The following is a 55,206-nucleotide window of genomic DNA, read 5'->3' on the forward strand; positions in this document are numbered from 1 at the left end:
TCACAACCCTGCCCACAGCAAGACTTTCAACCGAAAACCCGACCACAGCAGCAATCCCGACGAACTCACAGAACCCCATGCAAGATCGAGGCTAGAACCCTCTTTATCACTCACGACCCCCTGATGGAACTGTGCATACGTGCCTAAATCGGGCATTCGGTGGCCCGGAAGCGTCCCCTGTGGACACTCGGGCCACTCACGACTTCAGTGGACGTGCAACGCTTCCCACTCCGGGAATGGATCCGCTCCGGCCGAACCGGCGGCCAGGCAAGACCGGAGCGAGTCCAGCAGGGCGTCCTCCTCCAGCCCCACGCCGATGAACACGAGCTCCTGCCGAGGCACCTCCTCGACACCCTGCGGTTCGAACCGGGCGACCGAACCCGCCTGCGACCACAGCCCGGTCACCCCGGGCCGCGACGCCAGCGAGAAGAACCCCTTCGACCGCAAGACCGTCCCGAACTCCCCGGAATCGAGCCGCCCGACGAAGTCCCACAGCCGCTCCGGATCGAAAGCGACCTCGGCGCGGAAGACCACGCTGGAGATCCCGTACTCCTCCGTCTCCGGAACGTGATCGCCGTTGAGTTCCGCCACCCAGCCTGGTGCCTCCTGCGCCCGCTCGACGTCGTAACGCCCGGTACCGAGCACCCGGCCGAGCGGCACCCGGCCGTGGGTCGAGACGACGACGTCGGCGGCCGGGTTGAGCCGACGCAGCACCGACGTCAGCCGTTCGAGCGAGGCGGCCGGAACCAGGTCCGCCTTGTTCAGCAGGAGGACGTCCGCGAACTCGATCTGGTCCATCAGCAGGTCGCTGACCGTCCGCTCGTCCCCGTCGTACTGGTCCAGCCCGCGTTCGGTCAGCGCGTCCCCGGCCGCCAGTTCCCGCTCGAAGTTCACCGCGTCGACCACGGTCACCATCGTGTCGAGCCGCGCGGAGTCCAGCAGGGTGGCGCCGTCCTCACGGGCGAAGGAGAACGTCGCCGCCACGGGCATCGGCTCGGAGATGCCGCTCGATTCGATGAGCAGGTAGTCGAACCGGCCGTCCTCGCACAGCCGCGAGACCTCTTCCAGCAGGTCGTCGCGCAGGGTGCAGCAGATGCAGCCGTTGGTCATCTCGACGAGCCGTTCCTCGGTGCGGGACAGGCTGTTCCCGTCCCGCACCAGCGCGGCGTCGATGTTGACCTCGCTCATGTCGTTCACGATCACCGCCACCCGCAGCCCGTCGCGGTTGGCGAGCACGTGGTTGAGCACGGTCGTCTTGCCCGCCCCGAGGAATCCGGACAGCACCGTGACGGGCGTCGTCACGCCCCACCCTGATGGCCGTGTTCATTAAAGAAGTGCTTCATCAGCTTGCGCGGCACGAGTTTCGTCTCACCGTTCACCTTGATCGGCACCAGATCCGGCACAGCCGCCTTCCACTGCGAACGCCGGGACCGGGTGTTGCTGCGCGACATCTTGCGCTTCGGGACGGCCATTACTTCGATCCTCCGCGTCGTCCGTAGCGGCGGTGGAACTTCTCGACCTGGCCGGCGCTGTCCATGATCCGCTGGTTTCCGGTCCAGAACGGGTGCGACCACGAGCTGATCTCGACGTTCACCACCGGATAGGTGTTGCCGTCGCTCCACTCGATGGTCTGGTCCGAGGTGGCGGTGGAGCGCGTCAGGAAGGCGTCCCCGGTGGAGAGGTCCTTGAACACCACGGGGTGGTAGTCGGGGTGGATTCCCGGTTTCACTGCGTTTCGTCCTTTCGGTTCGACGTGTTCACGTCGTGCTTCTCGGGGTCGGTTTCCGTGTCCTCGCACGGTTCTTCGTGCCATTCGCCGAACGGATCCGGGTAACGGAGCCATTCCTGCTCACCTGCGGCGAGTTCCTCCTCGGTCAGCAACGCCCCGTTCAAGGCGGCTTCGATCTCGTCCGGGGTGGCCTGATCGGTGACGACGACCAGTTCCTGCGCGCGGTCGCCGAACAGCGGGTCCCAGCGCAGGGAGGCGAGGGTGCGGCGCTCGGGGGAGACAGCGGCCCAGTCCGGACCGTCCGGGGCGGCGAGCCACGGTCCGGCGTGCCCGACGCCGAGGCCGCCGCCCGCGGACTCGATCCACAGCGCCATGTCGGGATGGCTCGCCACCCAGAGCCGACCCCGGGTGCGGACGACGCCGTCGAGCAGAACGTCGATCGCGTCGTGGAGGCGTTCCGGGTGGAACGGGCGCTGCGACGTGAAGGTGAGGAGCCCGATGCCGCAGTCGGTGTGCAACGGCGGCTGGCCGCGCAGCAGCGGTCCGTGCATGTCGGTGACCTCGCCGCGTCGGGCGTCGGACGGGACGGCGTCGAGCAGGGTCTTCCCGTCCACAGAGGACAGGTCGACGCGCGGGATCGACGGCGCGACGCGGTCGAGCACGGCCGAAGCCTTCGCCGCGGACCACGCGTCGGCCGCCGCGCCGGCGAGGACGAGCAGGTCGGCGAACTCGACCTGGGACAGCGCGACCTGAGCGACGGTGCGTTCGTCCTCTGGGCTGGCCCGCAGGCTCCGTTCGGCCAGCGTGTCGTCGCCGGTGCTGTCGGCCAGCCAACCCGCGCAGTCGACGACCGTCAGCACGGCCCGCAGGTCGACGTCTTCGATCACCGGACGCTCACCGACGAGAACGTTGTGCAGTGCCCAGCTGACCGGCTCGGGCTCCATCGCCTCGTCGAGCCGCACCACGATCCGCCGCACCTGCGGCATCTGGGAGAGCTTGCGCAGCAACGGCAACAGGTCTTCGCGCAGCGTGCACGAAACGCAGCCGTGCGCCAGTTCGAGAACCGTCAGCTGGTCGCGGTCGCCGAGCCGGATCCGGCGCCGGACCACTCCGGAGTGAATCTGCCTCAGGTCGTGATGCACGACGGCGGTGCCGGGTTCGGCGAGGCGCAGCCGCTCGGCGAGATCGGCGTTCGGTCCCGGTGCGAGGCCACTGATCAGGACGAGGGGCACACGGGGGTTGTCGGTCACTGAAGCTCCGGGGCGTCGAGGGCGTTCTGGTTCGGCTGTGTAGAGTAAATGAAAACGACAACCGATATCAACTTGGGAGGGTATATGTCCGCCGTGTGCCAGGTCACCGGCCGCAAACCGGGCTATGGGAAGCAGGTGTCGCATTCGCATCGGCGCACGTCCCGGCGCTGGGAGCCGAACCTGCAGGCCAAGCGGTACTTCGTGCCGAGCGAAGGACGCTGGGTCCGCCTGCGGGTCTCGGTGAAGGGCATGAAGACCATCGACAAGCGGGGGATCGAGGCCGTCGTGGCCGAGCTCCGTGCGAAAGGGGTGAAGCTCTGATGGCCAAGAGCACCGACATCCGGCCGATCATCAAGCTCCGCTCGACCGCCGGCACCGGCTACACCTACGTCACGAAGAAGAACCGCCGCAACGACCCGGACCGCATGGTGCTGCGCAAGTACGACCCGGTCGCGCGCAAGCACGTCGAGTTCAAGGAGGAGCGCTGATGGCCAAGAAGTCCAAGATCGCCAAGAACGAACAGCGCAAGGTCGTCGCCGCCCGCTACGTGGAACGTCGTCGCGAGCTGAAGGCCACCATCGCCTCGCCCTCGGCGTCGCCGGAGGAGAAGGCGGCCGCCGTGTCGGCCCTGCAGGCGATGCCGCGGGACGCCAGCGCGACCCGGATCCGCAATCGCGACGCCGCGGACGGCCGCCCTCGCGGCTACCTGCGGAAGTTCGGGCTCTCGCGGGTCCGGATGCGGCAGATGGCGCACAACGGCGAACTGCCCGGCGTGACGAAGTCGAGCTGGTGAGCGCGATGGGCAAGCCGAACCGCGACCGTCCCTTCAAACGCAAGACGAACCTCTTGCACGCCAACAAGATCACCGAGGTCGACTGGAAGGACGTCGATCTGCTGCGGAAGTTCATCTCCGACCGCGGCAAGATCCGCGCCCGCCGGGTCACCGGGCTGACGCCCCAGCAGCAGAAACAGGTCGCCACGGCGATCAAGAACGCCCGCGAGATGGCGTTGCTGCCCTACCCCAACGCGGGGCGCTGACGCCGCCGGTCCGGGCGGTGCGGCCCGCCGCCCGGACCGCGTTCCTGTGGAAGAATCGGCCGCATGACGGAGAACCCCGGACAGGCCGAGGAATTCGATCCCGAACTGCTGGAGTTGTGGGCCAAGGTGTTCGGCTTCGCCCGCTCGGGCGCGACGGCCGAGATCGTCGCGTACGTCGACGCCGGCATCCCGGCGAACCTGACCAACGACCGGGGCGACACGCTGGTCATGCTCGCCGCCTACCACGGTCACGCCGAGACCGTCGCGGCGCTGATCGAACGCGGCGCCGATCCGAACCGCGAGAACGACCGTGGGCAGAGCCCGCTGGCCGGCGCGGTGTTCAAGAACGAGCCCGAGGTCGTGAAGGCGCTCCTGAAGGGCGGCGCGGTCGCCACGGCGGGGGAGCCGTCGGCGATCGACGCGGCCAGGATGTTCGGCAACACCGAGCTGCTGGCCCTGCTGGAGAGCTGAGGCGGTTCTCACTCGGATCGCGGTCAGGGGCTCTGAATCCTTACACTGCCCCGCATGGATGACCCGCATTACCTCTCCGGCCTCGACCTGGCCGGCCGTCGTGTCGTGATGATCGGTGGCGGGACGGTCGCCCAGCGCCGCCTGCCGCGGTTGATCAGTGCCGGCGCGCGGGTCGAACTGGTCTCGCCGCACACCACGCCGTCGGTGAGCGCCATGGCCGACGCAGGCGAGATCGTCTGGCACGAGCGCCGCTACGCCGAGGGCGACCTCGCCGACGCCTGGTACGCGCTGGCGTGCACGAACGATCCCGAGGTCAACGCCGCCGTGTGCGCCGAGGCAGAACGCGCGCGGGTGTTCTGCGTCCGCGCCGACGACGGGGACCTCGGCAGCGCGGTCACCCCGGCCTCGGGCAGGCACGGCGGGCTGCTGGTCGGCGTGCTCTCCGGCGGCGAGCCGCTGCGGTCGGCCACCGTCCGGGACAGCATCCTCGACGGCCTCCGCGCCGGCACCGTCGCCGACGGCCGCGTCCCGGACGTCCACGGTGACCTCCCGGGTGTCGCCCTCGTGGGCGGTGGCCCCGGCGACCCGGAACTGATCACCGTCCGCGGCCGCCGCCTGCTCGCCAGGGCCGACGTCGTCGTCGCCGACCGGCTGGCTCCGCGCGAACTGCTCGACGAACTCTCGCCCCACGTGGAGATCGTCGACGCCGCGAAGATCCCGTACGGCCGCGCCGCCAGCCAGGACGTGATCAACTCCACGCTGATCGAGCGGGCCAAGGCGGGCAAGTTCGTCGTGCGGCTCAAGGGCGGCGACCCGTACCTGTTCGGCCGCGGCTTCGAAGAAGTCCTCGCCTGTGCCGAAGCGGGTATCCCGGTGACGATGGTCCCCGGCATCACGAGCGCGTTCTCCGTCCCCGCCGCGGCGGACGTCCCGGTGACCCACCGCGGCGTCGCCCACGAGGTCGTCGTGGTGTCCGGTCACGTCGCGCCGGACGACGAGAAGTCGCTGGTGGACTGGGATCTGCTGGCGAAGATGCGCGGCACGATCGTGCTGATGATGGGCGTCGAGCGGCTCCCGCTGTTCGCGAAGGCGCTCCAGGCCGGGCGCCCGGGCGACACGCCGGTGGCGATCGTCGAGGACGGCACCATGCGCACGCAGCGGGTTCTTCGTTCCACTTTGGACAAGGTGGTCGAAGACGCCGCCACGGCCGGGGTGCGGCCCCCCGCGGTGATCGTCTTCGGCCCGGTGGCGGGGTTGGCTCAGCCCTCGTAGCCGGGGTCCGAGACGTAGAACCAGTCGGTCCCGTCCTCGCCGGGGGAGTCGAGGTGCTCCGCCCGGACGAGGCCGGCTCGCAGCGCCACCCGCTGCGACGCCACGTTCTCCGGCCGGACGCGGGCGATCACGAGGTCGTCCGGCCGGTGGACACGGGTCCAGTCCACCGCCGCTGCGGCGGCCTCACTGGCGTAGCCGGAACCCCAGGACGAGGGGAAGAAGCGGTAGAAGAGGTTCAGGACTGGGCGTCGCCGGAAGCCGACGATCTTCACCCCGCAGAAGCCCAGCGGTTCCGCCGAGTCGTGCCGCCGGATCGTCCAGTACCCGAAGCCGTACCGGTTCCACTGATGCGACCAGCGGAGCAGCAGAAGCTCCGCCTCCTTGCGCGTGTCCAGCAGGTCCGAGGGGTTGTGCGCGCAGGCCTCCGGATCGGTGTGGAGGGCGAAGATCGCGTCGAGATCTTCGGGGCCCGGCCGGCGCAGGATCAGCCGCCCGGTCCGCAGTTCTTCGGCGCCCGCGTCCCGGGGCGGGGCCGGCTCAGCGGTCATGGCAGCGCGCGGAGAAGTCCATGATGGCTTCGGTCAGGCGGGTCGGGTCGAAGCGCAACTCGACCGGGCTGCGGGCCTGGACGAACTCGGCCGCCGGCATGTCCGCGGCCAGTGTGTCGGCGTCGCCGAAGGGGTGGATCGGATCGCGCTCGTGCCCGATGACCAGCGCCGGGGTCTCGATCTTCCGCCGGATCGACTTGGGCGGCGCGATCCGGCCGAAGAGCACGCCGTGCAGAAGCGCGGCCATCGGCGCGGGCTCCTGGGACAGCGTGTCGGTGACGACGTCGACCCACTGGTTGCCGTGCGGCACGAGTTTCGCCGCCAGCGCCACGCCCTGCACGGTCACCGGCAGGAACCGGGCGGCCATGAGCAGCGGCGCGAAGGTGATCAGTCCCGCGACGATCGCGTTGTCCAGCACGGGCATCTCGACGACCAGGCCCAGCGCGCGCTCGGGGGCGGCGACGCCTACTTCGAGCGCGACGTTGGCGCCCAGGGACGTCCCGCCGATGACGGCGGCGTCGATTTCAAGGTGGTCGAGCAGCGCGACGGTCTGCTCCGCGAATGCGGGCATCGAGTACAGCCACGAGTCGGTGGGCCGGTCCGAATCGCCGTGACCGAGCAGGTCGAGGGTCACCGCGCGGAAACCGGCCCGCGCCAGCCTGCGGGCGAGCGGAGCGTGCATCCGCCTCGTCAGCATGATGCCGTGGGTTAGGACGACCACCCGGTCGCCGGAGCCGAACTCGGTGTAGGCGAGCCGGTGACCCTCATAGGTGAAGGATCCCGACAGCTCGATCGGCCGGGAGGATCGTTCGTGCCCGCGCGTGGTGCTCGGAGCGGGCAGGTCGGCGACCGCGGTGGCGCTGCTGGCCGGGCTCATATCCCACCGTCCTTCGTCGATCGTCGGTACTCACCGGTAGTACTCGCTGGTACCAGGAAAGCATCTCAGGGGCGGCCGGGCACAGTGGCCGTTGGCAGCCTGTCAATCACATGAGTCAAGATGACCCCATGACCGCTACAGCTGACAGTCTTCCCGATCTCGTTTCGCTCAAGGTGGACATCGACGGGCACGTCGCCGAAGTGACGCTGCTCGGTCCGTCCAAGGGCAACGCGATGGGCCCCGATTTCTGGCGAGAGCTGCCGATCGTCTTCCGTGCGCTCGACGCGGACCCGCAGGTCAGGGCGGTCGTGCTGACCGGGAGCGGCAAGCACTTCTCCTATGGGCTCGACCTGCCCGCCATGATGCCCAGCTGGGGCGAAATGCTCGGCGGCGACGCCCTCGCGGGCCCGCGTTCGAAGTTCCTCGACGAGGTCAAGACCCTCCAGGCGAGCGTGTCCTCGGTCGCGGAATGCCGCAAACCGGTCATCGCGGCCATTTCCGGCTGGTGCATCGGCGGTGGTGTCGACGTGATCGCGGCCGCGGACATCCGCCTGGCGAGCGCCGACGCGAAGTTCAGCGTGCGCGAGGTCAAGGTCGCGATCGTGGCCGACCTCGGCAGCCTGCAGCGGCTCGCGCCGATCATCGGCGAGGGACACCTGCGCGAACTGGCCCTGACCGGCAAGGACATCGACGCCGCCCGCGCCGAGAAGATCGGCCTGGTCAACGACGTCCACGCGGATCAGGACACCTTGCTGGCCGAAGCTCGCAAGCTGGCGGCGGAGATCGCCACGAACCCGCCGCTGGTCGTGCAGGGCACCAAGAACGTGCTCTCGGCCAACACCGAACGCCAGGTCGCGGACGGCCTGCGTTACGTCTCGGCCTGGAACGCGGCGTTCCTGCCCAGCAAGGACCTCGGCGAGGCCGTCCAGGCGTTCCTCGAGCGCCGCGCGCCCGAGTTCAAGGGGGAGTAAAAAGAACCGGCGGCCCTATCGGCGGACCAGGAGGACGATCGTGAGCGCTTCGGAGGCATACCGCACGTTCCGCGAGGCACGGGACTACCTGCAGGCCCATCGCGAGGACTACGAGACCGCCTATCGCGACTTCACCTGGCCCCGGCCCGCCGAGTTCAACTGGGCGCTGGACTGGTTCGACGTCGTCGCGGCCGACCCGGCCAACCGGGACCGGTACGCGCTGTGGATCGTCGAAGAGGACGGCATCGAGAACCGCTGGACCTATCCGGAGATGGCGCGGCGGTCCAACCAGGTCGCGAACTGGCTGCGCTCACTCGGCGTGGCCAGGGGCGACCGGCTGATCCTGATGCTCGGCAACCAGGGCGAGCTGTGGCAGACGATTCTCGCCGCGATCAAACTGGGCGCCGTCATCATCCCGGCCTCGACGCTGCTCGGCCCGGCGGACCTCACCGACCGGGTCGGGCGGGGCGCGGCGAAACACGTGGTGATCCGGTCCGTCGACGCGCACAAGTTCGAGAACGTCGAGGGCGGCTACACGCGCATCGCCGTCGGTGAACCGGTCGAGGGCTGGCGGTCCTTCGTGGACGCCTACGAGGAAGCGGACATCTTCACGCCCGACGGCCCGACGGCGGCGGAAGACCCGCTCCTGCTGTACTTCACCTCGGGGACCACCGCGAAGCCGAAACTCGTGCAGCACACGCAGGTCTCGTACCCGGTCGGCCATCTGTCCACAATGTACTGGATCGGCCTCGAACCGGGCGACGTCCACCTCAACATCTCGTCGCCCGGTTGGGCGAAACACGCGTGGAGCAACGTTTTCGCGCCGTGGAACGCCGAGGCGACGGTGTTCCTCCACAACTACGCGCGGTTCGACGCGGTCTCCTTGATGGCGCAGATGGACCGGTGCGGCATCACCAGTTTCTGTGCCCCGCCGACGGTGTGGCGGATGCTCATCCAAGCGGATCTGACCGTGCTGAAGACGCCGCCGCGCAAGGTGGTCGGCGCGGGCGAACCGCTCAACCCCGAAGTGATCGACCAGGTCGAAAAGGCTTGGGGCGTAACGATTCGCGACGGTTTCGGCCAGACGGAGAGCAGCGTCCAGATCGCCAACACGCCCGGGCAGGACGTCGTGCCGGGGTCGATGGGCCGCCCGTTGCCGGGCTTCACCGTGGCGCTCGTGGACCCCGTCACCGGCGAACGCGCGCAGGAGGGCGAGATCTGCCTCGACCTCGAGAAGCGACCGGTCGGCCTGATGGCCGGATACGCGGACGACGAGGAACGTTCCGCCGCGGCCTTCGCGAACGGCTTCTACCACACCGGGGACGTCGGATCGATCGACGAACGCGGCTACATCACCTACGTGGGCCGCACGGACGATGTCTTCAAGGCGTCGGACTACCGGATCTCGCCATTCGAGCTGGAAAGTGTCCTGCTGGAACACGAGGCGGTCGCCGAAGCGGCGGTCGTCCCGGCGCCGGACCCGATCCGGCTCGCGGTGCCGAAGGCCTACGTCGTCCTGACGAACGGGCACGAGCCCACGGCAGACACCGCGGTGTCCATCCTGGCTTTCTGCCGGGAGCATTTGGCGCCGTACAAGCGAATCCGGCGGCTGGAGTTCACCGAACTGCCGAAGACGATCTCCGGCAAGATCCGGCGGGTCGAACTGCGCGGACGCGAAAACGAAGCCGACGGGCGCCCGGCGGGGGAGTTCCGCGAGGAGGACTTCCCTCAGCTGAAGGGCTGACGCCCCGGCCCCGAACTCCGAACTCGCGTGTTCGGAGCCGGAACTCGCGTGCTTGGACACGGAACTCGCCCGGCCCGGAGTGTTCCGCCTCCAAGCACGCGAGTCACGTCTTCAAGCACGCGAGTTCCGGCTTGGGCGTGTGGGTCGAACGACCCACAGCGCGGTAACCGGAACCGCGTTAGCATCCTCGGCAGTGAATCGTTGACAACCCGTGGGGGTCACGGGTCTCACCTTCCCTGCTTGAAAGGTGTTCCTGTCATGCGCATTCGTTTCCTCCTGCCGATGCTCGCCCTGGTGGCCGGGCTCGGTACCGCGGTGGCCACTCCGGCCGCCGCCGATCCGGGCCCGGTGACGGCGGGCGAAGTGTCCGTCGCCGACGCCTGTTACTCCTGGGGACGCACGTTGTCGGAAGGCGCGTCCGGTGAAGACGTCCGGCAACTGCAGATCCGCGTGGCCGGGTACCCCGGTTACGGTGGTGTGCTCGCCCTCGACGGCCAGTTCGGCGCGGGGACCAAGGCCGCGGTCACCCGCTTCCAGCAGGCGTACGGGCTGGCCGCGGACGGCATCGCCGGTTCGGCCACGTTCTCGAAGCTCTACGCGTTGCAGGACGACGACTGCACGCCGATCAACTTCACCTACGCGGAACTGAACCGGTGCAACTCAGACTGGTCGGGCGGCAACGTCACACCGGCGACGGCGAAAGCCAACGCGCTGGTCTCGATGTGGAAGCTGCAGGCGATGCGGCACGCCATGGGCGACCGGCCGATCGACGTCAACGGCGGCTTCCGCAGCGTCGCCTGCAACAACGCGGTCGGCGGCGCGACCAACAGCCGTCATCTCTACGGTGACGCCGTCGATCTCGGTGCCGGCTCGCAGGGCTTCTGCGGATTGGCGAAGCAGGCCCGTAACCACGGGTTCGCGGAGATCCTCGGGCCGGGCTACCCCGGCCACAACGATCACACCCACGTGGCACACCGGTCGACGCGGTTCTGGTCGGCCTCCTCCTGCGGGATCTGACCTCGTCATTCCCAGCGCCACAGCGACGGCGGCCGTCCTCCCTTGGGGAGGGCGGCCGCGTGTTCGGTGGTGCGCCGCAAACCGGGGACCCGCTCCATGGTCCGGCCGAGGTTGGCCGGATAGGGGCGGTCCCCGGTCAGCGCTTCGGTGACGTCCAGCGCCTGCGCCGTCGTGAAGATCGGCCCCAGCAGCCCGGCGGTGAACGCGACGTCCCGCCACAGCCGTTCGGCCAGCATCGGGCGGCAGTCCGCCACGATCCGGTCGTGGTCGAACGCCAGCGGAGGGACCTCGTCCAGCGGAACCCACACCACGTTCCCCGGCTCGTCGAGCGCGGGATCCACCGTTGCCCACAAGGCGATGGAGAGCGTGGGACCGCGGGGATCACGGTTCGGCTCGTCGAAGGTGGCGAGCTGCCCGGTCGCCGAGAGCGCGTCGGACGGCAGGCCGAGTTTGCCGGCCACCGCCCGGTGCGCCGCCTCCCTCAGCCGTTCCCCGAGCCCGAGCAGCACCCCTGGCAGGGCGAGTTCTCCCGCGAAGGGCTCGGCGGCTCGTGGCGCGATTCCCAGCAGCACGTTCCTGGTGCCGGGGGCGAACCGCACCACGAGCACGTCAACGGACACCGGCGTCGACTCGATCACGCGTAGATTGTCGACCTTGCCTCCGCGACCCGGTAACCGGCCCTGTCCGGGCCGTACCCGGTGACGGCCACCGGCAGCCGCGCACCGAACCACGCCAGCGGATCCGTCAGGTCGACGGCGGGAGAGCCGTCCTTGGGGACGACCGCCAGCCCGGTCGCGTCGAGGTGGGTCACCGCGAGCGCGTCGACGCCGTCGCAGGCCGCGATCGCGTAATCGAGCAGGGCCGCGTCGAGATGACCCGCCCGCCACGCGCCCTGGAATTCGCCGGTTTCGTTGTGCGCCTCCGGAAAGCGGGCGAGCACGGCGGCGGACTCGGTCGGCAGCGGTCCCGCGCCGTGCCGGGTGAGGTACGTCCGCGTGACACCCAGGACGGCGTGCGGGCGCCCGCCCAGCAGTGCGCGGGCGTTGTGCGGCGTGGTGGTCGACCAGGTCGTGTGCGGATGGAACCCGTGGTGCTGGTCGAGGAGAGCCCCCTGCGCTCCCTCGAACACCAGCCGCCCGGAATCCGCCAGCCGTCCCGTTTCGTCCCCGTCGGTGATCCGCACCGCGTCCGCGAAATCGCGGTACAGCGCCACCAGTTCGTCCACGCCGTGCGGTGGTGTGGCGAGCGGGGCATAGAACCGCGCGAGCGCGTCCAGCTTGCGCCGCAACACCGACGGCCGGGCGCAGTCGGCGACCGTGGGCGCTTCCCCCGGCGTCCCGATCACCTCCTGGCTCTCCACCACGTCACCCGGCTCGGCCCCGGGCAGCAGCGAGTACCAGACGGTCTCGCCGATGCCCTTCCCGCACGAGCCGTGCCGGTTCACGCCCCGGGCCTCCTCCCTTGCCCGGTTGGCGTGGATGTGGAACGGGGTGGTGAGCAGGGCCTGGCCGTCCACACTCAGCAGCGAGAGCGGATTCCGGACACCTGCCGCTTCCAGCCGCCGCGCTTCGGCGGCCAGCGCGAACGGCTCGACCAGCACGAACCGCGACAGATGGGTGGGCACGCCGGCGAACGTGCCCGCCCCGAACTGGCTGAACGTGTGGTGCCGCCCGTCCACGACGACGTTGTGCGCGGCCTGCGCGCCCCCGTTGAAGCGGACCACGGCGGTGGTGGGCCGGTCGGCGCAGAGCGCGTCGACAACCGCGCCCTTGCCTTCGTCGCCGAAGCCGAGCCCGACCACCACCACGTGACCGTCCAGGAGACTCATCGCAGCACCACGTCGCTCGGCCCCTCGGCCTCGGGCACCGCCGACGTGACGACCGTCTTGGTGCCCAGCTTCGCCAGCGCCTTGCCGACCGCCTTGCTTTCGGCGACCGAGCCGACGTCCGCGAGATCGGCGAGCGCACGGTCGACGTCGACGACCCGCTCTTCCAGCCCGATGGTGGCCGCGATCAGTTCGCACACCGCGCCGGGATCGTCGAGCTTCAGGAAGTTCTGGCCGAGCAGGCCGCTCCAGTGTTCGCCGATCTCCGGGTCGTTGTAGTACGACGACTGGTTCGGCAGTACGAAGAAGACGTGCCACTTGCGGGCCAGCTCCCGGTACACCGAGGCCGGGTCGATGTCCTCCCGTACGTCGTCCCCGATCACCCGGCGGATGTGGCGCGCCTCCAGCGCGGGCTTGTTCAGCTCGTCGCCGATGATGAACAGATAGCCCTTGCGGCCGCGGTTCTGCCACGCGTCGGTCACGACGTGCCGGGCCATGAAGTAGGCGGCCAGCTCGTAGGACTCGCTCTTCTGCCCGCCGCCACCGCCTTCGAGGAAGATCGTGCGCAGCTGCTCGTCCATCCGGTTGTCCGATTCGAACTGCCCGACCTGCAGCGGGACCCGGTCGCTGTCGGCGTCACCGATCGCGCCGAACATCACCTGCGGGTCGGCCAGGTAGCCCCGGCGCTTCAGCAGGCCGTGCAGTTTGCCGAGCTTGCCCTGCATGACCCGCGGCACCCGGCGCATCGAACCGGTGACGTCGAACAGCACCGCGATCGGCGTCGAATCGGTGTGGTCGGCCGAATCCCGGCATTCCCGGACGGCGTTCAGCGGGTCGAGCGCGGGCGCGACCTTCCAGTCTTTCGCGGGCTTGGAGCGCAGATCGGCGGTGTAGCCGAAGTCGTCCTCGCCCTTGGCCCGCCGGAAAGTCTTCGCGGCGGCGTAGGCGTTGTCGTCCCAGTGTCCGTGTCCCATGGTCAGGCTCCTGTCTCGGGGATGGTGAAGGGGCGGAAGGTGCGGGGGCCGTACAGGTCGTCGAGCAGCGCGTCGTACTCGTCGAGCAGGTCGGCGGCGTCGGGTCGTTGTGCCGGGGCTTCCTGTGTGCACCAGGTCGCGAATTCGCGTTGGCGGGTTTCGTTCGGTGCCAGGAGTTCCAGCATCATGCGGTGGAGCATGTGGACGTCGGTGGCCGCGGTCACCGGTAGTCCTTTGTGGACTTCCGGCGGGTACTCGACGGACTTGTCCGCCGCCAGCGGGAGCACACCGTCTTCGACGGCGAAGGACCAGCCGACGACGACGATGCCGTGCTGTCCGGGATGGACGAGCACGTTGTCCGCGGTGAGGTGGCCGTGGACGACACCCGCCCGGTGCGCGCCCGCCACGGCACGCAGGAGGCGGCGGTGCATCCACGCGTAGTCGCGGCCGTCGAGCCCGCCGGGGAAGGCTTTCCCGATATCGGCGAGGGTGACGAAACCGTCGACGAGCGGATCGAGGACGCTGAACGCGCGGTCACCTCTGGCCACCGGACCGGAAGTGTCCAGCAGCCGCGGGTAGTAGGGGCGCAGCCACCGGTGCCGTTCGGTGAAGCCGTCGAGCGCGCGCAACGCGTCCCATTCGGCGTGGATCAGCGGATTGAGCGCCGGGTCGCGGACGAGTTTCACCAGGTGTGGCCCGGTGGTCCGATACGTCGTGGCGACACTGCCCACCGCGTGCGGCGAGATGAGGGTGTACTCCGACGTCGCCGTGGTGACGGTCTGGCGCCGGGCGCGTTTCCAGTCGTCGTGGAGTCGGTTGAGGGTGGCGGCGGCCCGGTGGGCGCGCTCGTCGCCGGGGTTGCGGTCGGGGTGGAGCGCGGCCGCCAGTTCGCGGTAGCGATGGCGGGCGAACAGAGCGGCCGCGTCGACCGCGTTCTCGACCGCCTTCACGGCGTCTTCCCTGGTGAGCATAGTTTGAGTCTAGATGACTCTTACTTCGGATCGCAAGGGGTGGGTACAAATCCCGTGCCGTGCGGCGGCCTCGGCCCATAGGCTGGGCGAGCCGGACAGGGGGTGTTGGTGGTCTTCTTCGAACTGGATCGGAAAGACGGGCAGCGCACGAACGCGATGATCATCGCGTTCGTGATCGGGATCGTCTGGGGTTCAGTCGCGGCCTTCGCCGGACGATGGGCCGTCGAAGGATTGGCCGGCACCTACGATGTGCGCGCGGTGATCTCCGAAACGAACTCCACGACCACCGAAGGACAGCACGGCCCGCGTACCTCCTACGAGGTTCTGGCGATCACCGAAGACGGCCGCGCGATCGAAGTGCCGACAAGAGACGCGTTCGGCCTCGCTGATCCGGTGGTCGCCCGGCTTTCGTCGGTGACGGACCGGGTTCTGTCCGTGCGCGGGGCCGCCGACGTCGTGGAAGCCCACCATCCGTGGGAGAAGATCACGGCGATGTCCCTCGGCTGGGCGCTCCTGGCGCTCGCGGCCATCGTGCTGGTCAGAGTGGCGAGACCGGGGATCGCGTGGAAGTCCCTGCCGTTCCTGGCCGGGCTGGCCTTCGCCGCGTTAGTGGTCCTGACGCCGGTCGGCTTCGGCGGGAAGGCCTACCGTGAGGCGGCCGACCCCGTCCCGAATCTCTGGGAACACCGTCGCGACTTATGGGGACCGCCGCCGGTGTTCGCCCGTGGGCAGACCGCCGTATCCGGGGAGGCGGCCGTGCGGGTGCTCGACAGCAGGACCGGGCCGCCCGAGGGAGCCGAGGCGTGGTTGAGCGGATTCCACGTCCTCACCTTGCGGATCGAGGCGTCCCGCCTCGGCGACACGCCGCTGGAACTGTCGGCCGACGAACACGGTGAGCCGGAGCGGGTCAAGGACTGCGCGGGCGCTCCCGGCGCTTTCGGCGGCACCACGGGTCTCGTCTGTTTCGTGGTCCCGCCCGGATATCGGCCCGAGTACCTTCTCGTCGGCAAACTCGAACACGAAGTCCTGCTGAGGCTCCAGTGAACGACGAAAGGACTCGTGTGTCGGAAAAGGCGCGGAAACCCGGAGGCCTTTCCCAGGTACGCGAGCAGCCACAGCGGCCGCGGGTGAAGGACCCTTCCCTCGGCTGAGCCGAGGAAACTCGACCTTCATGTACCTCAGACGGAAACCGGCGCCGGTACCGCGCCCATCGACACACCTTCGAGTTCGTGAAGGGTGACGATCTGTCCGGTTTCGGCCTCGCCTTGCGCGACCTTCTCTCCGGTGGCAAGCAGGGCGGCACGGCCCTGGTGGGCAAAACCGCCGACTGCGGCAAGGTGACGTGTCGCGGGACGGCGGGTTCTCGAAACCAGGACAGAGGTTCGAGGCCTGCACCATGTACGGCCAACTGGGGCGACTGAGGCTCAGGAGCGGGTCGCTTCGATCTGGCGCTCGTCTTCGGTCGAACAACTCGTCACCGGATCGTTCGGCCCGCTCCCGCACGTCCAAGCCCCGACCACCACGGGGCCGGGCCCTTGCGGTGACGCCGCCTCGGCGGGCGTCAGCTTGGCGAAGTAGTCCGTGAGCACCTGCGTCGCTTCGGCGCACTCGGCCTTCCCGCGCACGACGACCTTGTTCTTCGCGCCCTGGAACCCGGTGACCTCGCCACACGGCGTACCGGCCAGGACCTGGTCGGCCGTGGGGGCGGGGGAGGGCGGCGGCGCGGCCGCGGGAGCGGGATCGGCGCCGCAACCGCTCAGCAGGACGACGGCGAACGCGGCGGGGAGCACGGCGAGGCTCTTCATGGGCCCTTCTTCTCGAGGATGGTTCATTCGACGGGGACGACGGCGGCGAACACGTTCTGTTCGCCTTTGCTGCAACTGGTGCCGCCTTGCGCGGCGGGGGCGCCGGAGACGCACAGCCAGCCGTCCACGGTCTCGCTGACCGGTTCGTCCGAGCCCGCGGACTGCCGTCCGGCGATCCTCTGGTGGAACGAACCGACGATCCCGGTCGCGTCCGCGCACGAGACGCCGGGGCCGTTGAGCACCTGGAGGGTCAGCCCGCTGGCCGCGGTGACCGTTCCGCACGAACCCTGAACCGGTTCAGCGGATTTCGGCTGGGAAGTGGGAGGCGGGGCGGCGGAGGGACTCGGCGGGGTCCGCGACGGGATCGGCGGCACCGGCACGCTGGACACCGCTGTGGGGAGCGAGGGCGGCGAGACCGACATCGAGGTGACAGGCGGTGGCGGATCTTCGCCCGAACAGGCGGCGAGCGTTCCGGTGACGGCGCAGGCCGCGAACAGGCGCCGCCACGTTCCCGTGGTGGTCGAGACGCGCAAGGCGATCCTTTCGTCGGCCGGTCGTGGCCGGCTCATTCTGACCCGGCCGGGCCCGATGCCGTGGCATTGAGCCACGTTCGATTCGCGGGAGGCTATCGCGACCCCGCCGCCGCGGTACGCGAGGACCGCCCACCGACTGTCCATTGTGGACGATTAACATGCCGTTCACAGCGCGACAACATCCTGCTGTCGTCGCGAACCGATCGGACGAATCCATGCCGGATCCGTTAACGCGCGGACCCGTTCTGCCGAAAACAAAGGTAGCGCTCCGGCGTGTCCCAGTCCCCGTCACGAAACCGTGAGAGTGATGAAGACCGACGAACAGACCGACCCCGCGTCACCCCAGGCCGCCGCGCCGGCGAGCGCGGAGCTGCCACCGACGGCGCCGTGCACCGTCGTCTGGTGTGGTGGCCGCCCGTACGTCCTCGAGACCTCCGCCGGCCACAACCGCTGGATGGGCACCGACCACCGAGGCAGGCCCGTGGCGCTGACCAGCGCGGACCTGCAACGCCGCGGCTGGACCCACACCCGGGCCAGCTGACGGGGGAGGACCTGCCGCCGCTGGATAGGCTGAGCGGGTGAGTACGCCCCCCGAACCGAGCGTGACCGGCGAAGAGCCTTCCCTGCTGCGGCAGGCCTTGAACGTTCCCAACATGCTTTCGATCCTCCGGCTCGCCGGGGTGCCGGTCTTCCTGTGGCTGCTCCTCGGCCCGAAGGAGGACGGCTGGGCGCTCGCGCTGCTCGTGTTCAGCGCGCTCACCGACTGGCTCGACGGCAAACTCGCCCGCTGGCTCAACCAGATGTCGCGGCTCGGCCAGCTGCTCGACCCCGCCGCCGACCGGCTCTACATCCTCGCGACCCTCATCGCCTTCCTGATCCGCGACATCATCCCGTGGTGGCTGGTGGTTCCGCTGGTCGTCCGCGAGGCGGTACTGGGCGTCTGCGTGTTGCTGCTCCGGCACCGCGGCTTCGCCCCGCCGGAGGTCACCTACATCGGCAAGGGCGCCACTTTCGTGCTGATGTACGCCTTCCCGTTCCTGCTGCTCACCCAGGGCGGTTCCGGCATCGCCGCGATCGCCAGGCCGATCGGCTACGCCTTCACGGCGTGGGGTGCGGTCCTGTACGTCTATTCGGGCGTGCTGTACGTCGTCCAGACCGCACGGGCGCTACGACCGGCCGGACCCGTCGGGTTGCGGGAGGCGCCGGGCGCGTGACCCGGCGGGATGCGAAACTGCGCGCGTCGGTTTCGAGCGAGGGCGTCAGAAAGGGGAGCGGCGTTGTCCACTCCAGAAGAACTGCGGTACACCGAGGAACACGAGTGGGTCTCCGTGCGCGACGGAGGGCTCGTGCGCGTGGGCATCACGGAGTACGCCCAGGACCAGCTCGGTGACGTGGTGTTCGTCGAACTGCCCGAGGTCGGCAAGCAGGTCGGTTCGGGCGACGCGTTCGGCGAGGTCGAGTCGACCAAGAGCGTTTCGGAGCTGTTCGCCCCGCTCGACGGCGAGGTGGTCGCGGTCAACGACGCGGTGACCGAGTCGCCCGAGCTGATCAACAGCGACCCCTACGGCGAGGGCTGGCTGATCGAGCTCCGTCTCGACGACGCGAGCTCGGTGGAATCCCTGCTGGAGGCCGAGGCGTACCAGGCCCTGATCAAGGAATAGCCGCAGGCCGCGGCCCTTCGGGAAGAGTAGGGGGAGCCGCGGGCCGGAGATTCGATCAGGCACGGTACGTTTGACCTCCACACGTTCTTGAGTAGTGGCAACACACATGCGTTAGGAGAGCTCAGGTGAGCACGAACGACGGGCCCGGCGTTCCCCCGGAGCAGTCTCCGGAGCGGACTTCTGTCTTCCGGGCCGACTTCCTGGCCGACGTCGAAGGCACTGAGGCTCCTCCGGCTGCCGAGGCCCCCGTCCAGGGTGTGGACGCGCTGCCCGCGGGTTCCGCGCTGCTGGTCGTCAAGCGGGGTCCGAACGCGGGTTCGCGCTTCCTGCTGGACCGCGACACCACCAGCGCGGGACGGCACCCGGACAGCGACATCTTCCTCGACGACGTCACGGTCTCCCGGCGGCACGCCGAGTTCCGCCGTGAGGGTGGCGAGTTCGTCGTCATCGACGTCGGCAGCCTCAACGGCACCTACGTCAACCGCGAGCCGGTCGACCAGGCCGTCCTCGCCGGTGGCGACGAGGTGCAGATCGGCAAGTTCCGCCTGGTCTTCCTGACCGGCCCGGGTCACGGGGGCCAGGGGGCACGGTGACGGCGGCCGGGCGGCCTGATCGGGACGCGTCGCAGCGCGATGGGTTGAGCATCGGAGCCGTGCTGGCACAGCTGCGCGGCGACTTTCCCGATGTCACCATCTCCAAGATCCGGTTCCTCGAGGCGGAGGGTCTGGTCCAGCCGGGCCGGACCCCGTCGGGGTACCGGCAGTTCGCTTCGGCGGACGTGGAGCGGTTGCGGTTCGTCCTTTCCGCCCAGCGGGATCACTACCTCCCGCTGAAGGTCATCAAGGAACAGTTGGACGCGGCGGATCAGGGCGCCGCGCCCTCGGCGGCGATGCCGCGGCTGCCGCGGAAACTCGTGTCACTCGACGCCCCCGGGGAGAACGGCGGACTGCCGTCCCCGGGGGACTTCGAGACCGACCGCGAGATCAGGCTGACCGAGGAAGATCTGCTCCGCCAGGCCGGCATCGACGCCGCCACCCTGGCTGAGCTGCGGCAATACGGTCTCGTCCGCCCCGGGGCGGCGGGGTTCTTCGACCCGGACGCGGTGCTCGTGGCGAAGACCGTGAAGGCGATGACCGAATTCGGTATAGAGCCGAGACATCTGCGTGCCTTCCGGGCCGCGGCCGACCGCGAGGTCGGCCTGCTGGAGCAGATCGTGACCCCGGTGTATCGGCATCGTGACGAGGACGCCCAGGCGAGGGGTGACGAGGTCGTCCGGGAGCTGGCCGCCTTGACCGTGGCGTTGCACACGCTCTTGGTGAAGGCCGGAATACGGGCTGTCACGGGCGGTTGAACGGCTTCGGGGGCCGGGAGCGGTTGTGCGGTCACTTGTCAATGCCTGAATGTTCGGCACCCTATGCCGTACCGTGAGAGTCGGGTTTGCCACGGGCGAACCGAGAATGTCGGAGACAGCGAGCACAGCGCTCGGAAGACGGGTAGCGTCGGGACTACCGTCGCTTGGTCGTCGAGACAAGCGTTGCAGCCCGTGCGCACGAGAGGGAGGCGAAGCCCGATGAGCGAGATGCGCGTCGTCGGCGTGCGGGTGGAGCTACCCGCGAATCAGCCGATCTTGTTGCTGCGGGAAACCGAAGGCGAGCGTTACCTGCCGATCTGGATCGGCTCGGTCGAGGCCACCGCCATCGCCTTGGAGCAGCAGGGAGTCCGCCCGGCCCGTCCGCTCACCCATGACCTGCTGAAGGAGGTCATCGGAGCGTTGGGCCGTGAGCTGGAACAGGTCGTCATCACCGATCTGAAGGAAGGCACGTTCTTCGCGGAACTGGTCTTCGACGGGGACATCCGGGTTTCGGCGCGACCGAGCGATTCGGTGGCGCTGGCGCTGCGGGTGGGAGTGCCCATCCACGCCGTGGACGCGGTGCTGGAGGAAGCGGGTCTCATCATCCCCGACGAGCAGGAGGACGAGGTCGAGAAGTTCCGCGAGTTCCTCGACTCGGTCTCGCCGGAGGACTTCCGCGGCGCCGACACCTGATCACATCCTGGGATTCCGCGCGAAGGGGCGGTGCCGGTGGCGCCGCCCTTCTTCGTGCGTGCGTTTAGTCCTCTGAATGCGTGGCGCGGCGGCCGGCCGCGCCTCAAGTACGTGAAGGACCCCTTTCCTCGGCTGAGCCGAAGAAAGGGGTCCTTCACGCGCGGTTGCTGTGACTGTTGGTGCACCTGGGGCCAACGTCCGGTCACGGCGACCGTGAGGGCCTCCTTCACTACCTTCAGGGTAGGCAAGGAGGCCTTCACGGACTTCTCCGATCGGGGCGAGCCGACCTCAGGCGGACCGAAAGGTGCCCTTCGCCTCGCACTCGCGACTCACGCGACCCAGTCAGGCGGCGGTCGCCTTGACGAACAGGTCCGCCAGTTCCCGCCCGTACCGCTCCAGGTCCAGTTTCGGATCCGTCGCGAACTTCGCCGCGACACCGTCGATGGCCTGCGCGATCGACAGCGCCATCACGTCCGGCGCGAACTCGCCGAAAGCGCCTTCCTGCTGCCCCTGCCGGAGCTGACGTTCGAGCCTGCCGGTCCGGAACTCCTCGACCAGCGGTGCCGACATGAACCAGCCCTCGGCGTCCGAGCCGCTCGAGCCCATCTCGACCATGACCCGCACCAGTTCCGGGTACGAGCCCAGGAACGCGATCTCCGACTCGATGTAGCCGCGCAGCAGCCCGGCCCGGTCGGTCGTGCCCTGGATCCGCTCCTCGAGGAACTTGTCCTTCATCCCGGTCGCGGTGGTGACCACGGCCTGCATCAGGCCTGCCTTGTTGGTGAAGTGGTACGAGATGATCCGGGTGCTGGACAGCCCGGCCCGCTCCTTGATCTTCGCGAACGACGTCTTGTGGTAGCCGAGGTCGGAGATCGTCGCGATCGTGGCTCCGATGATCTGGGCCCGCCTGGCCGCCTCGGCGACCGACAGCCCCAGCTCCGCCTGGACCTCTTGCATGGCGCTCTGAGTGGAGGGAGTTACTTGCATGAGTAAAAAATAACACGGCTGAGTAAAAGTGGCAACCATGCGGCCGAATGGGGGACCGTGCTCGACAAGCCTCAAGAAGAGCTTGAGGTGGCCCGCGCGTCGCGTTGACCGCTTTGCCGGACGCGCTTACCGTCAATGAAGGTGAATCGCCAAGGTGTGATTCGGATGTCTGGGGCATTCGTCTTGACGAGGAACTCCGGTGCGGACTCACGTGGGTCCGCGCGGCTTTGTTCGCCGGCCGCCAGGTCGGGCGAGGGGAGGCATGGCGTGGTCGAGGCTGGTAGCCCTCAAGAGCCGCTCGTTCCGGTCGCTGACGGCGAGCAGGGCGAGCTGTTCCCCGACTCTTCCCTCCCGGACGAACTCGTCGGCTACCGAGGCCCCGCCGCCTGTCAGATCGCCGGGATCACCTACCGGCAGCTCGACTACTGGGCCCGCACGAAGCTGGTCGCGCCGAGTATCCGCACGGCGCACGGCTCCGGTTCGCAGCGGCTCTACTCGTTCAAGGACATCCTCGTCCTGAAGGTCGTCAAGCGGCTGCTGGACACCGGTGTCTCCCTGCAGAACATCCGCGTCGCCGTCGACCACCTGCGTCTGCGCGGCGTCCGTGACCTCGCCAAGGTCACCCTGTTCTCCGACGGCACCACCGTCTACGAGTGCACCTCGCCCGAAGAGATCGTCGATTTACTCCAGGGCGGGCAAGGTGTCTTCGGGATCGCGGTCAGCGGCGCGATGCAGGAGATCAGCGGCACCATCCACGAGTTCCCGGCCGAGCGGGCCGACGGCGGCGTGATCGAAACGGTCACGCCGGACGAGCTCACACAGCGCCGTAACGCACGTCGCACCGGCTGATCATGAAGCCGCGCGGGCGGCAGGGTAGGCTCACTTCCGCGGTCGACGAATCCGCGCGGGAGAGACCGAGCCGATAACCGTTGAGCTCGGCGCCGAAGGAGCAAGTCCTCCCCGGAACCTCTCAGGCACCCTGGACCGCGCGGAAGAGACGCCTCTGGAAAGTGGTTCGCCAGGTCACAGCCTGGCGGCCCCGCCGACGGTGCAAGCCCGGCTCAACACTCGGGCGAAACTCTCAGGCGCCCCCTCGGGGGTACGGACAGAGTGGGGAGGGCCAGGACAATCGTCCCGGCCCCACCCCCGCGTCTTGGGAGGTCCCCGATGGAGCCCGTATCACTGGCCGCTCTCGAATCCGGGACCCCCTTCGCGGACCGGCACATCGGTCCCGGCGCCGAGGAGCTCGCGCGCATCCTCGACGTCGTCGGCGTCGCTTCCCTGGACGAGCTCGCCGAGCGGGCCGTCCCCGCGTCGCTGCGGGAGTCCGCGACACCGCCGGATCTGCCGCCGCCCGCCACCGAGACCGGCGCGCTCGCCGAACTCCGCGCGCTGGCCGCGCGCGACCGGCCGATGGTCCAGATGATCGGCCTCGGCTACCACGGCACCGTGACCCCGCCGGTGATCCGCCGGAACGTGCTGGAGAGCCCGGCCTGGTACACCGCTTACACGCCGTATCAGCCGGAGATCTCGCAGGGCCGCCTCGAAGCGCTGCTGAACTTCCAGACCATGGTCGCCGATCTGACCGGCCTGCCGATAGCCAACGCCTCCATGCTGGACGAGGCGACCGCCGCGGCGGAAGCGATGACGCTGGTCCGCCGGGCGGGCAAGGCGAAGTCGAACCGGTTCGTGGTCGACGAGGACACCCTTCCGCAGACGATCGAGGTCCTGCGCACCCGAGCCGAACCGCTCGGCATCGAGCTGGTGACCGCGGATCTGTCCCAGGGCATCACCGGACTGGGCCTGGGCGGCGACTTCTTCGGGGTGCTGCTGTCGTATCCGGGCGCGTCGGGAGTCGTCCGCGAATGGGACCACACGATCACCGAGGCCAAGGCACTGGGCGCGGCGGTGGTGATGGCCGCGGATCCGCTGGCGCTGACCCTGTTGCGGTCGCCCGGTGAGCTCGGCGCCGATGTCGCGATCGGATCCACGCAGCGGTTCGGGGTCCCGATGGGCTTCGGCGGGCCGCACGCCGCGTACCTCGCGGTTCGGCAGGGTCTCGAACGGCAGCTGCCCGGCCGTCTGGTCGGGGTGTCGAAGGACGCCGACGGCGCTCCGGCGTACCGGCTCGCGCTCCAGACCCGTGAGCAGCACATCCGCCGCGAGAAGGCGACGAGCAACATCTGCACCGCCCAGGTGCTGCTGGCGGTGATCGCGTCGATGTACGCGGTGTACCACGGTCCCGAAGGCCTGCGCGCCATCGCGAACCGCGCGCACCGGATGGCCACCGTGCTCGCGGCAGGACTCGCCGAGAGCGGTGTCGACGTCGTGCACTGCGAGTTCTTCGACACCGTGATGGTCGCCGTCCCCGGCCGCGCGACCGGGGTCGTCGGCACCGCCCGGGAACTCGGGGTCAACCTGCGGCTCGTCGACGCGGACCACGTCGCCGTCGCCTGCGACGAGACGACGTCCCGTGAGCACCTTTCCCTGGTGTGGAAGGCGTTCGGGGTCGCGGTGTCCGATGTGGACTCGCTCGACGCGGACACCGCGGACGGTTTCCCGCCGGATCTGCGCCGCACCAGCGACTACCTGACGCATTCGGTCTTCCACGCACACCGCTCGGAGACGGCACTGCTCCGGTACCTGAGGTCGTTGTCCGACAAGGACGTCGCGCTCGACCGGAGCATGATCCCGCTCGGCTCCTGCACGATGAAACTCAACGCCACGGCCGAAATGGAGCCGATCACCTGGCCGGAGTTCGCCGGCCTGCACCCGTTCGCGCCCGCCGAGGACGCGGCAGGGCTGCTCACCGTCGTGAAGGATCTGGAGCGGTGGCTCGCCGGCATCACCGGCTACGACGCGGTCTCACTGCAACCGAACGCCGGCAGCCAAGGCGAGTTCGCCGGATTGCTGGCGATTCGCGCCTATCACCGCGAGCGCGGGAACGAGGCGCGTGACGTCTGCCTGATCCCGTCCAGCGCGCACGGGACGAACGCCGCCAGCGCGGTCATGGCGGGGATGCGCGTGGCCGTGGTGAAATGCGACGACGAGGGCAACATCGACCTCGGCCACCTCAGGTCCACTGTGGACGAGCACGCGGACGACCTCGCCGCGATCATGATCACCTATCCCTCGACGCACGGCGTCTACGAGGACACCGTCCGCGAGGTCTGCGCGCTGGTGCACGACGCGGGCGGTCAGGTGTACGTCGACGGGGCGAACCTGAACGCGCTGATCGGAGTCGCGCAGTACGGGAAGTTCGGCGCCGACGTCTCCCATCTGAACCTGCACAAGACCTTCTGCATCCCGCACGGTGGCGGCGGGCCGGGCATCGGCCCGATCGGTGTCCGCGCGCATCTGGCGCCGTATCTGCCGAACCACCCGCTGCAACCGGACGCCGGCCCGGCCACCGGCGTAGGCCCGATCAGCGCCGCGCCGTGGGGGAGCGCGTCGATCCTGCCGATCTCCTGGGCCTACGTCCGGATGATGGGCGCCGACGGCCTGCGGAGGGCGACGCTGACCGCGGTCGCGAACGCCAACTACGTCGCGAAACGTCTCGCCGCGCATTATCCGGTGCTGTACTCCGGGCACGAGGGACTCGTGGCGCACGAGTGCATCCTCGACCTCCGCGCGATCACCAAACGCACCGGCGTCACGGTCGACGACGTCGCCAAACGGCTGGCCGACTATGGCCTCCACGCGCCGACGATGTCCTTCCCGGTCGCGGGGACACTCATGGTCGAGCCCACCGAGAGTGAGGACCTCGGCGAACTCGACCGGTTCTGCGACGCGATGATCGCGATCCGCGCCGAGATCGAGAAGGTCGCCGCAGGGGAGTGGCCGGTGACCGAAAGCCCGCTGCGCAACGCCCCGCACACCGCGCGCTGCCTCGCTGGGGAGTGGGATCGCCCGTACAGCAGGGAGATCGCGGTCTTCCCGGCCGGGTTCACCGCGTCGAAGATCTGGCCCCCGGTGCGGCGGATCGACGGGGCCGCGGGGGACCGCAACCTCGTCTGCTCCTGCCCGCCACCGGAGGCCTTCGCCTGAACCCGCTCCCGATCGCGGTCGCGGGTTCACTGGCATACGCTGCAGCTCAGCCGGGCATCTTGTCGAGAAATCCCAGCACCTGCTTGATCCGCCCGTCCTCGACGGTGATGACGTCGAAACCGATCGCCAGCGGCTCTTCCGCGCCCTCCGGACCGAGGTGCCACTGGAACCGCGCGATGTCGTGATGCGCGTCGGGCGCCGACGGCAGGCTGAACTCCAGGCCCGCGAACTGGGCTTGCGCGCCGGCGATGAAGCCGTCGACACCGTCGTGGCCGGTGACCGCGCCGAGCGGGTCGGTGTAGGCGGCGTCCTCGGTGAACACTTCGGCGATGAGCGCGCGGCGCTTGTCCGCGTCGGTCTCGTTCCACACGGCGATGTACTGCTCGGCGACGCGCTGGATGTCCGACATGGTGTCTCCTCGTTCTGTTGTGGGGTAACCGATGCCGCAACTCTGTCGGCTGAAGGTGGGGCCCGTCGATTACGCGGGAGGTAATGGCGGCTCCGCGCGCGTGGCCGTAGGTTCGTGATCGTGACGACCACAGTGACCGCGAGCCGTGCGGGCCGCCCCGTCGGCGAACTCCTCCGCGAATGGCGCGACCGCCGCCGGATCAGCCAGCTGGATCTCGCCATCTCGGCGGACATCTCCACCCGGCACCTGAGCTTCGTGGAGACGGGCCGGTCCAAGCCCAGTCGCGAGATGGTGCTGAGGCTCGGCGAGCACCTGGAGGTGCCCTTGAGGGAACGCAATCAGCTGCTGCTGGCGGCGGGTTACGCGCCCGCGTACGCCGAAAGCGGTCTTGGCGCCCCGGAAATGGCGGCCGTCCGCAAGGCGGTCCGTCAGCTGATGACGAGTCACGAGCCGTATCCGGCCGCCGTCGCCGACCGCTGGTGGAACCTGGTCGACGCCAACGCGAGCATCTCGATCATGACCAGCCTGGTCTCGCCCGCCTTGATGACGCCTCCGGTCAACGTCCTGCGGGTGACACTGCATCCGGAGGGGATGGCGCCGCACGTGCTGAACCTGGGGGAGTGGCGCGCTCATCTGCTCGGCAGGCTGCGGCGGCAGGTGACCCAGACGGCCGACCCGGCGCTGACCGAGCTCCTGGAGGAACTGCTGTCCTATCCGTGCGCGGATCCCGTCCCCGAGGTGGAGGTCCCCGGACCGGGCGACATCTTCGTCCCGTTGAAGCTACGCCACGAGGACGCGGAACTCACGTTCTTCAGCACGGTCTCCACCTTCGGGACGCCGTTGGACGTCACGGTGGCCGAGCTGGTGATCGAGTCCTTCTTCCCGGCCGACGCGGACACGGCGGAATATCTGCGCGCGTACGCCGCGCGCGGGGTGGAATGATGTAGGAGAAGAAGTCCTGCCACAGACTCCAGTGAGGATTCCTCTTCCATGGCCGTGCCTTCCGTCGTCCTGAACAACGAGGTAGCCATCCCCCAACTCGGTTTCGGTGTCTGGCAGGTCCCCGCGGGCGACACGGCCAAGGTCGTCCGGACCGCCATCGAGGCCGGGTACCGCAGCATCGACACCGCCGCGTCGTACCGGAACGAAGCCGGTGTCGGCGAGGCGATCCGCTCATCGGACGTGCCCCGCGACGAACTGTTCATCACCACGAAACTGCCGAATCCGGGCCACGGCTACGACGAGGCGCTCCGTGCGTTCGACACGAGCCTCACGGAACTCGGCCTGGACCGCGTGGACCTGTACCTGATCCACTGGCCGACGCCTGCCCGCGGGAAGTACGTCGAAACCTGGCGTGCGCTGGAAAAGCTCTACGCGGACGGCCGGGCGCGCGCCATCGGGGTGTCGAACTTCCACGTCCCGCATCTGCGGCGGCTGTTCGACGAAACCGGGATCGTGCCCGCGGTCAACCAGGTCGAGCTGCACCCGCGGCTCCAGCAGACGGCGCTGCGGGAGTTCCATGCCGAGCACGGCATCGTCACCGAGGCCTGGAGCCCGCTCGCGCAGGGATCGCTGCTCTCGGACCCGACACTGACCGCCCTCGCCGCCAAATACGGGAAGAGCCCCGCGCAACTGGTGCTGCGCTGGCATCTGCAGCTCGGCACGGTCGCCATCCCGAAATCCGTGACCCCGTCCCGGATTCGCGAGAACTTCGACGTCTTCGACTTCGAACTGGCCGAGGATGATCTCGCGGCTCTCGCCGAGTTCGACGACGGGACGCGCACCGGCCCGGACCCGGATACCTTCGGCTCGTGAGTGATAACGACGGTTCTAACCGTCCTTACCACTCACGAGACCGATGTGACCGCTGCTGCGCGTGGGAGTCCCAGAGGTAGTGAAGGCCTCCTTGCCAACCCTCAGGGTAGGCAAGGAGGCCTTCACGGACCGGCTGCGGCCAAGTCCTGAGCACGGTTGGCCCTAACGTCCTTGCCGCTCACGAGAGTCGAGGTACGGGAAAGGCCCCTTCCCGAGCGGTGAAGGGGCCTTTCCCGTAGGTTCGTGGACTCTCAGGTGGCCTTGATACCGGCGGCGGCGAAGTCGGCCTGCTGGGCGGGTTGCTGCAGGTACTGCCGGAACGTCTGCGAGGCGCGCATCTGGACCTCGTCGATGCTCTTGCCGGCGAGCCCGACGAGCGGGTAGTCGGCCGAACGCGCTGTCGCGACCGACTGGGCGGGTGAACCGACCAGCTCGGGCTTGGCGGTGTTCAGTTCGGTCACCCAGTAGGTGGACTCTGGGATCCAGGCGGCGGGGAGGCCGCCGATCGAGTCCAGGTTCGTCCGGCCGATGAGGCCGTCGAGCACGGAAGCGGAGGACAGCGCGTCGACCTGGATGACCACGCAGTGGTCGCGGACCACGGTCGCGGCGTTGTTCCACCGCTCGGCCGCCGCTCGCACGGGCTTTTCGATGCTGGGGGTGACGATGATCCGCATCGGGGTGTCGCCGGCGCTGCACGCCTTGGCCTGGGCTTCGGCGCGGGTGTTGAGCTCACCGTCGGCCCAGTTCCAGCCGAAGACGCCGATCGCGACCAGGACCACGAGGACCAGGCAGGCGATCGGCCACTTGGCGATCCGGCGCCGCGGGGCCTTCTTCCCGACGATCCGGTGTGAACCGGTCGCCTCACCGCGACCCTGAGGCCGCTTCGGCGGGTCGAGGGGATGCGGCACCGGCTCCTCGGCCACGCTGTGTCGCCCCATCGTTGTCCTTTCGAAACGTGCGCGCTCGCGCTGCGTATGCAATCAAACCGTTATCACTCTAACAGGGGAGGATGTTACGGGGAATGCGACGACTCACAGTTGTTTGCCGCGTGTCGCGGGCACCTTCTTTAACTCGGCGAGGAGCCGTTGGCAATGCGCTATCAGGTGCTCACGCAGCGGCGCCGCCCGGCGGGCGAAAGCGGCTTGCGCGCGGGCGTACTCGGCCCGGCCATCCGGGCTCTCGATCCGCACGGGCGAGTACCCGAACTCCGCCAGATCGTACGGGCTCGCCCGCATGTCCAGTTCCCGGATGTCCGCCGCCAGCTCGAAGCAGTGCCCGACCAGCTCGGCGGGCACGAACGGATCGAGTTTGTACGCCCACTTGAACAAGTCCATGTTGGCGTGGAGGCAGCCCGGTTGCTCGAAGTCGATCTGGTTCTCCCGCTCCGGTCGCAGGGTGTTGAGCGGCCGGGCGGGCTCGGTGAAGAACCGAAACGCGTCGAAATGTCCGCATCGGATCTCCAGCGACTCGACCACGCCGTCGGTGCCGGCCGAACCGAGCCGGAGCGGAAGTTGTGAATGACGAACCTCGTTCGCCGATTCCCGGTAAACCATTGCCCATTCGTGAAGGCCGAAACAACTGAGTCTCGGAGAGCGGGACGCGGTCGCGGAAAGCAGTCCGAGGACGAATTCGGCGGTCTTGGCGCGGCCCTCGGTGAAGCCCGCCGGATCGAGCATGACGCCCTCCGGCGTCTCCACGTAACCCTTCCTCTCCAGGAACTGCCGGGCGGACGCGCCTTCGAGCACGACCCCGGGGCCCGGTTGCCAGCGTTCGAGATGCCCGGGCCGGTGCGAGTAGTAGGTGAAGAGGAAGTCGAGCACCGGATGCTTCTCGCCCCGCGAGCGGCGCCGCTGGTGCGGTGTCGTCCAGCGCCGCATCCGCGTGACGTGCTCGGCTTCCCGAGCCCGCCAGACGGGCTCGGGAAGGACGATCGGGCCGGTCATGACCTGACGTGGGTACCGTCGCGGACAGTTCCCACGTATTCCTCGACGAGGTCCTCCAGCGCGACGACGCCGACCGCGGCCCCGGCCGGGCTGAGCGCCCGCGCCAGGTGACTGCCTTCCTTGCGCATCGCCGACAACGCCTCGTCGAGCCGGGCGTCGGCGTGCAGTTCGGTGAGCGCCCGCGTCTTGTCCGGCGGCACCACGGTGGTCGGGTCCTCGCCCACGAGGTCGAGGATGTCCTTGACGTGGATGTAGCCGGTCAGTGTCCCGTCGTCGGTGCACACCGGGAAGCGGGAGAACCCGGTCGAGGACACCGCGCGCTCGACGTCGCCCAACGTGGGCGAGCAGGGCAGCGTCGTCAGCTGAGCGGTCGGGACCAGCACGTCGGCCACCGTCTTCTCCACCGAGGACAGCGTCTTGCTCAGCCGCTGGTGTTCGGAGTGCTCCAGCAGCCCCTCGCGCCGCGACTCACTGAGCAGTTCCGCGAGCTCGTCGGAGGTGTAGGCGGTTTCGAGTTCGTCCTTCGGTTCGACCTTGAACACCCGAAGCAGGGAGTTCGCCACGAAGTTCAGCAGCCAGATGAACGGGTTGGCGAGCTTCACCCACGCCACGTGCACCGGCACCAGCCACAGCGCCAGCCGCTCCGGCTCGGCGATCGCGAGGTTCTTCGGCACCATCTCGCCGATGAGGACATGCAGGATGGTGATGAACGCCAGCGCGATCGCGAACGAGATCGGGTGCAGCAGGACCTCGGGAATCCCGAACAGCTCGAAGAAACCGGCCAGCCGGTGCGCGACGGCGGGCTCGCCGAGCCGTCCCAGCAGCAACGAGCAGATGGTGATGCCGAGCTGCGCGCCCGCCAGCATCAGCGAGACGTTCCTGCTCGCGTTGATGACGATCCTGGCGCGGGTCTTTCCCTGCTCCAGCAAGGCTTCCAGCCGGTCGCGCCGCGACGAGATGAGCGCGAACTCGGCGCCGACGAAGAACGCGTTGGCCAGCAGCAGGACCACGACGAGGAAGATGTTGAACCAGTCGCTCATCGGGCGGGCTCCTGCTCGGCGGACGTGGCGGTCTCGCTGATCCGCCGGACTTCGACCTCGGCGATGCGCAGACGGTCCATCCTGGTCACCGTGAGCCGCCAGGCGTCGAGATCGGTGGCGTCGCCGGGGGAGGGGATCCGGCCGAGGCGCTCGAGGATCAGCCCGGCGATGGTCTCGTAGTCGCCGTCGGGCATCCGGAACCCGGTCTCGTCGGTGACCTCGTCGGCGCGAAGCTGTCCGGACACGAGCCAGTTGTCGGCGCCGACCTGCTGGGAGGACGGCGCTTCCCGCTCGTCGTGTTCGTCGCGGACGTCGCCGATGATCTCCTCGACCACGTCCTCCAGGGTCACCAGTCCCGCGGTGCCGCCGTACTCGTCGACGACGATCGCGAGCTGGAACCGGGAATCACGCAGCCGGTTGAGCAGCGAGTCGCCCGGCAGGGATTCGGGCACCGTCGGGATCGGCCGCATGACCGAACCGATCCGGACCGTGGCACGCTGGGCGGCCGGGACGGTGAACGCCTGCTTGATGTGCACCGCGCCCTGCACGTCGTCGAGATCCTCGGTGTAGACCGGGAAGCGCGAAAAGCCGGTGCGGCGCGAGATCTCGATGAGGTCGGCGATGGTGTCGTCCACGGTCAGCGATTCGAGCTGGACGCGGGGCGTCATCAGCTCGTCGGCCGTCCGTTCGCCGAAGCGCAGCGACTTGTCCAGCAGTTCGGCCGTCGAGGTGTCGAGCGTGCCGCTTTCCGCGCTGGACCGCACGATCGAGCCGAGTTCCTGCGGCGACCGGGCCGACCGCAGTTCTTCCTGCGGCTCGACGCCGAACTTGCGGACGAGGAAGTTGGCGCTGTTGTTCATCAAGGTGATGAGCCAGCGGAACAGCGACGAGAACCGCGAGTGGTACCCCGCGACGGCGCGCGCGGTCTGCAGCGGCCGGGCGATCGCGAGGTTCTTCGGCATCATTTCGCCGAGGATCATCGACAGCGACGTGGCCAGGATCAGCGCGACCGCGAGCGACACCCCGTTCGCCACGCCTTCGGAGAACCCGATGGCGGTGAACAGCGGGTGGAGCAGGTCACCGATCACCGGTTCCGCGAGATAACCGGTGATCAGGGTGGTGATGGTGATCGCCACCTGCGCGCCGGAGAGCTGGAACGAGAGCGTGCGGTGCGCCTTCTGCACGGTGTGTGCGCGCTTGTCGCCGACCTGGCGGACGTTCGCGTCGACCGTGCTGCGCTCGAGCGCGGTGAGGGAGAACTCGGCGGCGACGGCGAGGCCGGTGCCGACGGTCAGCAGGAGGAACAGGAGAATGCCGAGAACGGCGAGCAGGATTTCCATCATTCCCTGCCGGCGGGGTCGGCGGGAAGAACCACGGAACAGCCGGGTGTGCCACCCGGCTCGATACTGTCACCAGGTGACTGCGCGTCGCGCACGAAAAGAGTCACTCCTCGATCGGAAACCAACAGACACCGCCGCTGTACTGCGACGATGGGACAATCTTAACGCGTTCCCCCGGCCGCGTGGGCTCGGTGCCGCCGCACGCTCTCCTCGACCAGGTCGAGCACGGGGCCGAGATCGTCACCCGGCTGGCCCATCGCGAGATGGGAGACGAGACCTTCGAGAACGAGCTCGAGGTACGCGGTCAGGACGTCGACGTCGACGTCGTCACGCAGGATCCCGGCGTCGCGCTGACGGAGCAGACGGCGGCGGGTCGCGGCGGTCAGCTGGTGGGACCGCTCGGCCCAGCGGGCGCGGAACTCGGGGTCGGTGCGCAGCCGCCGGGAAACCTCCAGCCGCGTGCCGAGCCAGTCCGCGGGGTGCTCGCTGCGGTTCGTCAGCAGCTCGCGCATCACCTGGACGAGACCCTGCTCGGCGACGATGTCGGCCATGCGCACCGCGTCGTCCTCGGCCAAGGCCAGGAAGAGGGACTCCTTGTCCCGGAAATGGTGGAAGATCGCACCACGGGAAAGGCCGGTGGCTTCCTCCAGCCGCCGGACAGTGGCACCCTCGTAGCCATAACGTGCGAAGCACACGCGGGAGCCGTCGAGGATCTGGCGCCGGCGTGCGTCGAGGTGATCCTGGCTGACCCGTGGCATTCTGGAATCCTGTCACCGGGAACCCGGTCAATGCAATCCGTACGTACGTACTGTGACCAGTTCGCGGGATGTTCGTCCGGTCGGGGAACCGGACTACTTCGCGAAACGTCGGACTACTCGGCCGGATCGGCTGACACGCCGTCCGCGGCTTGGCTACGCTTTGTCCGTCACGGTGCGTGAATGCTGAGGGGAAGGTGCGGGCGTGAACATCATCGACGACGCCGCGAGCGCGATCAAGGCCGTCTGGGGTGACTTGACCACGCCGAAGGAACCGACCGTTTACGGCGGTGGCGGCGGTGGTGGCGGCGGGTTCGAGATGAGTCCCGAGGAGTTGAAGACCGTCATCGGGCTGTGGCAGGACGAGCTGGAGAAGGTCGTAAAAGACGGCGACAAGATCGATGAGATCCTGGCCGACCTGATGCCCCCGGGCCAGGACGAGGCCAGTGCCAGCTATGTGAACTCCGGTCTCGACTCCTTGCTGTCCCTGCAGAAGCAGAACGACTCGATGAGGACCTACATCGAGGGCTACATCGAGAAGCTGGAGATCGCCCGCACGAAGACCATGGCGACCGACCAGGCCAACACCCTGCGCACGACCTGAGGATGCCGAACGTGTTGAGGAATCGCGTCGCCGCGGCGGCGCTCGTGCTCGTTTCCGTCGCGGTCGCGGGCTGCTCGGGAGAGAACCCCGGGACGCCGTCGCCCAGCACGGGGACGGCTTCGTCGCCGGTGTCGTCGGCCGCACCGGGGGACCCGAATGTCCCGAAGGTGGCGGATCCGCTGGACGCCTCGTCGTACGTCGGTGACGCGTGCAAACTGCTTCCGGCCGCCGCTGCCGCGGAATTGGGGTTCACGGAGCCCGGCGAACCGGGGAGCGAGACCAGTAACCCCAGTTGCAGCTGGAGAATTCGCGGCAAGGGGGACAGCCTGCAGCTCATCCTCGGCAGTGGGAACCGTGAGAAGGGGATGGGCGGCCTGGCCGGTTTGCACAAGGCCAAGGAGGCCGGGCAGCTGAGGTTCCTGGAGCCCGGTCCCGAGGTTGACGGCTATCCGACCGTCTATTACGGACTGCAGGACCGGCGAGCGAGCGGCAGTTGTGACCTTGCGGTCGGCGTCGCCGACGATCTGGCGATCAGCACACTCGCCAAGGGCTACGACAACGAACAGGATTCGTGCGGGACCGCGCAGAAATTCGCGTCGGCCGTGATCAAGACACTCAAGGGGGCATAAGGGTGGACGGCAAGCAGATCTACGAGAACTTCACTCAGGGCGACACCCGCAACTTGCGGTCGGCGGCCGATCGCATCGCCGAACTCTCGGATGCTTATGTCGAGCGCGGCATGGGCATCAAATCGCTGCAGTCGCGGATGGCGTCCTCCTGGACCGGGTCCGCCGCGGACGCGGCCAACGCCGGTGCGGGCCCGCTCGAGCAGGCCTTCAAGGAGACCGCGGACCCGCTGTTCACCACGAAGGCCTCGGTCACCATGCAGGCCGACAGCTTCGACGACTCCGGGTCGTCGGTCGTGCCCGTGCCGCCCAAGCCGGACAAGCCCAACCCCTGGACCACCGGCCTGAAGGGCGCGATCCCGATCGCCGGGCCGTTCATGGTCAACAACGACATCAAGAACTACCAAGAGGGCGTCGCGAAGCACGAGGCGGCGAACCAGAACAACGTCCGCGTGATGGACCAGTACGACTCGGTCACCAGCAGCACCAGTTCCAGCCTGCCGACCGATTACGGCGTGCTGAAGAACGACGGCGCGAACGTCAGTGTCAAGACCCCCGGCGGTACGCCCCCGATCGTGACGCCGCCGCCCATCCCGGTGAGGCCCGGCAGGAACGGCGGCGGGGACGACAACGACGGCACCGACACCAGTGGCACGGACGACAACGGCACCAACCAGAACAAGCCGGGCGGCGACCAGAACCAGAACAGGCCGGGCACCAACGAGGACCGCCCGGTGCCCCCGAGGGACAGGCCCGACGGCAACATCACGACGCCGACGCGGAAGCCGGGTACCGGGGAGGACGACACCACGCGCCCGACCGGCGGCGGCAAGGGCAAGCCGGGACCGACGACCGAGATCCCGGGCAGGACGCCCGGACGCGGACCGGGTGACTCGGACAACGTCATCGGCCTCCCGAACGGTCCGGGCCAGAACTACAACCCCGGCGGTGGCAACGGCCAGAACCCGCCCGGCGGCACCAGCGGACGCAACGTTCCCGGGCCCAACAGCGCGGCGGGCAGGCTTCTCGGTGGCGAGGGCGGCACCGGTGGCCGCGCGGGCGGTCCCGGTGGGCCCGGCTCCGGCGGTCTGGGCGCGGGCAGGGGGTCCGGCATGGGCGGGCTCGGCGGCCTGGGTGGCGGAGACCTGGCCGGTGGCCGCGGTGGTGCCGGCCGTGGTGGCGCCGGTGCGATGGGCCCGATGGGGGCAGGCGGCAGGCGTGCCGATGGTGACGAGGACGACGAGCACCAGCGTCCCGACTACCTGATCGAGGCCGACCCCGACGCGATCTTCGGCACCGACCAGCGGACCAGTCCGCCGGTCATCGGCGAGTAGCGGATGACGGTGAGAACGGGCCGGGTGGACGTCCCGGTCGAAGCCTTGGCGGCGCTCGCCGAACGCGAACGCGTCGGCGACCTGCATATCACGTTGCGTCCCGAACCGCGCTGGCTGTCCAGGACGGCCCGCGCGGAGGCGGACAGGCGAGTGGAAGCGGCGTTGGCGCAAGCCGGGCTGCTGGACTCGAGCGGCCGTGCGTCGGTCGACTTCCTGGACTGGCTTCCGGTGCTCACGAAACCGGCCATCGAGTACTACGGCTGGGTGAACACCGGAGGCGAGACCTACGGCGTCCTGGCCGCCTCGCTGGGCCTGCAGGCGGTGCTGGCCGTGGCGTCCGGTGACTGGGTCGGGCTGCAGGAGATCGATCGGCGGCGGCTGCCCGAAACGCTGATCGAACAGCTGCCGCCCGTTCCGGCGGGCGGCGGCAGGCTTCGCACGGTTCGCGCATATGAGCTCGAAGAGGCGGCCCGGCGCGGCCCGGACACGCATTCGCTGCCGCCGGTGATCGCGGACATCGTCACCCTCGTGCAGCGGCCGGTCGAGGGGAGCGGCGAGCTCTACGTCGGCAAGCGGGACGAAATCGGCAGGCACGTGGCCGTCGAGGATCCGCTCCACTTCGCCGACACGGACTGGGGCCGGTACCTCAGCTACACGACCGGACACGGCAACGACGCGGTGGTCCACATCGGCCCCGCCGGCCCGGCGGAGCTGGCTGACGCGCTCCGGCACGTCGCCGCGGCCCTGCCAGGCTAGCCACAGGCGAGTACATGAAGGCCCCCTTCCTTGCGCCAGACGCAAGAAAGGGGGCCTTCATGTACTTAAAGCACGCGCGCCCAGGCGCCCAACCCGGCTATTGTGACAGCGCTGTTGTATTTCTGGCGGGGTCTGGGAGGACGAGAACGTGACACGGCTGTATCCGGAAATCGAACCGTACGACCACGGGATGCTCGACGTCGGCGACGAGCACCTCGTGTACTGGGAGGTCTGCGGGAACCCCGACGGCAAAGCCGCCGTCACGCTGCACGGCGGCCCGGGGACCGGGTGCAGTACCGGCCTGCGCCGGTACTTCGACCCGGCCAAGTACCGGATCGTGCTGTTCGACCAGCGCGGCTGCGGCCGGAGCACCCCGCACGCGGGCGAGCCCGAGGCAGACCTTTCCACCAACACCACCGACCACCTGATCGCGGACATGGAACGCCTTCGCGAGCATCTGGGAATCGAGAAGTGGCTGCTCTTCGGTGGTTCCTGGGGCTCGGTGCTCGCGCTGGTCTACGCCGAGCGCCATCCGGACCGGGTCTCGGAGATGGTCCTGATGGGCTTGGCCACCGGACGCCGGAGCGAGACCGACCTGCTCACCCGTGGCCTCGGCGGCGTCTTCCCCGAGGCGTGGGCGAAGTTCCGTGACGGCGTTCCCGAAGAGGATCGCGACGGTGACCTGGCGGCGGCTTACCTGAAGTTGCTGATGGACCCCGATCCGGCGGTGCACGAGAAGGCGGCGGCCGGTTGGTGTGCCTGGGAGGACGCGATCATCCCGACCTCCCCGCCTTACAAGAGCTTCGAGAGTCCGAAGTTCCGGCTCGCCTTCGCCAGGCTGGTCACGCACTACTGGAGTCAAGGGTCCTTTTTGGACGAAGGCGTGGTCCTGCGGGAGGCCGGGAAACTGGCTCACATCCCGGCCGTACTCGCCGAAGGAAGTCTCGACCTGAGCAACCTCATCGGCACCCCGTGGGAGCTGGCGCACGCGTGGCCCGGCAGCGAGCTTGTGGTCATCGACGAGGTCGGCCACAGCACCCAGGACGAGCCGATGCGCGAAGTCCTCATCGGCGCGACGGACCGCTTCGCCACGCGCATTCTCAGGGGATGACCAGGGCCGGGGCGGTTTCGGGAGAGGTGGCGTCCGAACGGGTGGTTTCGGCGAGCCGCAGCCCGGTGGTGCGCGGCGCGATCCGGTCGAGGTTCCACGAACTCAGCAGCAGGGCCACTTTCGCCCGCATCTCGGTCCGCAGGCGCAGGAACGAATCGGCGGGATCGGCGCCGACCTCGCCGAGCAGGAGCCACCAGGCCCACGCGGCCGCGCCCGCGTTCGCGACGAAGTCCGGGATCACCGGGATGCCACGAGCCGCCAGTCCAGCCTCGGCGTCGGGGGTGGTCGCCGCGTTGGCGGCTTCGATGACGACCTTCGCCTTGACCATGCCCTGGTTCCCGGCGCGCAGTGCGTACGAGATCGCCGCCGGGACGAGGATGTCGGCGTCCGTCGCCACGATCTCGTCGCGCGGGAGCAGCCGGACGTCGGCGGGAAGCCGGCTGCGGTCGATCTCGCCGTAGGAGTTCCGCAGCTCCAGCAGCGCCGGGATGTCAAGGCCTTCGGGCCGGTAGAGCGTCCCGGCCGCGTCGGCGACCGCGACGACCTTCATGCCGGCTTCGTGCAGGTACCAGGCCGCGCCGCCGCCCATGGTGCCGATGCCCTGGATGGCGACCGTGGTCTTCTCGGCCGCCCATTCCCAGGCGTCGGCGACACCGAGGCAGGCCTGCGCGACGCCGTAGCCGCCGATCACGTCGCCGAGCAGGAGGCCGCCGGGGACCGGTGTGCTCAACCCGGCCTGCACGCGGCGAAGGGTGTGCGCCGGGTCGGCCGAACGGCGGATCGCCGCGTGGTACGACTGCTCGAGCCCGAGCTTCGCGAACACCTCGTCGATCAGGTGCTGGGGTACGCCGAGGTCTTCGGCGGTCACCCAGTGGTTGTCGATCCACGGCCGCAGGAACGCGCAGAACCGTTCCAGCACACCGAAAGCGCGCTCGTCCTTCGGATCGAAGTCGATGCCGCCCTTGGCCCCGCCGACCGGCAGGCCGAAGGTCGCGGTCTTGTTCGCCATCCCCCTCGCCAGGTCCTCGACCTCCGGCATCGTGCAACCCGCGCGCATCCGGGTCCCGCCGGTCGCGATGCCGGAGACCAGGCTGTGCACTACGAGGTAGCCGGTGGCACCGGTGACGGGGTCGGTCCAGATGAGCCTCATCAGCGGTTCGGCGTTCCTCGCGGCCATGCGGCCACCTCCTTCGGGATTCGGGGTCGTCCTGCGCCACTTCCGAGAGTGCGCCCTGCCGGGCACGGGCGTCCATTTACCGAATCTGAACGATGTCGTGCAGAGAAACTGGTGTAACGCGCCATCCGGCGTCCGCGACCGCACCCGATTACGTTGGGGTCATGGAGCTTTCGTTGCACCGCCTGAGGATGCTCCGCGAGCTGAGCCGACGTGGCACCGTCACGGCGGCTGCCGCTTCGCTGCATTACACCGCTTCGGCGGTGTCGCAGCAGCTGGCGCAGTTGGAGCGGGACGTGGGTGCGAAGCTGTTCGAACGCTTCGGCAGACGGGTGCAGCTGACCGAACTGGGGCTGCTGCTGACCGAGCACGCCGAGGAGATCCTGGGGTCCGTCGAGCGGGCGACGCTGGCGTTGGAGGAGGCGCAGGAGACCGTTTCGGTACGGCTCATGGCCGGGGTGTGGGCGTCGGTCGCTTCGGGACTGCTTCCGCACGCGCTGGCCGCACTGGCGGGTGAGCATCCGGGGATCCAGGTCCGGACCCGTGAGCTCGCGCCGGAGGACACCGCCGACGCCGTCCGGGACGGCGAACTGGATCTGTCGTTCGTGATCGACTACTCCGACGCGCCGATGCCGTGGGACGCCGGTCTGGAACGGGCGGTGATCGCGGTCGAACGGCTGCACGCCGCGGTGCCGGCCGGTGCCGTCCCCGCGGGGAGCGCGTCGTTGCTCGAACTGGCCGAGCACCCGTGGATCCTCGCCAGCCCGAAGAGTCACTTCGGCCGCGCGGTGCGCACGGCGTGTCACCGCCACGGGTTCGAGCCGAAGATCAACCACGAGGTCGAGGAGCAATCGACGGCGATGGCGATGGTCCGGGCGGGGCTCGGGGTAACCCTCGTTTCGGATCTCGGGCTCGGGCTTCGGCCGCCGGGGATCGACGTCGTCGCGTTGACCACACCGTTGCTTCGGACGGTTTCGATCGCCTACCGGACGACGTCGTCACGGCGACCGGCCCTGCAGCTGGTGATCGAGGCGGTCCGCAACGCGGCCGCCGCGCTCGGGCTGGGCACGGAGCCCGCTTTGCCCTGAATCGTCCGGTCCTAAGAGGTGGTCGGAGGATCTTGCCCCGCAAGAACCGGCCTGAATTTGTCGGACTCCGCGTGTAGCGTCCGAAGTCAAGGTATCTCAGTTATCGGACAACCGACTGGACGGCGGAAAGATGACTACTGTTCATGATTTCCCCGAGAAGTCCGGGAGCGCGTCGAACGCGACGGCGAAGGTCCTCTCGGACCGCGCCGAGGGTGAGGCGTATGTGGCTTCCGTGTGCTTCAAGCACGGGCCACCGAGACTCCTCGGCGTAGAGCTGGAATTCACCGTGCACTACGCCGACGAGCCCGCCCGGCCTCTCGATCCCGACGATCTCGCCACCGCGCTCGGCCCGCACACCCCGCGGACCCTGCGCCCCGACAGCCCCGCCCTCCCGCTTCCGGCAGGTTCACCGCTGAGCCTCGAGCCCGGATGCCAGGTGGAGATCTCCGCTCAACCACAGACCACGCTGCGCCACTTGGACGCCGTCGTCTCGGCCGATCTGGCCCACCTCGAAAATCTTCTCGCCGCCCGAGGCCTGCACCTGGGGGACTCCGGGATAGACAGGTATCGCGCCCCCGTCCGCAAACTGGGCACACCGCGCTACGCCGCGATGGAACGCCGCTTCGCGCCGATGGGCGCCGGGGGCGCGACGATGATGTGCAGCACCGCCGGCCTGCAGGTCTGTGTGGACGCCGGTGAGGCGGGCGACCTGGCCGACCGCTGGGCCGCGGTCCACGCGCTCGGTCCGCCCCTGCTGGCCACCTTCGCCAACTCCCGGGTCCACGCCGGACGCGACACCGGCCACGCGTCCGCGCGCTGGCTCGCCGTGATGGAAACGGAAAGGGTCCGCACCCGGTCGGCGGAACCGGGCAAGGATCCGGCGGGGGAGTGGGCACGCAGGATCCTGGACACCCCGGTGATGGTCCTTCCCGGCCGTGACGGCCGCTGGGACGCGCCCGATTCCCTGACCTTCGCCGACTGGATCGACGGACGGGGCGAGGGCGCCGGGCTCGACAGGCCGACCGAGGAAGACCTGGCCTATCACCTGACGACGTTCTTCACCCCGGTCCGTCCACAGGGGTATCTGGAGATCCGGTACCTGGACGCCCAGCCCGCCGCGAGGTGGCTGCACCCGGTCGCCCTGCTGGCCGCACTGCTCGCGCGGCCGTCCACAGTGGACAAGGTGCTCGAACTGTGCGAACCGGTCACGGGAGGCTGGGAGCGCGCGGCCCGGTACGGCCTGGCCGACCCGGCGATCGCCGGCGTCGCGAGCAAGGTGGTGGACCTCGGCTGTGCCGAACTCGGCACCACCGGTCTGCCGCCGGAGACCATCACGGAGATCAGCGAGGGTGTGCAGTCCCTCGTGCACGGTTCGAGGAGCCACCAGTCATGAGCGTGGAAAGCACCGAGACCAACCCGCTTCGCGCGCTGAGCCCGCAAGACCTGCGGGCGCACGCGGCAGAGGCGCTCACCAGGGCCCGCGAGCGCAGCGTCGCGCTGACGGACGTGGACGACGAAGACCTGGTCCGCCAGCATTCGAAACTGATGTCGCCGCTGGTCTGGGATCTCGCGCACATCGGCAGCCAGGAAGAGCTCTGGCTGGTGCGTGACGTGGGCGGCCGTGAGGCGCTCCGGCCCGACATCGACGACATCTACGACGCGTTCCAGCACGCTCGCGCGGATCGTCCGGCGCTGCCGCTGCTGGGCCCGGAGGAAGCGCGCAAGTACGTCCGCGAAGTCAGGGAGAAATCCTTCGACATCCTGGAAAGCGTTCCGCTGCAAGGCAGGCGGCTCACCGAGGACGCCTTCGCCTTCGGCATGATCACCCAGCACGAGCAGCAGCACGACGAGACGATGCTGGCCACCCATCAGCTCCGCAAGGGCGATCCGGTGCTGCACGCGCCAGCGCCACCGCCGTCCCGGTCCGGGCCGCTGCCCGCGGAGGTGTTCGTCCCCGGCGGCGCTTTCACCATGGGCACCTCCGCCGAGCCGTGGGCGCTGGACAACGAGCGTCCCGCGCACGAGGTCGCGGTGGAGGCGTTCTTCATCGACACCGCACCGGTCACCTGCGGGGCGTACGCCGAGTTCCTCGACTCCGGGGGTTACGAAGACCCGAAGTGGTGGAGCGAGCGTGGCTGGACGTACCGGAGCGAGCACGGCATCGAGGCGCCGCGCTTCTGGAAACGGGAGCAGGACGGCTGGTGGCGGACGCGGTTCGGCGTCTACGAGAAGGTGCCCGCCGCGGAGCCTGTCGTCCACGTTTCCTTCCACGAGGCCGAGGCGTACGCCGCCTGGGCAGGCCGTCGCCTGCCGACGGAACCGGAGTGGGAGAAGGCCGCCCGGTTCGACCCGGCCACCGGCCGGTCGCGCCGGTTCCCCTGGGGCGACGAGGAACCCACTCCCGACCACGCGAACCTCGGACAGCGGCATCTGCGGCCCGCGGAGGTCGGCGCGTACCCGGCGGGTGCGTCGCCGTTGGGCGTGCACCAGTTGATCGGCGACGTGTGGGAGTGGACCAGCAGCGGCTTCGAAGCGTATCCGGGCTTCGCCGCGTTCCCGTACAAGGAGTATTCGGAGGTGTTCTTCGGAGGGGACTACCGGATCCTGCGCGGTGGCTCGTTCGGGACGGACGCGGCGGCCATCCGCGGCACCTTCCGCAACTGGGATCACCCGATCCGGCGACAGATCTTCTCCGGGTTCCGCTGTGCCCGGGACGCACGGCCGAGCGAGGTGGCCTGAGGGGCATGTGCCGTCACCTCGCGTATCTCGGCGAGCCGCGCTCGCCCGCCGAGATGCTCTTTCACGCCCCTCATTCGCTGCTCGTGCAGTCCTACGCTCCCCGTGACATGCGGGGCGGTGGTTCGGTCAACGCGGACGGGTACGGCCTCGGCTGGTACGCCGACGGCTCCGAACCGCTGCGGCTGCGCAGGTCCGCTCCCTTGTGGACGGACGGGGATCTGCCGGCGCTGGCCGGCTCGGTCCGGTCGCACGCCTTCCTGGCGGCTGTCCGGAACGGGACGACGGGGATGCCCGTGGTCGAGGCGGCGAACGCGCCGTTCACCGGCGGCCGTTACCTCTTCAGCCACAACGGGCTGGTGCGGGGCTGGCCGGACTCGATGGCCGAGCTCGCCGCGAAACTGCCGATCACCCGGCTGCTGACGCTGGAGGCGACCACGGATTCGGTACTGCTGTGGGCGTTGCTGAGTGAGCGGCTCGAGGCGGGCGAAGACCCGCTCGCGGCCGTCACGTGGCTGACCGGAGTGGTCGAGGAGGCGGGGCCGGGTTCGCGGCTCAATCTCCTGCTGACCGACGGCCGGACACTCGTCGGTACCGCGTGGACGCATTCCCTGTCCTATCGGGACACCGGAGGCGGTGTGCTCGTCGCGTCGGAACCGTGCGACGACGATCCCGGCTGGACTCCCGTTCCCGACCGCCACGCCGTCCGGGTCACCGGCGCGGGCGTGGAAATCCTTCCCCTCGAAGCCGATCGGAGCCCTGAGGCACGATGACCGAAGTCGACCTCGACGTACACCACAGCGAATCGGATATCACCGAGCAACTGCGCGCGGACGTCCGCGCCGGCCTGGAGGCGGATCAGAAATGGTTGTCGCCCAAATGGTTCTACGACGCCCGCGGCAGCGAACTGTTCGAGAAGATCACCGCCCTCCCCGAGTACTACCCGACCAGGAGCGAGCGGGAGGTGCTCGCCGCGCGCGGTGGCGAGATAGCCGAGAGTTCGGGCGCGCACACCCTTGTCGAACTCGGTTCCGGATCGAGTGAAAAGACGAGGCTCCTCCTCGACGCGCTCACGAGCCACGGCACGTTGAAGGAGTTCGTCCCGCTCGACGTCTCCGAAACCGCGCTCGCCGAAGCCGCGGAAGCCATCACGGCCGACTACCCGTCCCTCGAAGTCCGGGGCGTGGTCGGTGACTTCACCCGTCATCTGGACCTGTTGCCGGGCGACCGTCCGCGGCTGGTGGTCTTCCTCGGCGGCACGATCGGCAATTTCCTTCCCGCCGACCGCGCCACCTTCCTGCGCTCGGTCCGCGAAGTGCTCGACGAGGGGGAGTGGTTCCTTCTCGGGACTGACCTGGTGAAGGACCGGGAAACCCTGGAACGCGCGTATGACGACGCGGCCGGGGTCACCGCCGAGTTCAATCGCAACATGCTCCGCGTGATCAACAACGGTCTCGGCGCGAACTTCGACCCGGCCGCCTTCGACCACGTCTCGTATTGGGACGAGGAGAACGAATGGATCGAAATGCGTCTGCGCGCCCATGAACCGCAGACCGTCGACATCCCGGGCGCCGACCTGCGGGTGAAGTTCGCCGAGGGCGAATACGTGCGCACCGAGATCTCCGCGAAGTTCCGGCGGGAGGGAATCGCCGCGGAACTGGCCGCCGCCGGTTTCTCGGTGGAGAAATGGTGGACGGACTCGGAATCGCGGTTCGGGGTGAGCCTGGCAAGATCTGTCCGTGGCTAACCCTCTCACGTCGCTCGCCCGCGCGCTCGGCACGAAACCGTGGCTGATGGGGCTCGCGGGCGGGATCATCTGGGTGGACAAGAGACTCCATCGGCTGTTCAAGGGGAAGGTGAGCCTGGTCGCGCTGGCCGGGCTCCCTTCCCTGCGCCTGACCACGACCGGCCGCAAGAGCGGCCTGGCCCGCAGTACCAATCTCCTGTACTTCCCGCACGGTGAGGACTTCGTGCTCGTCGGCTCCAATTGGGGGAGACCGAACGATCCCGCGTGGACGCACAACCTGCGGTCGAATCCCGACGCGATCGTCGCGCTGGCGGGCAAGGAGATCCCGGTCAGGGCCAGGGAACTGCGCGGAGACGAGTACGAAGCGATGTGGAAACTGCTGCTGGAGTTCTGGCCCGGTTACTCCATGGAGGAGCAAGCCGCTTGCCGTGTGTTACCGATTTTCGAGTTGAAGACAACCACTCGATAGGTTCGTACCATCCTTTCGGCCGGTGACTGGGTTACCGGCTTGTGCGAGGCTCGCTTGGTGTTACGCGCCGTGACGTCGACGGCGCGCCGAGCGACGTGGCCCATCACGTCGCCAGCCGAGGGAGGAGTCGTTTTGCCGAGATCCACAAGGAGGCCGGTGCGCGGTTTCGCACTGGTAGGGGCACTCGTGGCCGGCGCCGCGTTGACCGGGGCGTCCGGGACGGCGGTCGCCGCCCAGGAGACTGGGACGCCCGCCGCCCAGGTAGGCGCGACGGCGCCGGTGAACTGGGGTGCCTGCACGGCGGACCAGGTCCGCGGTGTTCCCGCCGACCAGGCCAAGTTCTACAGCTGCGCGCGGTATCGCGTGCCGATCGACCACGACAACGCGGCGCTCGGCACCATCGACATCGCGATGCTGAAGCGGGCGGCGAAGACGCCCGACAAGAAGGTCGGTTCGCTGTTCCTCAACCCGGGCGGTCCCGGCGGTTCCGGTTTCCGGATGCCGATCGGCGCGGCGAACTACTTCCAGCCGCAGGTGCTGGACCGGTTCGACCTGATCGGGTTCGATCCGCGCGGGGTCGGGGCCAGCAACCCGCTCAAGTGCTTCACCACGCAGGAAGACGCGGACGACGTCTTCTCCGCGCAGATCCCCGTGCCGCTGACCCGGCAGGAGATCTCCGGGACGCTGGCCTCGTACCGCGACTACGGCCAGTTCTGCAAGAACAACGCGGGCGCGCTGCTGAACCACATGTCCACCAAGGACGTCGTGCGTGACCTCGACAAGATGCGGGCGGCCGTCGGCGACCAGAAGCTGACCTTCGTCGGCTTCTCGTACGGGACCCTGATCGGGTCGACGTACACGTCGATGTTCCCGAAGCAGAGCCGGGCGATCGTCATCGACGGCAACGTCGACCCGGCGCTGCGCACCAGCGACGGTGTGCAGTACGACCGCGAGCGCGCTCGCGGGTTCGAGATCGCGCTGGACGCCTTCCTGCGCAAGTGCGCGCAGGTCGGGCCGAAGTGCTCCTTCAGCCCAGGCACGCCGCGGGAGAAGTTCGACGAGATCCGCGACCACCTGCGCCAGCAGCCGATCAAGCTGCCGGACGGGAGCAGCTACGACATCAACGCCTTCACCAGCACGGTGGCCGGGGTGCTGTACTCGCCGACGTCGTTCCCGCCGCTGGCCGACGACCTGCAGGCGCTGTACAACATCGTCCACCCGCCCGCGGCGCAGACGCAGACGGCACAGGCCGTCGAGCTGAAGGTGCTGCGGTCGGGGGCGAACGGGCGCGCGGACGTGAACCCGGACAGCCCGTACACCGGTGACGACTCCTACTTCGCCGTGAACTGCTCGGACAAGAAGATCACGATCAAGCAGGAGAAGGTCCCCGAGATCGCCGCGAAGTGGGAGAAGGAATCGCCCACTTTCGGCCGCTACCAGGCGTTCTCGGACGTGGCGGGGTGCCCGGTGTGGCCGGCGAAGAAGCCGGACGTCTATCGCGGTCCGTGGCAGGCCAAGACCGACACCCCGGTGCTGGTCATCGGCAACTACTACGACCCGGCGACCCAGTACCTGTTCTCGAAGCGGATGGCCGACCAGCTGGGCAACGCCCGGTTGCTCTCGGTCGACGCCTTCGGGCACTGCATCCTTGGCGACTCGCTCGGGGTGGACAAGGTGACGGCCGACTACCTGATCGATCTGAAGGTCCCGGCCAACGGCCAGGTGTTCCAGCCGAACGTCCAGCCGTTCGAAACCACTGCCTGATCCTGGGCGAACGACCACGAAGGCCACCGTCCCGGCGGTGGCCTTCGTGGCCTCCGGGGACCGGTCCCCGACGCCCGGCCCTAGGGTTCCCGACGGGGAGGGCCGGATAGGCCGGACGACTGCTCGTCCCGGCCATCCGGGTGGGTAACCAGGGCACCGGCTTCGGCGTGGTCGCGGCCGCCGGTGCGCCTGGCTCACCCACCGGCCGACGAGGCTGAGGCATGCTGGACGGATGGATCCGGTCCGAATCGCCCGCGAGGTGGTCGAGAGTCGCTTTCCCGGTGCGAGGGCCGCGATTCTGGGCGGAAGCGCGATCACCGGATGGTGTACCGCGAGCTCGGATCTCGACATCGTCGTGATCCTCGACGGCCCACCCGCGCCGTACCGCGAAACGACCGAACACGACGGCGTGCCGGTGGAACTTTTCTGCCACACCCCCGAGTCGTACGAGCGCTTCGCCGATCAGGAGACGGCGAACCGCCGCTCGCCTCTCCTGCACATGTGCGGTGGAGGTGTCGTTCTCCTCGACCGCGACGGCTTCGGGCATCGGACCCGGGCGGAAGCCCGGGCGCGACTGCGCGCCGGGCCTCCGCCGTTGTCCGCGACCGACCTGGAGGACCATCGTTATCTGCTCACCGACCTCCTGGACGATCTTGACGGGGCCGATGATCCCGACGAACTGATCTTCATCGCCGATCGGCTGTTGACCGCGGTGGCCGAGCTGATCCTCCTGGCCGGGGGACAATGGCGATCCCACGGCAAATGGCTCCCGCGACGGCTTCGAGAGGCCGATCCGGAGACCTGCCGGGAACTCCTGCTCGGCTACCGGCAGGTCGTATGCACTGGGGATCGGGCTCTGATGCGGCGGGTCGCCGCCGCGGTCCTCGACGGTGCGGGGGCCGTCTTCTGGTGGGTTACCGGCGAGACGCGCCCACCGGCTTCAGACGTTGACGCTCGCGCAGGCGTCGAGACCGTAGTTCGCCGCGTACGCGTTCTCGACCCCGACCAGGAGGTCGACGACCTCGAAGTACCGGTCCCAGAAGGGCGTCTCACGCAGTGCCTCGATGAGCAACTGGTACGAGTGATGGTCCTCCGCTTCCCATACCCACCCGTCGGTCACGCGCGCGGAGTAGAACTCCGTGTCGAAGAACCGGGACCGGACACCTTTCACCTTGCTTTCGGTCACCGGGAGGATCTCGGTCTTGAAGGCCTCCACCCGTTGCTCGACGGTGAGGCCGAGCCATTCCGGCGTGGTCTTCACCAGCATGAACGCGGCCACTTCGGACATGGTGTTTCCTTTCGGTCAGGCGTAGGCGCCGGTTTCGATGTCCTCGGCCACGGGCTGCGTACGGGGTTCACTTGAGGAGTTCTCGGGTGCGCGCCCAGTCGTGCCCGAGCGGAGGCCGTCGAGATCGTCCAGGTCGTCGCGGCGGATCCGGGACGGCCGAGCCGATCCAGCCGGTCGCCCTGGTGACGAATACCTGCATGGGAAGCTCCTTCTACTCGGGGTTACGGGAAAGCCTTGATTGCAGGACGACGAGCGCCCCGAGGACGAGCACGCTGACGCCGATCACCCGGAGGGCCGTGCTCGCGCCGGTGACGAACGCGGAGATCACTTCGGGAGAGCGGCCGGGGACGGTTGCCAGCGCCTGCGCCACGGTGTGCGGATCGTGGTCCGCGCGGACGTCGGACGGCAGCGCGGCGACGAACCGTCCGGTGAGGACGGTGCCGATGACCGCGACACCGAGCGCGCTGCCGAATTCCCGGGTGGTGGCCTGCAGCCCGGCACCGACACCGGCCTGGGCGGGAGGCAGCGAACCGGAGATCGCGGCGGAAAGCGTCGGAAGGGCCAGCGTGACACCGATCCCGGTCACCACGAGCCAGGCCGCGTAGACCGGGTACGGAGTCGAAGAGTCGCTTGTGGACAGTCCGACGAGGCCGCAGCCGCAGAAGACGAAGGCGATGGCGACAGTGGTGTCGGCGCCGGCGCGCCGGACGAGTTTGCCGACGTGCCGCGCGCCGAGGATGACCGGGACGGTCAGCGGGATGATCCCGAGCCCGGTCAGCAGCACACTGAAACCCTTGCCGTATTGGAGGAAGGACGCGTTGACGTAGAACAGCGCGAACATCCCGAAGAAGATCGCGGTCATGCCGAGGCAGGCACTGCGCAGCGCGGGCACGCGAAGCAACCGGGGATCGAGCAGGGGGTGCTCGGCCTTCAGTTCCACGAACGTCCACACGGCGAAGAGCGCGACCGCACCGGCGAACCCGGACAGAACGATCGGGCTGCCCCAACCCGCTTCAGGGCCTTCGACGATGCCGAGCAGCAACGCGAACGACGCGCCGACGAGCAGGACAGCGCCGAGCGGACTGAGCGGCCGGTCGTGCCGCGGGGACACCGGCGCGATCCGGGCGGCCAGCGCGAGGAGCACCAGGGAGAGCGGGACGGCGGCCGCGAACAGCCATCGCCACGATCCTCCTGTCAGCACCGCTCCGCCACCGACGTTCCCCAGGACACCGCCGATCCCGGTCATCGAGGCCCAGGTCGCGATGGTCACGCCCTTGCGTTCGGCGGGGACGGCGTGCAGCAGGACGGCGAGGGTGTTGGGCAGCACCGCGGCGGCCCCGATCCCCGTGATCGCCCGGCCCGCCAGCAGGAAAGGCACGGTGGGCGCGAGCGCCGACAGCAGCGCACCGAGGGCGAACAGTGCCAGGCCGGCGAGCAGGACACCCTTGCGGCCGAAGCGGTCGCCCGCCGCTCCGCCGGGGATCACGAGACAGGCGAAGAAGATGACGTAGGTGTCGACGATCCAGATCAGTGCCGACGCGGACGGGTGAAGCTCGCTCGCGGCCAGCATCGGGACGGCGAGGTTGATCGCGGCGACCATCCCGACCACGAGCACGACACAGGCGCACATGGCGGTCAGCAGGCCGCGCCGGTCCGTTGCGGCTTCGGGAGCGTCGCGGACTTGAAGTCGGAGTGGCATGTCCACGACGCTATGGGCCAGCGCATTCTTCGTGCCACGCAACTTTCACAACCCAAAGTTGCATACGATGCAACAATGGCCGATCAGCTGGACCTCAACCTCTTGCGCGTGTTCGACGCGTTGCTGCGAGAGGGCAGCGTGACGGCGGCGGCCGAACGGCTGCACCTGTCGATCCCCGCGGCCAGCCGGGCGCTGGGCCGGTTGCGGCGGGCGATGGGCGACCCGATCCTGGTGCGTGCCGGCCGCGGGATGGTGCCGACGCCGTTCGCGCTCCGGACGGCCCCGCGGGTGCGGTCCCTGCTCGACGAGGCGTCGGCCCTGATCAGCGCCGACCGCGAGCTGGCGATCGGCGACCTCGAACGGACCTTCACCATCCGCATCAACGACGGTGTCGCCGCCACATTGGTGACGGCCGCCGCCGAGGCGACCGCCGCGGTCGCGCCTGGCGTCGTCCTGCGTTTCGTCGCCGAAGGCAGCGAAAGCACCGAGGCCCTGCGAGACGGTTCGGTGGACCTGGACATCGGCGCGGGCGACATCGCCGCGCCTGACATCCGTTCGACGCTGCTGTACCACGAACGAGTGGTCGCGATCGTCAGGGCGGACGGCCCGCTCGGCGGTGTGCGCCGCCCGACGTTGAGACAGCTTTGCCGGTATCCGCACGTTTCCGCCTCACGGCGAGGGCGGGGCAGGGGACCGCTCGACGACGTGCTCGAGGCGGCCGGTCTCCAGCGCCGGGTCGCGGCGGTCGTCCCCACCTCCGCCGTCGCCGCGTTCCTGGTCGCGTCGAGCGACTACATCGGGCTGGCGCCCCAACGGCTCGCCGAGCAGTACGGCCGGTCGCTCGGAATCCGCTGGTTCCCGGTCCCCGCGGAACTCCCGCCCATCGAGGTCTGCCAGCTCTGGCACGCGCGACTCGACGCCGACCCCGCCCAGCGCTGGCTGCGTGACACGATCCACGCCGCGCTCGGCTCGTCCGGTGGTACAGTCCCGAAGGTTGATCAACACCGATCGAGTACGGAAGCGAGGTGAGCGGCACATGCCGGAAGACAGTTCTGGACCGACCGGACATGGTCGCCGTTCACCCGTGTGCGCGGTGCGCTGACCTTCTCCGGTCTCCTTTCTCTGTCTGGCTTTGTGTACGCACGCCAGAAAAGAGCCGGAATCATGAACACCTTCGAAATGCTGCTCAGGGTCGGCACCGGCGTCGGCCTCGGCGCCGTCATCGGCATCGAGCGCCAGTACCGCGCCCGGATGGCCGGACTCCGCACCAACGCCCTCGTCGCCGTCGGCGCGACCCTCTTCGTCCTGTTGTCCGCCCACGGTTTCGGCGGGCTGAGCACCAGCGGCGACGCCGACCCGACGCGTGTCGCGGCCCAGATCGTCTCCGGTATCGGTTTCCTCGGCGCCGGGGTGATCCTACGGGACGGGCTGAACGTGCGCGGGCTCAACACGGCGGCCACGCTGTGGTGCTCGGCGGCCGTCGGCTCCCTTGCGGGAGCGGGGCTTTACGTCGTCGCGCTCGCCGGGACCGTGGTGATCGTCGGGGTCAACGTGCTGTTGCGCCCGCTCGGCCGCGTCGTCGACCGCCGCCCGGAGCACCGGGAAGACGACCTCGTGAGTGGTAGGGACGGTTCTGTTGAGGGGTAAGTCAAATGTGGCGTGACCGAGCCTGGTACGCCCGCATCACACTCTCGATGCTCGCGCACGCCTGGCTCGCCGTCACCAGATCCCTTGCCATAAAACGGGAATCGGTGTCGACGAACCAGGCATGATCGCGTTCACGCTACCGGAGATCCGACGCCTGCTCACCAAACTCATCCTGCGTGTCTCCGACACCGCCGAACACATCTGGCACGGGTCACGATTCCGCCGACGACGACAACACCAAGCCCGCCTCAGCCACTACAAACGACGCGGCTACCCACTCACCGAACTGCCGTTGCAGTTATAGAGCCCGAATCGCCACTCACGACCACCTGGACCGACCACTCACCGGAAGCCTCAAGCCGGTAGGTCCGTGAAGGCCTCCTTTCCTACCTTGAGAGTAGGAAAGGAGGCCTTCACGGACCTGGCACATTTGGCTTACCCCTCAATAGCCCGATCGTCGCGCCGCTTCTGCCAGAGCCGGCCACCACGGCGCGGTGAGGGCCTTGGCGAACGAGGCGTGCGCGATCCGTAGGGCCATTTACCCGGTATCGAGTTGAGGCAGGGTTGCGCTACGGCTGCGGCAGCCGCAAGCGCGCCGCAATCGCCAGGCGCTCTAGTGGTCACCAGAACGAACCAAAAAGTTCTGTACGACGACAAGGCTTCCAATGGCTCCTCCCTTGGCGCGCTAACGCTTGTAATGTGAGGCGCGGCCCGCCCGCGGAAGCCACCCCGCGCGGGATCCCGGCGTGTCCGTCATAACCCCGCACGGTCATCTCTCGATGTACTGCTCAAAGGAGACGACATGCCAGTGGATCATCGGGCCGTCGATCGCGCCGACGCGACGACCGGCACCGAAGGGATTCTCGCCGAGGTGCTGGCCGGTGTCGTGCGCGTCGAACGGGTGTCGGTCGACAGCCACTTCTTCGACGACCTCGGCGCCGACTCGATGGTGATGGCCCGGTTCTGTGCCCGGGTCAGGAAGCACGGGGACCTGCCATCAGTGTCCATAAAGGACATCTACCAGCATCCCACGATCAGAAGCCTGGCGACGGCGCTCGCGCCATCGAGCGATACCCCGGTCGAGCCGGCCCAGGCGGCCATCGAGGTGGCGACGCCGGTCAGCGCACGGCAGTACGTCCTCTGCGGAACGCTGCAGGTTCTGATCCTGCTCGGGTACGCCTACCTTGCCGCGCTCGCCGTCGAGCAAGGCGTCGACTGGATTTCCGCTGGGGATGGCAGCCTGCTCGATGACTACCTGCGGATGGCGCTGGCCGGCGTCGCGGGTTTCGTTGGCGTGTGCGCTCTCCCGATCTTGGCGAAATGGGTGCTCATCGGCCGGTGGCGGCACCAGCGGATCCGCATCTGGAGCCTGGCCTACGTCCGCTTCTGGGTGGTCAAGACGTTGGTCACGCTGAACCCGCTGGTCCTGTTCGCCGGTTCGCCGCTCTACGTGCTCTATCTGAGGGCGCTGGGTGCGAGAGTCGGGCGCGGTGCCGTGATCTTCTCCCGGCATGCGCCGGTGTGCACCGACCTGCTCACCATCGGCGACGGCACGGTCATCCGCAAGGACACGTACCTTACCTGCTACCGGGCCTGCGCCGGCGAGATCCAGACGGGCGCGGTCACCCTCGGGAAGGACGTTTTCGTCGGCGAGAAGGCGGTGCTCGACATCGAGACCTCGCTCGGCGATGGGGCCCAGCTCGGCCATACCTCCTCGCTGCACGCCGGGCAGGCCGTGCCCGGCGGCGAGCGCTGGCACGGGTCCCCGGCGCAGCCGACCGGAGCGTACTACCTGGGGGTCGAACCGGCCGGCTGCGGCACCGGGAGAAGGGCCGCCTACACCGTCCTGCAACTGGTGAGCGTGCTGTTCTTCTACGCTCCGCTGGCGTTCGGCGGCGTGGATCTCCTGTTCGCCAAGTCCCCGGTGCTCGCCATGCTGCTCGAGCCAGGGCCGTCGGCCTTCACGAACTGGAGGTTCTACGGCGCAGCGCTGGTGACCTCCTTCGTGCTGTTCTTCGGCTCCGCGCTCGTCGGCCTCCTCGTCGTCGTGACCGTCCCGCGCATGCTCAACCTCGCCATCGAACCGGACAAGGTCTACCGCCTGTACGGATTCCACTACGCCGTCCATCGGACGATCGCGCGCCTGACCAACTGGACGTTCTTCATCAAGTTGCTCGGGGACAGTTCCTACATCGTCGGCTATCTGCGCCGGCTCGGGTATCGCCTCACTCCGGTCGTGCAGACCGGGGCGAACTTCGGCAAGAAAGTGAAGCATGAGACCCCCTATCTGGTCTCAGTCGGCAGCGGCACGGTGATCGCCGACGGACTGTCGATCGTCAATGCCGACTTCTCCGGCTCGTCCTTCCAGGTGTCGCGAACCTCGATCGGGCCACGCAACTTCCTGGGCAACGAAATCGTCTATCCCTCGCAGGGCAGGACCGGTGACAACTGCCTGCTCGCGACGAAGGTCATGGTCCCGATCGACGGAGAGGTCCGGGAAGGTGTCGGTCTGCTGGGCTCGCCCAGCTTCGAGATCCCGCGTACGGTCGAGCGGGACAGCAGGTTCCACCATCTGGCCACCGGACCCGAGCTGCCACGCCGTCTCGCGGCCAAGAACAAGCACAACGCCCGCACCATTGGCTGGCTCCTGCTGTCGCGGTGGTTCTACGCCTTCGTGCTCGCCCTGATCGGTTTCTGGGCCACGGACCTCTACGGCTCGTGGGGAGCGCCGGCGATCGCGTTGTCCCTCATCTTTTCCCTGCTGTTCGGCGTGCTCTACTTCACGCTGGTCGAACGTGCCGCTACGGGATTCCGGGGCACGCGGCCGACATCCTGCTCGATCTACCAGGTTGATTGCTGGCGGCGGGAACGTTTTCTGAAGATGACCGGGCACATGCACATGGCGCTCAACGGCACCCCGCTCAAGAACGTGGCCTGGCGGCTGCTGGGTGTCCGGCTCGGCAAGAGGCTCTTCGACGACGGCTGCACCATGGCGGAAAAGGACCTGGTGACGATCGGCGACGACTGCACGCTCAACGCGGGAAGTTCGATCCAGTGCCACTCACTGGAGGACTTCGCCCTCAAGTCCGACCGCACCACGATCGGTTCCGGCTGCACCATCGGGACCGGCGCACTCGTCCACTACGGCGTGACGATGGGCGACGGCGCGGTGCTGGCCCCCGACTCCTTCCTCATGAAGGGCGAGGAAATGCCACAGCGCGCACGGTGGGGCGGAAACCCGGCCCGGGAGATGCCGGACAACTCGGCCGACCCGCTGGTTCGCCGGAACGCCGACGTCGACACCGTTCTGGTTGACGAGAAATAGCACCGCGCGAAGCGGGAGCGGAGGTGAAAGGTCTGATGGAAACGCCAGCGGAAACAGGCCGGGAATTCTGGCGGAGTGTGCTCGTCACGGGCGGGTTCACCGCGATCCCACGGTGGACCACCGATCCGGTGCCGGGCGTCGCCGAGCGCGAGGTGCCGCTCCCCGGCGAGGAGATGGCGACGTTGTGGCGGCTCGCGGACGAGCTGGCGGTGTCGCTCAGTTCGGTGCTGCTGGCCGCGCACGCCAAGGTGCTCGCCGCGCTGTCCGGCGAGCGAGAGGTCACGACCGGCTACGTCGCCGTGGCGGGCGGCCGGCCGTTGCCCTGCCGGCTGACGACCGAACCGAGCTCGTGGCGGGCGTTGCTCCTGGACACTTATCGAGCCGAGTCGGAACTTCTGTCGCACAAGGATTTCCCGGTCGATGATCTCGGGCGCGAGCTGGGCCTGACCGAACCGCCGTTCTCGACCGTGCTCGATCCGGCCGGTGACGATCAAGACCTGGCCGAGAACACCGTGCTGTGGTTGGGGATCTCGCGGCACAGCGGCCAGCTCGTGTTGCGCTACCGGACCGACGTCATCGACGCCGGCTGTGCCACCAGGATCGCCGGCTATCACCGCACCGCGCTCGCGCTGATCGCCGCCGATCCGGATGCCGTGCACGGGCGGCAGAGCCTGCTGTCCGCCGAGGAACTCGACCTCCAGCTCAACGGACTCGCCGGACTTCGCCGGGAGCTGCCGGACAGGCGGGTACACGAGCTGTTCGAGCAGCGAGT

The 55,206-nt window shown here is 68.8% G+C and carries 59 protein-coding genes and 1 riboswitch (1 of these 60 only partly in view); of the genes, 36 read left to right on the top strand and 23 right to left on the bottom strand.

The window, feature by feature from the left end:
- Positions 1-204 precede the first annotated feature (204 nt).
- From AC0685_RS27925 to mrf, 4 genes are read right to left on the bottom strand one after another with little or no spacing between them, the layout of a single operon-like run.
- Positions 205-1,302, bottom strand: coding sequence for a GTP-binding protein (locus AC0685_RS27925; protein WP_478228252.1), 1,098 nt, complete (start codon positions 1,300-1,302; stop codon positions 205-207).
- Positions 1,299-1,472 (bottom strand): 50S ribosomal protein L32, encoded by a 174-nt coding sequence (gene rpmF, locus AC0685_RS27930; protein ID WP_396561741.1) that lies wholly within the window; start codon positions 1,470-1,472, stop codon positions 1,299-1,301. Before rpmF ends, AC0685_RS27925 begins: the two co-directional genes overlap by 4 nt.
- Positions 1,472-1,729: a type B 50S ribosomal protein L31 gene (locus AC0685_RS27935; protein WP_007032638.1), complete on the bottom strand. Its 258-nt coding sequence runs from the start codon at positions 1,727-1,729 to the stop codon at positions 1,472-1,474. The genes rpmF and AC0685_RS27935 overlap by 1 nt, the downstream gene beginning before the upstream one ends.
- On the bottom strand, positions 1,726-2,979 hold the full coding sequence (gene mrf / locus AC0685_RS27940; protein ID WP_478228253.1) for a ribosome hibernation factor-recruiting GTPase MRF: 1,254 nt from the start codon (positions 2,977-2,979) through the stop codon (positions 1,726-1,728). The genes AC0685_RS27935 and mrf overlap by 4 nt, the downstream gene beginning before the upstream one ends.
- An 84-nt stretch (positions 2,980-3,063) precedes the next feature.
- Here mrf and rpmB point away from each other — a divergent pair, with 84 nt between their 5' ends.
- The 6 genes from rpmB to cobA all read left to right on the top strand — a co-directional run bounded on the left by rpmB (position 3,064) and on the right by cobA (position 5,760).
- Positions 3,064-3,300, top strand: a complete 237-nt coding sequence (gene rpmB / locus AC0685_RS27945; protein ID WP_005149951.1) for a 50S ribosomal protein L28 — start codon at positions 3,064-3,066, stop codon at positions 3,298-3,300.
- Positions 3,300-3,467 carry a 50S ribosomal protein L33 gene (gene rpmG, locus AC0685_RS27950; RefSeq protein ID WP_005149953.1) on the top strand — a complete coding sequence of 56 codons (168 nt, stop codon included), beginning with the start codon at positions 3,300-3,302 and terminating at the stop codon, positions 3,465-3,467. Before rpmB ends, rpmG begins: the two co-directional genes overlap by 1 nt.
- Positions 3,467-3,772 (top strand): 30S ribosomal protein S14, encoded by a 306-nt coding sequence (gene rpsN, locus AC0685_RS27955; RefSeq protein ID WP_016334058.1) that lies wholly within the window; start codon positions 3,467-3,469, stop codon positions 3,770-3,772. Before rpmG ends, rpsN begins: the two co-directional genes overlap by 1 nt.
- Positions 3,769-4,017: a 30S ribosomal protein S18 gene (gene rpsR, locus AC0685_RS27960; RefSeq protein WP_395878623.1), complete on the top strand. Its 249-nt coding sequence runs from the start codon at positions 3,769-3,771 to the stop codon at positions 4,015-4,017. The genes rpsN and rpsR overlap by 4 nt, the downstream gene beginning before the upstream one ends.
- Positions 4,018-4,080: 63 nt before the next feature.
- Entirely contained in the window at positions 4,081-4,488 is a 408-nt protein-coding gene (locus tag AC0685_RS27965; RefSeq protein WP_478228254.1) for an ankyrin repeat domain-containing protein, read from the top strand.
- A gap of 54 nt (positions 4,489-4,542) precedes the next feature.
- Positions 4,543-5,760: a uroporphyrinogen-III C-methyltransferase gene (gene cobA / locus AC0685_RS27970; protein ID WP_478228255.1), complete on the top strand. Its 1,218-nt coding sequence runs from the start codon at positions 4,543-4,545 to the stop codon at positions 5,758-5,760.
- On the opposite strand, the gene AC0685_RS27975 is transcribed toward cobA, so the two are convergent.
- Positions 5,748-6,308, bottom strand: coding sequence for a GNAT family N-acetyltransferase (locus tag AC0685_RS27975; RefSeq protein ID WP_478228256.1), 561 nt, complete (start codon positions 6,306-6,308; stop codon positions 5,748-5,750). The two genes, cobA and AC0685_RS27975, sit on opposite strands and share 13 nt — an antisense overlap.
- Positions 6,298-7,185, bottom strand: a complete 888-nt coding sequence (locus AC0685_RS27980) for an alpha/beta fold hydrolase (RefSeq protein ID WP_478228257.1) — start codon at positions 7,183-7,185, stop codon at positions 6,298-6,300. The genes AC0685_RS27975 and AC0685_RS27980 overlap by 11 nt, the downstream gene beginning before the upstream one ends.
- A gap of 128 nt (positions 7,186-7,313) precedes the next feature.
- Here AC0685_RS27980 and AC0685_RS27985 point away from each other — a divergent pair, with 128 nt between their 5' ends.
- From AC0685_RS27985 to AC0685_RS27995, 3 genes are all read left to right on the top strand, one after another.
- Positions 7,314-8,156: a crotonase/enoyl-CoA hydratase family protein gene (locus AC0685_RS27985; RefSeq protein WP_478228258.1), complete on the top strand. Its 843-nt coding sequence runs from the start codon at positions 7,314-7,316 to the stop codon at positions 8,154-8,156.
- A 40-nt stretch (positions 8,157-8,196) separates the two neighbouring features.
- Complete coding sequence (locus AC0685_RS27990) at positions 8,197-9,900, top strand: AMP-binding protein (protein WP_478228259.1); 1,704 nt, start codon at positions 8,197-8,199, stop codon at positions 9,898-9,900.
- A gap of 258 nt (positions 9,901-10,158) precedes the next feature.
- Positions 10,159-10,917, top strand: a complete 759-nt coding sequence (locus tag AC0685_RS27995; protein ID WP_478228260.1) for a D-Ala-D-Ala carboxypeptidase family metallohydrolase — start codon at positions 10,159-10,161, stop codon at positions 10,915-10,917.
- Positions 10,918-10,922: 5 nt separating this feature from the next.
- Here the strand turns inward: AC0685_RS27995 and AC0685_RS28000 are convergent, their stop codons facing one another.
- The 4 genes from AC0685_RS28000 to AC0685_RS28015 are packed head-to-tail and all read right to left on the bottom strand — an operon-like array spanning position 10,923 to position 14,687.
- Positions 10,923-11,555, bottom strand: coding sequence for an NUDIX domain-containing protein (locus tag AC0685_RS28000; protein WP_478228261.1), 633 nt, complete (start codon positions 11,553-11,555; stop codon positions 10,923-10,925).
- Complete coding sequence (locus AC0685_RS28005; RefSeq protein WP_478228262.1) at positions 11,552-12,745, bottom strand: adenylosuccinate synthetase; 1,194 nt, start codon at positions 12,743-12,745, stop codon at positions 11,552-11,554. The genes AC0685_RS28000 and AC0685_RS28005 overlap by 4 nt, the downstream gene beginning before the upstream one ends.
- Entirely contained in the window at positions 12,742-13,716 is a 975-nt protein-coding gene (locus AC0685_RS28010; RefSeq protein ID WP_478228263.1) for a hypothetical protein, read from the bottom strand. Before AC0685_RS28010 ends, AC0685_RS28005 begins: the two co-directional genes overlap by 4 nt.
- 2 nt (positions 13,717-13,718) lie before the next feature.
- Entirely contained in the window at positions 13,719-14,687 is a 969-nt protein-coding gene (locus tag AC0685_RS28015; RefSeq protein WP_478228264.1) for an adenylate cyclase, read from the bottom strand.
- Between the two features lie 108 nt (positions 14,688-14,795).
- Between AC0685_RS28015 and AC0685_RS28020 the strand changes: the two genes are divergently transcribed.
- Positions 14,796-15,731: a hypothetical protein gene (locus AC0685_RS28020; protein WP_478228265.1), complete on the top strand. Its 936-nt coding sequence runs from the start codon at positions 14,796-14,798 to the stop codon at positions 15,729-15,731.
- A 380-nt stretch (positions 15,732-16,111) separates the two neighbouring features.
- On the opposite strand, the gene AC0685_RS28025 is transcribed toward AC0685_RS28020, so the two are convergent.
- Both AC0685_RS28025 and AC0685_RS28030 read right to left on the bottom strand, forming a co-directional pair.
- Positions 16,112-16,492, bottom strand: coding sequence for a hypothetical protein (locus AC0685_RS28025; RefSeq protein ID WP_125678293.1), 381 nt, complete (start codon positions 16,490-16,492; stop codon positions 16,112-16,114).
- 23 nt (positions 16,493-16,515) lie between these two features.
- Complete coding sequence (locus AC0685_RS28030) at positions 16,516-17,025, bottom strand: hypothetical protein (RefSeq protein ID WP_478228266.1); 510 nt, start codon at positions 17,023-17,025, stop codon at positions 16,516-16,518.
- A gap of 307 nt (positions 17,026-17,332) precedes the next feature.
- On the opposite strand from AC0685_RS28030, the gene AC0685_RS28035 reads away from it, so the two are divergent.
- The 6 genes from AC0685_RS28035 to AC0685_RS28060 all read left to right on the top strand — a co-directional run bounded on the left by AC0685_RS28035 (position 17,333) and on the right by AC0685_RS28060 (position 20,730).
- Positions 17,333-17,566: a hypothetical protein gene (locus AC0685_RS28035; protein ID WP_478228267.1), complete on the top strand. Its 234-nt coding sequence runs from the start codon at positions 17,333-17,335 to the stop codon at positions 17,564-17,566.
- Positions 17,567-17,603: 37 nt separating this feature from the next.
- Positions 17,604-18,239, top strand: a complete 636-nt coding sequence (clsA, locus tag AC0685_RS28040; RefSeq protein WP_478228268.1) for a cardiolipin synthase ClsA — start codon at positions 17,604-17,606, stop codon at positions 18,237-18,239.
- A 63-nt stretch (positions 18,240-18,302) separates the two neighbouring features.
- Positions 18,303-18,686: a glycine cleavage system protein GcvH gene (gcvH, locus tag AC0685_RS28045; protein WP_005150021.1), complete on the top strand. Its 384-nt coding sequence runs from the start codon at positions 18,303-18,305 to the stop codon at positions 18,684-18,686.
- 125 nt (positions 18,687-18,811) lie between these two features.
- On the top strand, positions 18,812-19,279 hold the full coding sequence (garA, locus tag AC0685_RS28050) for a glycogen accumulation regulator GarA (RefSeq protein ID WP_005150023.1): 468 nt from the start codon (positions 18,812-18,814) through the stop codon (positions 19,277-19,279).
- Positions 19,276-20,037 (top strand): transcriptional regulator FtsR, encoded by a 762-nt coding sequence (ftsR, locus tag AC0685_RS28055; RefSeq protein WP_478228269.1) that lies wholly within the window; start codon positions 19,276-19,278, stop codon positions 20,035-20,037. The genes garA and ftsR overlap by 4 nt, the downstream gene beginning before the upstream one ends.
- 219 nt (positions 20,038-20,256) lie before the next feature.
- Entirely contained in the window at positions 20,257-20,730 is a 474-nt protein-coding gene (locus AC0685_RS28060; protein ID WP_005150031.1) for a bifunctional nuclease family protein, read from the top strand.
- A gap of 342 nt (positions 20,731-21,072) precedes the next feature.
- Here the strand turns inward: AC0685_RS28060 and AC0685_RS28065 are convergent, their stop codons facing one another.
- The gene (locus AC0685_RS28065; RefSeq protein ID WP_478228363.1) at positions 21,073-21,687 is read right to left on the bottom strand and encodes a TetR/AcrR family transcriptional regulator; all 615 of its coding nucleotides are present in this window, start codon (positions 21,685-21,687) and stop codon (positions 21,073-21,075) included.
- A 297-nt stretch (positions 21,688-21,984) separates the two neighbouring features.
- Between AC0685_RS28065 and AC0685_RS28070 the strand changes: the two genes are divergently transcribed.
- Positions 21,985-22,566 (top strand): MerR family transcriptional regulator, encoded by a 582-nt coding sequence (locus AC0685_RS28070; protein ID WP_005150040.1) that lies wholly within the window; start codon positions 21,985-21,987, stop codon positions 22,564-22,566.
- Positions 22,567-22,612: 46 nt separating this feature from the next.
- Positions 22,613-22,714, top strand: a riboswitch (glycine riboswitch).
- Between the two features lie 170 nt (positions 22,715-22,884).
- Positions 22,885-25,764 carry an aminomethyl-transferring glycine dehydrogenase gene (gene gcvP / locus AC0685_RS28075; RefSeq protein WP_478228270.1) on the top strand — a complete coding sequence of 960 codons (2,880 nt, stop codon included), beginning with the start codon at positions 22,885-22,887 and terminating at the stop codon, positions 25,762-25,764.
- 46 nt (positions 25,765-25,810) lie between these two features.
- On the opposite strand, the gene AC0685_RS28080 is transcribed toward gcvP, so the two are convergent.
- Positions 25,811-26,173, bottom strand: coding sequence for a nuclear transport factor 2 family protein (locus tag AC0685_RS28080; protein WP_478228271.1), 363 nt, complete (start codon positions 26,171-26,173; stop codon positions 25,811-25,813).
- Between the two features lie 114 nt (positions 26,174-26,287).
- Between AC0685_RS28080 and AC0685_RS28085 the strand changes: the two genes are divergently transcribed.
- Positions 26,288-27,115, top strand: coding sequence for a helix-turn-helix domain-containing protein (locus AC0685_RS28085; protein WP_478228272.1), 828 nt, complete (start codon positions 26,288-26,290; stop codon positions 27,113-27,115).
- Between the two features lie 48 nt (positions 27,116-27,163).
- Positions 27,164-27,988 carry an aldo/keto reductase gene (locus tag AC0685_RS28090; RefSeq protein ID WP_478228273.1) on the top strand — a complete coding sequence of 275 codons (825 nt, stop codon included), beginning with the start codon at positions 27,164-27,166 and terminating at the stop codon, positions 27,986-27,988.
- Positions 27,989-28,239: 251 nt separating this feature from the next.
- On the opposite strand, the gene AC0685_RS28095 is transcribed toward AC0685_RS28090, so the two are convergent.
- The 5 genes from AC0685_RS28095 to AC0685_RS28115 form a co-directional block, all read right to left on the bottom strand.
- Positions 28,240-28,926 carry a hypothetical protein gene (locus AC0685_RS28095; RefSeq protein WP_478228274.1) on the bottom strand — a complete coding sequence of 229 codons (687 nt, stop codon included), beginning with the start codon at positions 28,924-28,926 and terminating at the stop codon, positions 28,240-28,242.
- A gap of 93 nt (positions 28,927-29,019) precedes the next feature.
- Positions 29,020-29,931 carry a 3-methyladenine DNA glycosylase gene (locus AC0685_RS28100; protein ID WP_478228275.1) on the bottom strand — a complete coding sequence of 304 codons (912 nt, stop codon included), beginning with the start codon at positions 29,929-29,931 and terminating at the stop codon, positions 29,020-29,022.
- Positions 29,928-30,971, bottom strand: coding sequence for a hemolysin family protein (locus tag AC0685_RS28105; RefSeq protein ID WP_340682149.1), 1,044 nt, complete (start codon positions 30,969-30,971; stop codon positions 29,928-29,930). Before AC0685_RS28105 ends, AC0685_RS28100 begins: the two co-directional genes overlap by 4 nt.
- Positions 30,968-32,314 (bottom strand): hemolysin family protein, encoded by a 1,347-nt coding sequence (locus tag AC0685_RS28110; RefSeq protein WP_478228276.1) that lies wholly within the window; start codon positions 32,312-32,314, stop codon positions 30,968-30,970. Before AC0685_RS28110 ends, AC0685_RS28105 begins: the two co-directional genes overlap by 4 nt.
- Positions 32,315-32,472: 158 nt before the next feature.
- A complete protein-coding gene (locus AC0685_RS28115; RefSeq protein WP_125678272.1) occupies positions 32,473-33,069 on the bottom strand; it encodes a TetR/AcrR family transcriptional regulator in 597 nt (198 codons plus the stop codon).
- A 202-nt stretch (positions 33,070-33,271) separates the two neighbouring features.
- Here AC0685_RS28115 and AC0685_RS28120 point away from each other — a divergent pair, with 202 nt between their 5' ends.
- The 5 genes from AC0685_RS28120 to pip all read left to right on the top strand — a co-directional run bounded on the left by AC0685_RS28120 (position 33,272) and on the right by pip (position 37,497).
- A complete protein-coding gene (locus AC0685_RS28120; RefSeq protein ID WP_478228277.1) occupies positions 33,272-33,670 on the top strand; it encodes a hypothetical protein in 399 nt (132 codons plus the stop codon).
- A 2-nt stretch (positions 33,671-33,672) separates the two neighbouring features.
- Positions 33,673-34,299, top strand: a complete 627-nt coding sequence (locus tag AC0685_RS28125) for a DUF3558 domain-containing protein (protein ID WP_478228278.1) — start codon at positions 33,673-33,675, stop codon at positions 34,297-34,299.
- Positions 34,300-34,301: 2 nt separating this feature from the next.
- Entirely contained in the window at positions 34,302-35,630 is a 1,329-nt protein-coding gene (locus AC0685_RS28130) for a hypothetical protein (RefSeq protein WP_478228279.1), read from the top strand.
- A 24-nt stretch (positions 35,631-35,654) separates the two neighbouring features.
- Positions 35,655-36,386: an ESX secretion-associated protein EspG gene (locus AC0685_RS28135; RefSeq protein ID WP_478228364.1), complete on the top strand. Its 732-nt coding sequence runs from the start codon at positions 35,655-35,657 to the stop codon at positions 36,384-36,386.
- Positions 36,387-36,576: 190 nt separating this feature from the next.
- Positions 36,577-37,497: a prolyl aminopeptidase gene (pip, locus tag AC0685_RS28140; protein ID WP_478228365.1), complete on the top strand. Its 921-nt coding sequence runs from the start codon at positions 36,577-36,579 to the stop codon at positions 37,495-37,497.
- Here pip and AC0685_RS28145 read toward each other — a convergent pair.
- Positions 37,487-38,674: a Glu/Leu/Phe/Val dehydrogenase dimerization domain-containing protein gene (locus AC0685_RS28145; RefSeq protein WP_478228280.1), complete on the bottom strand. Its 1,188-nt coding sequence runs from the start codon at positions 38,672-38,674 to the stop codon at positions 37,487-37,489. The genes pip and AC0685_RS28145 overlap by 11 nt on opposite strands.
- A gap of 161 nt (positions 38,675-38,835) precedes the next feature.
- Between AC0685_RS28145 and AC0685_RS28150 the strand changes: the two genes are divergently transcribed.
- The 7 genes from AC0685_RS28150 (at position 38,836) to AC0685_RS28180 (ending at position 46,475) form a co-directional block, all read left to right on the top strand.
- The gene (locus AC0685_RS28150) at positions 38,836-39,759 is read left to right on the top strand and encodes a LysR family transcriptional regulator (protein ID WP_478228281.1); all 924 of its coding nucleotides are present in this window, start codon (positions 38,836-38,838) and stop codon (positions 39,757-39,759) included.
- Between the two features lie 130 nt (positions 39,760-39,889).
- Complete coding sequence (locus tag AC0685_RS28155) at positions 39,890-41,152, top strand: glutamate-cysteine ligase family protein (RefSeq protein WP_478228282.1); 1,263 nt, start codon at positions 39,890-39,892, stop codon at positions 41,150-41,152.
- Complete coding sequence (gene egtB / locus AC0685_RS28160; RefSeq protein WP_478228283.1) at positions 41,149-42,498, top strand: ergothioneine biosynthesis protein EgtB; 1,350 nt, start codon at positions 41,149-41,151, stop codon at positions 42,496-42,498. The genes AC0685_RS28155 and egtB overlap by 4 nt, the downstream gene beginning before the upstream one ends.
- A gap of 5 nt (positions 42,499-42,503) precedes the next feature.
- The gene (gene egtC / locus AC0685_RS28165; protein WP_478228284.1) at positions 42,504-43,268 is read left to right on the top strand and encodes an ergothioneine biosynthesis protein EgtC; all 765 of its coding nucleotides are present in this window, start codon (positions 42,504-42,506) and stop codon (positions 43,266-43,268) included.
- Complete coding sequence (gene egtD, locus AC0685_RS28170; protein ID WP_478228285.1) at positions 43,265-44,242, top strand: L-histidine N(alpha)-methyltransferase; 978 nt, start codon at positions 43,265-43,267, stop codon at positions 44,240-44,242. Before egtC ends, egtD begins: the two co-directional genes overlap by 4 nt.
- Before the next feature lie 46 nt (positions 44,243-44,288).
- Entirely contained in the window at positions 44,289-44,711 is a 423-nt protein-coding gene (locus AC0685_RS28175) for a nitroreductase family deazaflavin-dependent oxidoreductase (RefSeq protein ID WP_478228366.1), read from the top strand.
- Positions 44,712-44,867: 156 nt separating this feature from the next.
- Positions 44,868-46,475: an alpha/beta hydrolase gene (locus tag AC0685_RS28180; protein ID WP_478228286.1), complete on the top strand. Its 1,608-nt coding sequence runs from the start codon at positions 44,868-44,870 to the stop codon at positions 46,473-46,475.
- A 940-nt stretch (positions 46,476-47,415) separates the two neighbouring features.
- On the opposite strand, the gene AC0685_RS28185 is transcribed toward AC0685_RS28180, so the two are convergent.
- The 3 genes from AC0685_RS28185 to AC0685_RS28195 all read right to left on the bottom strand — a co-directional run bounded on the left by AC0685_RS28185 (position 47,416) and on the right by AC0685_RS28195 (position 49,393).
- Positions 47,416-47,763, bottom strand: a complete 348-nt coding sequence (locus AC0685_RS28185) for a darcynin family protein (protein WP_478228287.1) — start codon at positions 47,761-47,763, stop codon at positions 47,416-47,418.
- 67 nt (positions 47,764-47,830) lie between these two features.
- A complete protein-coding gene (locus AC0685_RS28190) occupies positions 47,831-47,962 on the bottom strand; it encodes a hypothetical protein (RefSeq protein WP_478228288.1) in 132 nt (43 codons plus the stop codon).
- Positions 47,963-47,974: 12 nt separating this feature from the next.
- A complete protein-coding gene (locus tag AC0685_RS28195) occupies positions 47,975-49,393 on the bottom strand; it encodes an MFS transporter (RefSeq protein WP_478228367.1) in 1,419 nt (472 codons plus the stop codon).
- A gap of 144 nt (positions 49,394-49,537) precedes the next feature.
- Between AC0685_RS28195 and AC0685_RS28200 the strand changes: the two genes are divergently transcribed.
- The 4 genes from AC0685_RS28200 to AC0685_RS28215 all read left to right on the top strand — a co-directional run.
- Positions 49,538-50,491 carry a LysR family transcriptional regulator gene (locus AC0685_RS28200; protein WP_478228289.1) on the top strand — a complete coding sequence of 318 codons (954 nt, stop codon included), beginning with the start codon at positions 49,538-49,540 and terminating at the stop codon, positions 50,489-50,491.
- 135 nt (positions 50,492-50,626) lie between these two features.
- A complete protein-coding gene (locus AC0685_RS28205) occupies positions 50,627-51,109 on the top strand; it encodes an MgtC/SapB family protein (protein ID WP_478228290.1) in 483 nt (160 codons plus the stop codon).
- 802 nt (positions 51,110-51,911) lie between these two features.
- Positions 51,912-54,434 carry a Pls/PosA family non-ribosomal peptide synthetase gene (locus tag AC0685_RS28210; RefSeq protein WP_478228291.1) on the top strand — a complete coding sequence of 841 codons (2,523 nt, stop codon included), beginning with the start codon at positions 51,912-51,914 and terminating at the stop codon, positions 54,432-54,434.
- Positions 54,435-54,469: 35 nt separating this feature from the next.
- Positions 54,470-55,206 carry the 5' portion of a non-ribosomal peptide synthetase gene (locus tag AC0685_RS28215; RefSeq protein ID WP_478228292.1) on the top strand. 1,783 nt of this gene lie beyond the right edge of the window, so 737 of the gene's 2,520 nt are visible here — the first part of the coding sequence; its start codon is at positions 54,470-54,472; its stop codon lies beyond the right edge, outside the window.

It is taken from the genome of Amycolatopsis sp. NPDC043889, assembly GCF_056435645.1.

Excerpts from the sequence above, each read along its gene's own strand:
- AC0685_RS27980 (WP_478228257.1), bottom strand. The coding sequence starts at position 7,185 with ATGAGCCCGGCCAGCAGCGCCACCGCGGTCGCCGACCTGCCCGCTCCG.
- AC0685_RS28155 (WP_478228282.1), top strand. The coding sequence starts at position 39,890 with ATGACTACTGTTCATGATTTCCCCGAGAAGTCCGGGAGCGCGTCGAAC.
- AC0685_RS28195 (WP_478228367.1), bottom strand. The coding sequence starts at position 49,393 with ATGTGCGCCTGTGTCGTGCTCGTGGTCGGGATGGTCGCCGCGATCAAC.
- AC0685_RS28150 (WP_478228281.1), top strand. The coding sequence starts at position 38,836 with ATGGAGCTTTCGTTGCACCGCCTGAGGATGCTCCGCGAGCTGAGCCGA.
- AC0685_RS27965 (WP_478228254.1), top strand. The coding sequence starts at position 4,081 with ATGACGGAGAACCCCGGACAGGCCGAGGAATTCGATCCCGAACTGCTG.
- AC0685_RS28190 (WP_478228288.1), bottom strand. The coding sequence starts at position 47,962 with ATGCAGGTATTCGTCACCAGGGCGACCGGCTGGATCGGCTCGGCCGTC.
- AC0685_RS28010 (WP_478228263.1), bottom strand. The coding sequence starts at position 13,716 with ATGGGACACGGACACTGGGACGACAACGCCTACGCCGCCGCGAAGACT.
- AC0685_RS28015 (WP_478228264.1), bottom strand. The coding sequence starts at position 14,687 with ATGCTCACCAGGGAAGACGCCGTGAAGGCGGTCGAGAACGCGGTCGAC.
- AC0685_RS28065 (WP_478228363.1), bottom strand. The coding sequence starts at position 21,687 with ATGCAAGAGGTCCAGGCGGAGCTGGGGCTGTCGGTCGCCGAGGCGGCC.
- AC0685_RS28185 (WP_478228287.1), bottom strand. The coding sequence starts at position 47,763 with ATGTCCGAAGTGGCCGCGTTCATGCTGGTGAAGACCACGCCGGAATGG.
- AC0685_RS27985 (WP_478228258.1), top strand. The coding sequence starts at position 7,314 with ATGACCGCTACAGCTGACAGTCTTCCCGATCTCGTTTCGCTCAAGGTG.
- AC0685_RS28080 (WP_478228271.1), bottom strand. The coding sequence starts at position 26,173 with ATGTCGGACATCCAGCGCGTCGCCGAGCAGTACATCGCCGTGTGGAAC.
- rpmF (WP_396561741.1), bottom strand. The coding sequence starts at position 1,472 with ATGGCCGTCCCGAAGCGCAAGATGTCGCGCAGCAACACCCGGTCCCGG.
- AC0685_RS27975 (WP_478228256.1), bottom strand. The coding sequence starts at position 6,308 with ATGACCGCTGAGCCGGCCCCGCCCCGGGACGCGGGCGCCGAAGAACTG.
- AC0685_RS28005 (WP_478228262.1), bottom strand. The coding sequence starts at position 12,745 with ATGAGTCTCCTGGACGGTCACGTGGTGGTGGTCGGGCTCGGCTTCGGC.
- pip (WP_478228365.1), top strand. The coding sequence starts at position 36,577 with ATGCTCGACGTCGGCGACGAGCACCTCGTGTACTGGGAGGTCTGCGGG.
- AC0685_RS28095 (WP_478228274.1), bottom strand. The coding sequence starts at position 28,926 with ATGGGGCGACACAGCGTGGCCGAGGAGCCGGTGCCGCATCCCCTCGAC.
- AC0685_RS28035 (WP_478228267.1), top strand. The coding sequence starts at position 17,333 with ATGAAGACCGACGAACAGACCGACCCCGCGTCACCCCAGGCCGCCGCG.
- AC0685_RS28115 (WP_125678272.1), bottom strand. The coding sequence starts at position 33,069 with ATGCCACGGGTCAGCCAGGATCACCTCGACGCACGCCGGCGCCAGATC.
- AC0685_RS28145 (WP_478228280.1), bottom strand. The coding sequence starts at position 38,674 with ATGGCCGCGAGGAACGCCGAACCGCTGATGAGGCTCATCTGGACCGAC.
- AC0685_RS28105 (WP_340682149.1), bottom strand. The coding sequence starts at position 30,971 with ATGAGCGACTGGTTCAACATCTTCCTCGTCGTGGTCCTGCTGCTGGCC.
- egtC (WP_478228284.1), top strand. The coding sequence starts at position 42,504 with ATGTGCCGTCACCTCGCGTATCTCGGCGAGCCGCGCTCGCCCGCCGAG.
- egtD (WP_478228285.1), top strand. The coding sequence starts at position 43,265 with ATGACCGAAGTCGACCTCGACGTACACCACAGCGAATCGGATATCACC.
- AC0685_RS28205 (WP_478228290.1), top strand. The coding sequence starts at position 50,627 with ATGAACACCTTCGAAATGCTGCTCAGGGTCGGCACCGGCGTCGGCCTC.
- AC0685_RS27995 (WP_478228260.1), top strand. The coding sequence starts at position 10,159 with ATGCGCATTCGTTTCCTCCTGCCGATGCTCGCCCTGGTGGCCGGGCTC.
- AC0685_RS28200 (WP_478228289.1), top strand. The coding sequence starts at position 49,538 with ATGGCCGATCAGCTGGACCTCAACCTCTTGCGCGTGTTCGACGCGTTG.
- AC0685_RS28110 (WP_478228276.1), bottom strand. The coding sequence starts at position 32,314 with ATGATGGAAATCCTGCTCGCCGTTCTCGGCATTCTCCTGTTCCTCCTG.
- gcvP (WP_478228270.1), top strand. The coding sequence starts at position 22,885 with ATGGAGCCCGTATCACTGGCCGCTCTCGAATCCGGGACCCCCTTCGCG.
- egtB (WP_478228283.1), top strand. The coding sequence starts at position 41,149 with ATGAGCGTGGAAAGCACCGAGACCAACCCGCTTCGCGCGCTGAGCCCG.
- AC0685_RS28090 (WP_478228273.1), top strand. The coding sequence starts at position 27,164 with ATGGCCGTGCCTTCCGTCGTCCTGAACAACGAGGTAGCCATCCCCCAA.
- cobA (WP_478228255.1), top strand. The coding sequence starts at position 4,543 with ATGGATGACCCGCATTACCTCTCCGGCCTCGACCTGGCCGGCCGTCGT.
- AC0685_RS28100 (WP_478228275.1), bottom strand. The coding sequence starts at position 29,931 with ATGACCGGCCCGATCGTCCTTCCCGAGCCCGTCTGGCGGGCTCGGGAA.
- rpmG (WP_005149953.1), top strand. The coding sequence starts at position 3,300 with ATGGCCAAGAGCACCGACATCCGGCCGATCATCAAGCTCCGCTCGACC.
- AC0685_RS28025 (WP_125678293.1), bottom strand. The coding sequence starts at position 16,492 with ATGAAGAGCCTCGCCGTGCTCCCCGCCGCGTTCGCCGTCGTCCTGCTG.
- rpmB (WP_005149951.1), top strand. The coding sequence starts at position 3,064 with ATGTCCGCCGTGTGCCAGGTCACCGGCCGCAAACCGGGCTATGGGAAG.
- AC0685_RS28175 (WP_478228366.1), top strand. The coding sequence starts at position 44,289 with ATGGGGCTCGCGGGCGGGATCATCTGGGTGGACAAGAGACTCCATCGG.
- AC0685_RS28060 (WP_005150031.1), top strand. The coding sequence starts at position 20,257 with ATGAGCGAGATGCGCGTCGTCGGCGTGCGGGTGGAGCTACCCGCGAAT.
- rpsN (WP_016334058.1), top strand. The coding sequence starts at position 3,467 with ATGGCCAAGAAGTCCAAGATCGCCAAGAACGAACAGCGCAAGGTCGTC.
- AC0685_RS28210 (WP_478228291.1), top strand. The coding sequence starts at position 51,912 with ATGCCAGTGGATCATCGGGCCGTCGATCGCGCCGACGCGACGACCGGC.
- AC0685_RS28125 (WP_478228278.1), top strand. The coding sequence starts at position 33,673 with ATGCCGAACGTGTTGAGGAATCGCGTCGCCGCGGCGGCGCTCGTGCTC.